We start from the raw sequence: 51,849 nt of genomic DNA on the forward strand, positions 1-51,849 counted from the left end.
GATCGATACCCACCACCTGCCGACCGTCGTAGTCTGTGTTCACAGGGGCCTCCAACGTCGTGACGGACGTGAACACCTCCAAGTGAACGCCCAACGGCACGCCCAGAGCGAGATTCACGAGGAGCGGAGGCCCCGCTCCTTCATCACATCAGGTCGGTAAGGAGTCGGTGGATGGCCAGGCCGGGGTGCGGCCGTCAGGCGGCTGCTAGGTGGCCAGGGCGGCAATTCTCTCAAAGGCTTGATGTTCCCGTACCCCGGCTTCCGCCTAGGAACTCTGGACCAGCAAATCTCTTATTTTCCCCCAGTTCCCCAGCGATCCGCAGTAGCCGGTTCCACTTCGCGTTGCGTTCCGACCGGGTCAGGGAGCCGACCTTGATCTGACCCGCACGCCACCCGATTGCGAGGTCTGCAAGGTAGCTGTCCTCACTGTCGCCGGAGCGCGCGCTGACCACGCAGCCGTAGCCAGCGTCCAGCGCTCGCCGGGCCACCTGCTCCGCGCGGCTCACCGTGCCGGTCTGGTTCGGCTTGACCAGTACGGCGTTGCCGGCACCCCGTTCGATCCCGTGATTTAAGCGGGACAGGTGGGTGGCGAACAGGTCGTCGCCCAGGAGTTGGATGTGGGACAACCGTTCGGTGACTTCGGCCCAGCCGGTCCAGTCGTCCTCGTGCAGCACGTCTTCCACCGAGACGACTGGGTAGTTCCTGCACCATCGCACGACCTCCTCGAGCCATTCCGCGCTCGGCAGGTCGCGGTTCTCGACGGCTAGCCGGAATCGCCCGTCCGGCTGGACGATTTGGCTGGCCGCGATGTCCACGGCTAGCGACACGTCGGCTCCGGGGCACAATCCGGCTCGTTCGATCGCTCCGCAGACCAGGTCAAGGGCGGCCGCATTGCTGCGCAAATGAGCAGCGAGGCCACCTTCGTCGGCGACGAGCGCCGTCGGTGCGCCCTGCCGCGCCAGCAGGTCGCTTGCCGCGTGCCGGACTCGCCACACCCACTCGATCGCCTGCGAGAGGTCCGGCGCCCCCACCGGTACTGCGAGTACGTCCTGGATGTCGAGCATCCCTCCGGCGTGCGCGCCGCCAGAGACGATGTTGACCATCGGTAGCGGTAGCAGCGGCGGCTCGCCGGTGTCGTCGAGGTACCGGTACAAGGGAACACCGGCGTCCTGAGCCGCGGCGAGCAGCGCGGCTAGGGACACGGCAAGCACGGCGTTGCCACCCAGCCGGGACAGGTCTGCCGTGCCGTCGACGTCGACGAGCGTGGCGTCGAGGGCGTCCCGCTGGTGCGCGTCCAGGCCTTCGACGGCGGGGCCGAGGACGTCGATCACGTTGCGCACGGCGCCGAGGACGCCGTAGCCGCCGTACCGCTCGCCGCCGTCACGGAGTTCGCGCACCTCGTATCCGCCGGTCGAAGCGCCCGAGGGCACCGTGACCGTGCCCCGCGCGCCGCCGCGCAGCGTCACCTCACAGCCAACTGTGGGCCGACCCCGGGAGTCCAGCGCCTCCCACGCGAACACCTCGCTGATCTGTGAACTCATCGCCGCACCACCGACGACAGGTGCTGCCATATCTCATCCGGATCGTCGGCCGGTCGGCTGAGCAGCGCCGTTGCGAGGTCGCGGACGAGCGCCCGCTGGTCCCCGGTCAGGTACTCGGCCACCGACTTCCCGTCGACCCGCGCCGCCAGCAGGCACCCGACGTGCCGGGAGAGGTATTCGGGCGACAACGTGATCGCCGGGTCGAGACCCTCCTGGTACGCCCGCAGGAACGCGGTGGCACAGGCGTGGTACCGGTCGATCGCGGCCGGCCAGTGCACGCTCTTCAGCAGCAGGTGGGTGACCAGGAAACCCACGTCGAACGCCGGATCCCCGAGGTGGGCGACCTCGAAGTCGGTAACCCACAGCGCGTCCCGCCCGACCAGCACGTTCTTGGGAGAGAAGTCGCCGTGGACCAGGCAACTCGGCCGCTGGAGCATTTCCTCGACGAGAAGCCCGACGGGATTGGCCAGCTCGGGCCTGCGGCGCATCACCTCCCGGTGGTACGGGTCGACGCGCAGCGCGACGAATGCCGTGGCATCCGCGAACTGCTCTGGCACGCCCCGGCCCCCCGCCGTGGCGGAGTGCCACCGCGCCAGCGTCGACCCCAGCTCCCGCGCTGCCCACTCCTCGGCGTGACCGGCGAGGAGCCGGAATTTCCAGTCCTCCCAGCCGTCCGGCGCGAGGCCCATCACCAGCGCGTACCGGTCCTCGTCGCAATCGACGAGGACCGGCACGGCGTGCGGCGTGATCTCGTGCGCCAACCGCATCGCGTTGGCCTCGGTCAGCGTCCGCTCCCGTGGCGCCAGCCACTCGTCGGGCACCCGGAGCCGGTCCAGCGACTGTTTGACGACGTATCGGCCGGACTCAGCACGCGCGGCGAAGACCACATTGGAGACCCCGCCGCCGAGCGCCCGCACCTGAACCTGCTCGGCGGCCGTCACGATGCCACGGTCCCGGAGGAACGTGGCGACGTCCTGCTCGTGGCGAAGCAGATGGCGCGGCATGTCAGCCTCCGATCTCGGCGGCCTGTCGGGTCTCGCCCGACTGCAGGGCGGCCTGGAAGATCCGGTGGCTTTCCAGCGCCTCCCGTGGCGTGACGCAGCCGAAGCGGTCGTCGAGCCGGCCCGCCCGTTCGGCGAAGAACGCCGCCCACATCTGCAGAATCACGTCGGAGAAGCCGCTTTCGAAGATGCCGCCGGTGACGGTGGGAAAGACCGACTGGCTGCCCATCTCGACCTGCTGCCAGACCTGCTCCTTGCCGGACAGGGTCATCTGCCACAGCGTCTTCGGGTACCGCGTGGAGAACGCGACCCCGCCGGATGTCCCCACCGCCCGTAGCTGCCAGGTGTTCTTCTGGCCGGGGTCGATCCGCTTCATGTGAAGGGTGAGCGGGAACTCGGTGCCGTCGTGGGGCACCGAGCACAGCAGGGTCGCGTTGTCGTACGCGTCGCAGCGCGCCGGCAGCCCGTCCGGACCGGGTCGCTCCCGCACGATGTCCTGCAGCACCGCGTACACCCGCTCGGGAATCCAACCCAGCCGCAGCGGCACATGACAGACGTGCATGCCGAGGTCGTTCATCACCCCGGCGTCACCGCAGAACTTCCGTTGCCGCTTCCAGTTCAGCGGCTTGTCCCGGTCGAAGTCGCTGGAGTGGCTGAGCTGGCTCGTAGCCTCGATCATCGTGCCCAGGCTTCCGGACCGGATGAGTTGGTATGCCGCGTGGGCTCCGGGGAAGAACGGCATCTCGCTGGAGCATCGTACGAATACGTCCGGCCGGCTCTCCGCCGTAGCCACGATGCGTTCGGCGGCGCCGAGGTCGATGCCGAACGGCTTCTCCGCGAGCAGGTCCTTGCCCGCGTTGATCGTGTCGACGTAGATCTGCTCGTGCATGTCGTGCCGGACCGCCACGTACACCACGTCCACGTCGTCGGCGGCGAGCAGCCGCCGGTAGTCATCGGTGGTGGTGGTGACCGTGTCGACCCGGTCGAACCAGGCGAGCGCCTCGGGGTTGACGTCGCACACTGCGGTGAGGACGGGGCGGACCGGGTGATCGGTCAGGGCACCCCAGCGCGCGATCGCCATGGCGGTCTCCCGCCCCATCAGGCCACCGCCGATAATGCCCAAGTTGACCCGCTGTTGAGTCGACATCGCTAGCCCTTCTCGACGATCGCCAGGGCCTCTTCGGCCGTGGCTTCATCGTGGAGCAGCGCCAAGAGGGCCCGGGTGATCGCCTCGGGGTTCGGGTGCTGGATGATGTTGCGGCCGTAGACGATGCCCGCCGCACCCTGCCGCAGCAGCGCCTCGGTGCGGCGCAGCAACTCCGCGTCGCCGACCCGGCCGCCGCCGCGGACCAGCACCGGCACTACCGCGGTCTGCACCACCAGGTGGTAGTCGTCGACGTCGTCGGTGGGGTCGGCCTTGATCAGATCGGCGCCGAGCTCGCGGGCCTGACGCACCAGCGCCACTATGCGTTGTGTGTCGCCGTCGACCTGGTAGCCGCCGGCTTCGGTGTTGTCCCGCATTACCAGAGGTTCGATCATCAGCGGCATCCCGTACCGGGTGCACTGCTCACGCAGCGCCATGATGCTCTCGATGCAGCGTTCCCGGACCTCCGGCCGGCCGGGAAGGTGCAACAGGTTCGCCACCACGCAGGCGGCATCCAGCCGCACCGCCTGCTCCACTGCGTCAGGGAAGTGGCGGCTGAACAGGTACGAATCCAGCGGGTTGCCGTAGACGTTCGCCACGTCGGTCCGTAGCACCAGAGCGGGTTTGCGGCGGTCGGCGTGCCGCTGCAGCAGCGGCGCCTGGCCCGGGGTGAGCTGGATCGCGTCCGGCGCGGCCCGCACCAGTTGGTCGACCGCTGCGGGCATGTCCTCGATGCCGGAGATGAACGAGGCCTCGCCGAAAAACCCGTGGTCCACGGCGACGTCTAGGCAGCGGCCGGACCCGGGGTGGAAGAGACGGTTCAGTCGGTACATCTGCATACCCTCGCCCTCTTCGGGTTAACGTTATCCGGACCATACCAACGAGTCGCGGTCGTGTCATCGGTGAGGATTCGCCATAAACCCGAAGCACGGCAGCCAGAAGAGGTAGCGGCTTTGAGTCGGGCAGCGCCGGTCAGGTAACGTTCCATCAGAGAGAAGCGAAGGTACGGAGGTCACGACGGTGAAGCGTGCGGTGGTTGCGGGACACGTCTGCGTCGACCTCGTGCCGGAGCTGACCAGGCTCGCCGAGTTGACCCCCGGCCAGCTGACCGACGTCGGGCCGCTCCGGATCCGACCGGGCGGCTGCGTCGCGAACACCGGCTGCGGGCTCGCTTCCCTCGGCGCGCCGGTGCGCCTGGCCGCCGACGTCGGCGACGACGACTTGGGGCGGCTGGTCCGCCACATGCTGGTCGCCAGCGGGGCGGACCTGAGCGGGGTGCTCACCGTCGCCGGTGCCACGTCCTACTCCGTGGTGTTCGACGCACCGGGTGGCGATCGCTCGTTTTATCATCACCTGGGCACCAATGCCCAGTTCGACGGAAGCGGGATCGACCTCTCGGGCGTTGACCTGCTCCATCTCGGCTACCCCACTGCACTCCCGAAGCTCTACGCCGACGACGGCGCACACCTGGTGGACCTCCTCTCGCGAGCCCGCCGATGTGGCGTGACCACATCCGTCGATTTATCTACCGTGGACCCGGGGTCCGACGCCGCGGCAGTTGACTGGCAGACGGTGCTGACGAAGGCCCTGCCGTACGTCGACGTCTTCACTCCGAGCGTGGACGACCTGACTGCCCTCGGCCCCGTCGCCTCCGGCGGCGAACCCGTCGCCCGGACAATGGGGCGGTCGGCGCTCGGGCGAGGCGCCGGTGTGGTGTTGCTCACGGACGGACCAAGCGGGATGTACCTGTTCGCCGCCGACGAGAAGCGGTTGGCGGACGCCGGGCGGTGCTTCGCGGGCCGGGCCGGCTGGGCCGAGCAGGAGCTGTTTGTAGCGGCGGAGGCAGTGCCGCGGGCGCGGACTACGGGGGCGGGGGACGCCGCGGCCGCAGGGCTGATCTACGGGATCCTCACCGGCGTCGGGCCCGACACCGCCCTACGATATGCCGCAGCGGCTGCGGCGGACGTGGTGCGCGGGAGACCACTGTCCGCGCGCACGCTGCAAGGTGACGCATCGCCCGGAGTCGAGCAGTGAGCGACACGACAAGGAGCAGACGTGGCAGCTTCGGTAACCGGCGTGACCCGGCCGGGGGCGGGGCCGGAATCCCCGACGTGACGCCGATGGCTCGCAAGGACGGCAGGCGGCCCACGATGCGCGACGTCGCGCAGGCCGCCGGGGTCAGCGTCATGACGGTGTCTCGGGTGATCAACAACGAGCCGACCGTCCATCCGGACTACATCGACAGGGTGCTGAAGGCGGCGGTGCAGCTCGGCTTCCGCCGCAACAACCTCGCCCGCGACCTGCGCGCCGGCCGGGAGACCGCCACCATCGGCCTGGTCACCGAAGATCTCCGCAACCCGTTCTACTCTCAGCTGGCCCGGGAGATCGAGCAGGTGGCGCGCAGCCACGACACGCTGCTCATCACCGGCAGCTCCGAGGAGGATCCGGCGCGCGAACAGGAGCTGATCGTCGAGCTGTGTCACCGCCGCGTGGACGGCCTGATCGTGGTCCCGACCGCGAGCAACCACGTGTTCTGCCGAACTGAGATCGACCTCGGCACGCCGATGGTCTTCCTGGACCGGAAACCGGAGGGGATCGAGGCGGACACCGTCCTGATCGACAACGTCGGCGGTGCCGCGGCCGGCACCGAACGACTCATCGCCCGGGGGCACCGGCGCATCGCGGTGATCGGGTACGAACAGGACCTGTACACCATTGCGGAGCGGACACGTGGCTTCCGAGCCGCGATGGAGGCGGCCGGCCTGGAGGTGGACGAGTCGCTGCTGCGCTTCGGCGCGTTCACCACGGAGCAGGCGGCGGCGGAGGCGGCGGCGCTGCTGGACGGCCCCAACCCACCGACAGGTTTCTTCTGCTGCAACAACCGTATGACGGTGGGCGTGGTGGAGGAGCTGGACCGGCGCCGCGCCGAGGTGGACATCGTGGGGTTCGACGACATCGACTTCGGCAAGTTCCTCCCGATGCCGGTGACCCTCATCGGCTACAGCGTCGAGCAGTTCGGCCGTCGCGCCGCGGAGATGCTGTTCCGGCGGATCCGCGGTTATCGTGGCAGGCCGCAAACGAGCATTATCCGTACCAACCTGATCACGCGTGGCCGTCGCGCCAGCTCGCCGGCACCGGCCGTACGGGCCGGTGCCGGCGAGGGTTGAGCGAGAATAATCGTCACCGTCTTGCCACCGTGGGATCGATGCCGCGCAGCATCGTTCCCTGGCCCGGTGACCGGTGCGCGTCGTTGGCCGGTGGGTCCTCCGGGTCCCGCATCTGGACCAGCAGCGTGGTACGCGCTTCGTCACTGGTGTTGACCCCGGAGCCGTGCACCGTCAGGTAGCTGAAGTACAGCACGTCCCCGGCGGTCGCCGGGCAGGGCAGCGCGGACTCGATCGGGTACTCGTCGGGCGGCAGGTGGAGGCTACCCGTCGTGTCGTGCGCGAGCGGCCCGAGCCGGTGGCTTCCGGGAACGACGCGCACGCAACCTTTCTCCTCGGGCGCGTCGTCGAAGTGAATGATCGCGGCGAGCACGGTGTGCTTGTGGTGCGGGAAGTAGGGGTGGTCCTGGTGCATGGGGAAGGGCGACCCCTGCTCCGGCGGCTTGATGAATACCTTCGTGTGGTGTAGTTGCACGTTCTGGCCGCCAATGAGCTGGGCTGCTGGGCCGGTCAGCCGTTCGTCCACGATCAGCCTGGTGAATGCGGCGGCGAGGAATTGGACGTCGTGCTGCCCCTGAATGGTCGTTTTCCGCCCCCCGGCCAACTCGCGGGCGCTGCCCCAGGTGCGGTCCTCCGCGGCATCGCCGGCAAGGCGGCCGAACATGCGGTGGCTCTCCTCGCGGTAGGCGGCCGCCTCATGCCTGCTGAACACCCCGGGGACCAGTAGGTATCCGTTCTCGCGGTAGAACTCGATTTGCTTGTCGCTGAGCATTTCTCTTCGTCCTCCTTCTTGGGCGTCAGTCGGTGTCCGCGTCTGCCTGCGCCAGACAGGTGTAGACCTCGCTGCCGCCGTAGTACAGCCACCAGGTCCCCTCGTGGCGGGTCATGCCAGTGAAGAAGATTGTGTCGCGGAAGCAGGAGACCAGCCGTTCCGGCTCCTCGGCGTCGCGGCAGTTCTCCCACGGGTATCGCTCCTCGGCGACCAGGACGGGCCGGGGGAGCCAGTCCACAGCGCGTGCGGGGTCTGACTTGGATAGCAGCACTTCGCCTGCGGCGTAGAAATGGCCGGTGTGGTGGCCACCGGTGAAGAGCACAATCCGATCTGGGTCACTTTGGGAGTAGTCGGTCAGGGCGAAGCAGCCCTCGCCGCCCGGCCAAAGCTCGTCGACCTTGGTGGACTCCCAGTGCAGCAGATCCTCGGAGTACGCAATCAGGCCGTTGTTGAGGTACATGACGAACCGTCCGTCGACCCGTACCGCCTGGTTCTCAGGGTTTTGCAGAACGCAGGCGTTGCGGTGGATCTCATCAGCCTCGGGGAACGCCAGCCCGATCTTCTGCCAATCGACGAGGTTGTCGGAGACGGCGATGTAGACGCCGTTGATCGCCGGGTTCTCGGCGTCCTTCCAGTCCCACCGGTTGCAATACAGATAGTACCGGCCGTCGTGCTCGACGACGCAGACATCCTCGAAGCTGTACCGAGCGTCCTCGCCATGCCGGAACAACGGGTTGTGCCCCTCAAGGCGGGTGAAAGTGACGCCGTCATGGCTGGTAGCAACGCCGATATCGCAGATGTAGTCGATCTCGCCGAACTCAATCGACTGTTGCTCACCCTGGCCCCAGAAGCCCTCCGGTAGTGGCTCCTCCCCACGGTAGACGTAGTAGAACAGGCCGTCCTTGCGCACGATCGCCCCGTTGTGGACGCCGCCACCGAACCGACCGCGGTCCCAACCCTTTTCTGCCGGGCCGAACACTGGGTTGCCGGGATACTTGCCAAACGGGCCGATCGCCCATTCCGGCAGCTCGTACGTCGCTTCGTCGACCGGTTCGGTAGAGAAAGCGCCCCAGTACTCCGCCTCGTTGTAGCCAGTCCTCTCGTACAGCCGCCGCAGGTGGTCCGGGCCGGAGCGCTGCCAGTCGAAGAAGCCGGTGCCGAAGAAGTCGTTGGTGAGCTCTGCCATTGAATACGCCCTTCTGTGCCTCAGATGGCCTTCGTTGCCGCCAGATCAGCTGCCCGTCCACGCCTCGCAGCCACGGAACGGGAAGTCGTACCCCGGCACGTGCCGGGGAAGCGGCTGGTAGCTGTTGACGCCCGGCTCGCCGCGCAACAGCAGTGCGCTGACGAACGGCGGATCGTCGGTGACGATCCGGGTGGACGTCGGGATGTAGCGGATGGTCAGGCCGCACCTCCGCTTCTGCGAGGTGTTGCCGTCGCTCGCGTGCAGGATGTTCGGGTGGTGCACCTCCACGTCGCCGGGCTGCAGCACCAGGTCAACCGCGTCGGACTCGTCTATGTCCACGATGCTTTCCGCGCCGAGCACGTTGTCGATGTCGGGTCGTTGTCGCAGTGGATGGAACTCCTGACGCTGCGAGCCGGGAAGGACCCGCAGGCAGCCGTTTTCAGGCGTGGACTCGTCGACGGCGAGCCAGAGCGTCACCACCTCCATCGGCTCCAGCGGCCAACCGGCACCGTCCTGATGCCACAGCACGGGCCGGTTGGACAAGGGCGGCTTGCAGATGTAGTGGGAGGCGAAAAGCGCGATGTTCGGGCCGATGAAGACCTCAGCGACATCGAGCAGCCGGTCGTCGCTGACCAGCCGCACCCAGAACGGGTCCTGCGCCACCAACTCGTGGCTCAGGTCCTCGGGTCGCCGGTCCGGGTACTTCGCCTGGAGCCAGTCCACGTGGTCGCTCGCCTCGGCGATCAGTTCACGATCGAGGACGTTGCGGAAGACGGCATAGCCGTCCCTGTCGTACTGGGTGCGCATGACGTCGCGGTCGGTGGTCAGGATGCCCATCGGCATGCTCCTTTCGAGTCACTCATCGGGGGCTGTCGGCCCCAGCATTTCGTCGCTGGAGTGACTCGGGCTAGCAGAATCTCTGCAGGAAGTTGTAAATTTCTGACATGCCCGCAGTAGTCAAGTTCGATGAGATTGCCTGCGGCGAGCCGTACCATGCAGCGCTCGCCTTCGTCGGGCACGAGCCGCGAGAACTCTCCTTCCCTCATTCGCACGCCGACTTCTACGAGCTCATGTACGTGGTCTCCGGCCGGGGAGTGCAGCGGATCGCGGGTACAGACCTGCCGATGCGCCCCGGTGATCTCGCACTCGCCAGACCGCACGACCGGCACCAGTTCCTCGTCACCGGCCGGGAGCAGTTGCGCTTCATCAACATCGCGTTCCCGGCCGGCCTGTGGCGAGCCTTGAGTGATCTCGCCGGCATTGAGCAGGCGGCCGACTGGGATCGGACCCCGACGCCGCCAATGGTGCGGGCCGATGAACCGGACGGTGAGGTCGCGACCGAGTGCCACCGGGTGCTCGAGCTCTTCCACCGTGGTCCCAGCACCATCGACCTGATCCGGCTGTGGACGGCGGTGGTGCCCGCCTTGGCAGCCGGCGAGGGTGGCACGTTGGGCGCCGCGGGGCGACCGGCCTGGCTGGTGCGGGCGTGTGCGGCGATGAATGTGGAGGAAAACCTCGGGGCGGGGCTGCCGAGGCTGCTCGAGCTGGCCGCGGTGAGTCACGGCCACCTCGCCCGCAGCATGCGAGCGCACTACGGGCGTACGCCGGTCGAGCACGTCACCGAGCTCCGACTGGCGCATGCCGCCCTGCTGCTGGCGACCACGGCCGAGCCGGTGGGCCGGATCGCGGAACGGTGCGGCTTCGACAGCCTCTCGTACTTCGGGCGCTGCTTCAGACACCGCTACGAGGTGAGCCCGCGGGAATACCGGGCCGCCGCCAGCCGTCGCGTCGTACCCAACCAACGCTGACGGGGCTGCGGATCGTGGCGGCGTGTGCGTCAGATCGTGAGTCAACGCCATCGTGGACGCTCGAGGAGTGGGGGGCACGTAACGCCTCCAGGAGTCTGTCGTGACTTCTCTCCGATAGACGTTCGTTTCGAGGGGATGACTTCTGGTCGAGCTGATGTTAGCGTCCGGGTAACGTTATCTCAATTACACGGCTCGAGGGCGAGGCAGCTTCCCTGCCATCGCACAGCGATCGCTCGAGGGCCTTGAGGAGGAGAAAGCCTCATGAAGCGCAAGGCAACCATCCTCAGCGGCCTGCTCGTCGGAAGTCTGCTGCTCACGGCGTGCGGCGGTGGCGGTAGCGCTGGCGGTGACAGCGCCAACGCCCAACGTGGTCCGATCAAGATCTGGTACGCCAACTTCGAGCCCGAGATCAAATGGGCCCAGCAGATGATCGAGGCATGGAACGCCGAACATCCGGACCAGAAGATCACCGGTCAGGAAGTTCCCGCCGGGAAGTCCTCGGAGGAGGCGGTCACCGCGGCGATCGCCGCCGGCAACACCCCGTGCCTGATCTTCAACGGCGCCCAGATCGCGACCCCCGACTACCAGCACATGGGCGGCCTGGTCTCGCTGGACTCCTTCCCAGGCGCCGCCGAGTACATCGAGTCGCGCAGCGGCGAGAAGGTGGCACAGCAATACAAGTCGCCGGACGGGAAGTACTACCAAATCCCCTGGAAGGCCAACCCGTTGATGATGTTCTACAACAAGGACATCTTCGCGAAGGCCGGGCTGGACCCCGACAATCCGCCCCTGAGTACCTACCAGGATTTCCTCTCTGCGGCACGCAAGGTAGTAGCGAAGGGCGGTGCCAAGTACGCCATCGCACCCGCTCCGACCAACGAGTTCTACCAGTCGTTCTTCGACTTCTACCCGCTGTCCGTGGCCGAGTCTGGCGGCACACTGCTCGTCAAGGACGGCAAGGCCCAGTTCAACTCGGATGCCGGCCTACAGGTCGCGAATTTCTGGCGGACCATCTATCAGGAGGGTCTGGCGCCTAAGGATCCGGTGAGCACGACCACCGACCCGTTCGCCGAGGGCAAGGTCGCCATCCGCTCCGCCGGCCCCTGGGCGATCAGCACCTACGGAAAGCTCCACTGGGGCGTCGTACCGGTCCCCACGCCGAACGGCATGCCCGCCAACCAGACGTGGACGTTCGCCGACGCCAAGACCATCTCGATCTACAGCTCATGCAAGAACCGGGGCACCGCGTGGGATGTGCTCAAGTTCGCCACTGGTGAGGAGCAGGACGGCAAGTTCCTCGAGATGACCGGGGAGATGCCGCTTCGTCAGGGCCTGCCCGACAAGTACCCGGACTATTTCGCGAAGAACCCGTCCTACATGACCTTCGCCGACCAGGCCTCCCGGGTCGCCGAGGTGCCTTTCGTGCCCAACAGCATCGGGATCTGGCAGACCTTCCGCGATGCGTACGTGGCATCCGTGGTCTTCGGCAAGCAGGACGTCACGTCGGCCTTCGACCAGGCCGCGCAGAAGGTCGAGCAACTCGCCGGCGAGAAGTGACATGAGCCCGGATACCGCATCGATTACCGCCGGACGACTCGGCGATGTGGCGGGCAAGAAACAGCCGCCGCGCCCCCGGCGCCCGGTCCGGCGGCTGCTAGGTCAGCACCCGATTGGGATCGCCTTCGTCACGCCGTACACGGTCTTCCTGGCTGTGCTCGCGGCGTACCCGATCCTGCTCGCGCTGTGGATTTCGTTTCATGACTTCTTCTTCACGGCACCCGGCGTCGATGTGCCCAAGCCGTTCGTCGGCCTGGACAACTACGCCGACGTGCTCAGCGACCCGCTGGTACGGCGCTCGTTTGTGAATATCGCGATCTTCCTGGCCATCAACGTACCGCTGACGACGATCGCTGCGCTCGCCTTGGCGGCCGTGCTCAACGCCGTGCTGCCGCTGCGCGGGTTTTTCCGCACCGCGTACTACCTGCCGTACGTGACCGCGAGCGTGGCAGTGGTCGCCGTGTGGCTGTGGTTGTTCAGCCGGGACGGTCTGGTCAACACCATTCTCGGCCACCTCGCGCCGCAGCCGTCGTGGCTGGTCAACGAGACGTTGGTGATGCCTCTGATCGCGCTGTACGTGACCTGGAAACAGCTCGGCTTCTTCGTCGTGCTCTATCTCGCCGCGCTGCAGAACATTCCCCGTCAACTGTACGAATCGGCGGCGGTCGACGGTGCCGGGCGGCTACGCATCTGGTGGTCGATCACCGTGCCGAGCGTGCGCCCGGCGACCACGCTCGTCGTGGTCCTGGCGACGATCTGGGGCGCGAACCTGTTCACCGAACCGTATCTGCTCACCGGCAGCGGCGGACCGAACGGCGCCTCGATGTCACCGGTGCTGATCATGTATCAAAAGGGAATTCAGCAGGGCAAACCCGACTTCGCCGCTGCGCTGGGCTTCGTCCTGGTCGCCGCCGTACTCGCGCTGAGCCTGCTCAACCGGCGCCTGCTCGAGCGGGAGTGACGAGATGACCACAACCCACGTACCCCAATCTGTCGCGCCCGAGGCGGCAACCGCGAGCTCGACGACGGCCAGCGCACCCGCTGCGATCGGAAAGGCGGCCCGGCTGCTCGCGCTGTCGGCCGGCGCCTTCATGTTCCTCTTCCCCTTCTACTACATGGTCGTCGGCTCGCTACAGACCGAACCGGACTCCTCACCCGGCGGCGCGGTCCCCGATCCAGGCGATCTGTCGCTGGACAATTACGCGGCGATCAACGCCACGGTCCCGCTCGGGCGCGCCCTGCTCAACTCCGCCATCTACACCGGTGGGGTAGTGATCATGAGCGTGGTGGTGGGCGCCCTGACCGGATACGCCCTCGCGCAGTTGCGGTTCCGGGGACGCGAGGCGCTGTTCACCGTGCTGATCCTGCTCCAACTGGTGCCGTTCACGCTCTCGCTGATCCCGCTCTACATCCTTATCGTGCGCGACTACGGGTTGGGGGACACGTACCTCGGGATGATCCTGCCGGGCGCAGTGAACGCTACCGGGGTGTTCATCTTCCGGCAGTTCTTCCTGGCCATTCCGGCGGACCTCTTCGACGCGCCCCGCGTTGATGGCGCCAGCGAGTTGCAGGTGCTGCGGTACGTGGCCCTGCCGCTGATCCGGCCGGCGCTGCTCACCGTGGTGCTGGTGACGTTCATCGGTCCATGGAACGACTTCCTCTGGCCGTTCCTGGTGACCAAAGACCGCCACATGCAGCCGCTCGCGGTCGCGCTGGCGAACTACATCAGCTCGCAGGCCGGCAACGCGGACAATCCGTTCGGCGCCATCCTCGCCGGCGCGGTGGTTCTGGCCGCACCTGTCGTACTGCTGTTCGTGCTGTTCCAAAGGCATTTCTCAGCCACCAACCTGAGCAGCGGCGTGAAGGGTTGAGCACCCCAACCCCCTCGTCGTACCTCGAACGCCCGCTTCCGGCTGGAGCCCAAATGATTACCAGGACTTTGACACTGAGACGAGTGAGCGCAATCTGCGCGCTGCTACTGGTCGGAGCCTTGCTGCCGGCCCTCAACCCCGCGGCGGCGGCCGAAAGCGCCGCACATGGGCTCACCAACCTCGACCACCTCGACTTCCTGTACGACACCGTCAAGCCGCCAAGCCAGGAGGGCCACACCACCTACCGGTTGGCGGAGGAACCCGAGTTCGGCGTCGTCTGGGTGTACGCACAGCACAATTCCGACGGCGGCTACACCCGGGCTGGTGGAGGGTCGTACGACGCCGACTCCGACACCTGGGGCCAGGGCGCCTACTATCCCGGCGACGCGACCCGCGCGGCTGTTGCCTACCTGCGCCACTGGCGGATCCGCGAAGACCAGCACAGTCTCGACCGCGCGTACCAGTTGCTCCGCGGCGCGGCCTACATGCAGGAGGCCGGCGGCGCCAACCTCGGCAATTTCGAGCAGTGGATGCAGCCAGACGGCCGCATCAACCGTCAGTCGGTGCCCTTCGACGGAAATTCCGATAGGGAGAGTTATGCCAACGCCAGGGCCATCTGGGCCTTCGGCGAGGCGTACGACGTCTTCAAGGACCGTGACCCGGGATTCGCGCGGTTCCTGCAGGACCGGCTGGTCCTGTCCTTCGATTCCCTCGACCGCCAGAGCCTCAACCGGTACGGGCAGTACCACATCGTCGATGGCCTCAAATGGCCCAGCTGGTTCCTGGGCAAGTACGGCGTGAACTCTACTGCCGACCTGATGCAGGGCCTGGTTGCCTACGTCCACAGCACCGAGGATGCCGAGGACGCGAGCACCAGGCAGGTTCACGACCGGGCGCAGCACATGCTCGCCCAGTACGGCGAGGCCCTCAACGAAATGAGTCTCGGCGACGCCTACCAATGGCCGTTCGGGGCGATGATGAACAACGCCGCGTACCGGGCGCACTGGGCGGGCTGGGGAAACATGATGGCCGGCTCGCTCGCCGAGGCGGGCGCGCTGCTCGGCCGCCGCGACTGGATCAACACGGCCGTCGCGTCCGTGTCGACGTTCACACCGCACATGATGATCCAGGGTGGGCCGGACAACCAGTGGTCGCCCGCACCCGTGGGGCGCATCCAGTTCGGCTTCTCAGCCGATGACCTTGTCCAAAGCCTCTACCAGGTTGCTGTGGCGGCTGATCGTCCCGGTATCCGTGCCCTGGCCGGGTACGCCGCGAGCTGGTACTTCGGCAACAACTACGCCGGCCGGGCGATGTACAACCCCGACAATGGGGTGCTGTTCGACGGTCTGACCGGCGACGGCTACATCAACACCAACTCCGGCGCCGAGGTCTCCCACGCACTGATGTCGATGGAGCTGCTCGACCAGAATCCCGACCTGGCCAGGCGTGCGCTCACCGCGAAGCCGATGCAGCGGCACACCTGGCGGATGGTCGAAGCCGAAAGCGGGAAGCTTTCCGGCGCAGCGACAGTCAGCGACCCCTGCCCCTTCCTGTCCGGCGAAGGACAGTGCAGCGGGCGCAGCGTGACCCTCGACCCCGGCGGCCGGATTGACGTGACCGTCGAGCTACCCGCCAACGGCGAATACCTGGTGCTGCCGGTGGTCAACCGGGAACAAGTGCCGAAGGGTGAACTCGGCCTCGGGATCACCGCAGACGGCGCCCCGCTCGCCACTGTCGACCTCGGTGGCGCGGGAGACCGGGGCGTCACCAGCCGCCCGGGCTATCCCGACATCGTGACCGCCCAGGCAGTGACCGTACGGCAGAACCGTCTCGCGCTCTCCTTCACGCACGAAGGTGCGAGTGACCATCCGATCGCTTTCGACGCCGTCCTCGTCCAGCCCCTGGTCGAGGTGCAGACCGTCGGCGACTCCACCAGCGCACAGGCGCTGCTGCGCAGTTTCTCGCGTCAGTTCGAGACGCGAGAGGTGAGCCTGCCCACTGACAAGCTGGTAATAGCTCGCGCGTACGACGTGTCCGGCCGACTCGTCCGCACGGTGGTGGGGCGCTCGGGCACCGTCGAAGCCCCCGTCGCGCCGGGCGGCTTCACCCTGGTCTCCAGCGGTGCCTAGGAGGTGTTGGGTATGACGCGAACCAAGCGCGCACGAAGGTATCGTTACCTTTCGCCGGCGGCGGCGATGCTGGTCGTCCTGTCGGCGCCCGTGACCGCCAGAGCAGTGGTCAGTCCCGGCACGGGGCCGGCTTCGCAGTCCTCCACGGGGGAGTCGGCGAGCGCTGAGCCACCCACCGTTCAAGCGCTCAGGGACACCGGGCCGGACCAGCGCCGTTGGATGAGCCTTCCCGGCAGCCGGGTCGTCGTCAACCCCTACAACTTCAACCTGCTGGGGGCCAACCGAACACCGGGAATGGAGAAACCGACCGCGTACAGCAATGGCCCCCAGCTGCCAATGAACGTCGGCTACTACGTCGGCGACCGAGCGGAAGAGATCCCACAGGCAGCGTCTCTGTACATGCGGGACGGAGAACGTACACCGCGGCTGCGAAGCGCGCTCGACGACGACTTCAGCACCCTCAGCGGAGAGTGGGACGTCAGCCCGCAACTCTCCACCGAACTGATCGACGGGCAGGCGAAGCTGACTGTCCACGACACGATCGCCGCATCGATCTCCCGCTCTCTGGAGATCAACGTCGACCAGACCCCGTTCCTGCAGATCACGGTGCCCAGAACGGAAGGCAAGTGGTCGCTTCAGGTGAGGGACGGGGCGCAGTCGCCATTGATCTTCCTGCAGCGCGATACCGATCAGACGGGCGCCTTCACCTTCGATCTTCCAAGGGCCACGGGGTGGCACGGAACGAAGAGCTTTTGGCTCAGCTTCGTCGCGATCTACCAGGAGCGACCCACCTACCTGGATCACCTGCGCATCGTGGGCGTGGACTCTCCGATGCAGACTGCGGCCTCGTTCGAGACGGAGTGGCTGCCCGGCGAGCTGCCCTTCCACGCAACGTACCCGAATGGCGTGGCGCTCAGTGGCAGCGATGCGTTCCACGACCGTGACACGGTGGTCCGTTCGATCGACCTCCAGCCGTCGTCAGGCGAGGGTAACCCCGTCCCGGTCGTCACCGTGGCCGGCAAATTCGCCGGCAAACCCTCATGGGATCGGAAAAGCCGCACCCTGACGGTCACCTCAGCGGGCTACAGCTATGCGGTCAGCTTCTCCCTGCCACTGTCGGGGGAACCGCGCCTGTATCGGTCCGCCGTCGACTTCCTGCTCCAGAACCCCTCGCAGGAGGTGGACGGCGAAGGCTTCTGGTCGGTCGACATCCCGCTGCCAGTGGCCCGTCGATCTGGTCCGGCGGAGCTGGGCATGTCGATCGCCTTCGCGCCGGGCGACAACGCTGGCGCGCTCGCCCGGGAACGAGCGAGTCGACCTGTCCTCGACGGGACGTGGCGAGGCGCCGTAAGCGAGCAGACCCGCTTCTGGGACCGTCTTCTCGCCGGCGTCCCGCAGCCACACGACTTCGCCGTACATGGCGTCCCGGCGTCCGGAGTGACGCCGGACGAGGTGCGCCGTGAGTACTACACGGCGTGGGTTCACATCGCGTCGAATGTGCTGCCGCCGATGCCCGAGACCGGCTTCCACTATCCGCAGATCGCCAACGGGAAGGCGTCGCTCTGGAACTTCGGCGCTCCTGGCGCCAAGCCCTCCGCCCAGTGGGAAAGCGTCCTCGAGATGCAGTTTTTCGCCTACGTCGATCCCGACCTCGCATGGCAGGCGTACAAAGGGTTGCTCTCCTTGGTGAGCCACGACGGGGAGATGGGCGGTGAGAGCCTGCCCTCCCGCAAGGCGCAGACGGCTGACGTGCTGTACCGGCTCACGGGCGATCAGGCGTCGCTGCGCAGTTTCTATCCAGCGCTCAAACGTCATCTGCTGTGGGAACGGGACAATCCCCGATGGATCTGCTGCGGCGAGGATCCTGCGGTCGACTTCCCCAACGAGCGGGACTCGGACTTTGTCGTGTCGCTGCTGGTTGACATGCGCTACGCACGGGAAATCGCGGGCATCCTCAAGATTCCGGGCGAGGTGGAGTTCTGGAATCAACAACGTACCCAGCTGTTCGAGAACTACCTGCGCTGGCTCTGGCCCTCGACCAGCGACCCGGTGCAGTACCACTTCGTCGGCGAAGAGCGGTGCAACTATCGGGGCGACTGCCGTGGTAATGACCTCGACGTGGCGATCGGCCTGAACGTGGAATTGCTGGACAGCGAGCACGCCGCCGGTCTGACGAACCGGTTCGACGCCAGCTACGATCCCACCGACGATTTCGCGGGATTTACCGAGACCAGGTACCCCGAGTTTAGTCTCGCCAGCTATGGTCTACTCGCACACGGCATGCCGGAGCGGACCGCCGTCCTGGCCAACGCCTATCTTCGCGACATCGTGCGGGCGCACATGTTCGCCGAGAGCTATGTGCCCCACGAGGGAACCATCCGACCAACCGGTGTACGGCCTTCGTCATTTGCCGCCATGACGGTGATCGACGCGGTGTGGATGAAGAACGGGTACCGTGCAGATCTGGGCTGGCCACACTTCGTGGCTCTGCCCGGCGAGACCGGCGGTCTGGACGGGATCAGAATCCTTGGTCGGCGACTGAACGAAAACATCGCTCCCGCGGCGGCCGAGCTCCGCTTGTCCGGCAGTCTCATCAGTCCCGTCGAATCGTGCCAGCGACTTCGATTGCCCGTGGGCGAGACGATCGCCCTTCCGCAGCCCTGTATCGCTGGTCGTCAGCAACTTCCCGGGTGAACCGATGACCGATCGCAATACAAATCGGATTCACCCCATGGCACTCACTTGCCTGAACCGTCTGATCCACCCTGGTCCCGCCGTTACCTCGATGTGCGGGTCGACCACGCGTTCTTCGAAGAGGGAAGTAAACATGAGGACGACAAGAAACAGGACCGCCTGGGCGGCCACGATGATCCTGATGGCCGGTCTGCTGCAGGCCGCCAGCCCTGCCGCCCACGCACAGACCCCGCAGCCCGGGCGGCTGGCCAACCTCGACCACCTGAACTTCCTGTACGACACGGTGGACCCGCCGGAACAGGCCAACCACACCACCTATCGACTGGCGCAGGAACCCGATCTCGGGGTCGTGTGGGTGTACACCCAGCACAATCCAGACGACAGTTACACCCGGCTCGGCGGCGGTGTGTACGACGCACAGACGAAAACCTGGGGGCAGGGAACGTTCGACACCGACGACATCACCCGCAACGCGGTCGCCTACCTGCGGCACTGGCGCCTGAACGGCGACGACCACAGCCGCCAGCACGCCTATCAGTTGCTGCGCGGCACGGCGTACTTCCAGACACTCGCCGGACCCAACCGCGGCAACTTTGAAATCTGGATGCAACCGGACGGCACGCTGCAGCACGTGCAGAAGCCCCATGATGGCAACGACGAGCAGGCCAACTGGTCCCTGGCGCGTGGGATGTGGGCGTACGGCGAGGGATACGCCGCCTTCAAGAACAGCGACCCGGACTTCGCCGCTTTCCTCGCCGACCGGCTGGCCCTGTCCTTCGACGCGTTGGATCGCGAGGTGCTGGACAAGTACGGGCAGTACCAGGTCGTCGACGGGCTGCGCCGGCCCCGCTGGTTCATCCCGGGCTGCTACTGCGAGCCGTACGGCGACGCCGGTGCGACCGCCGACGCGATGCAGGGCCTGATCGCCTACCTGAAGGCCACCGTAGGAGCATCCGACGCCGGGACCCGGCGGCTGCGGGCCCGGGCCGAGAGGATCACCACCCAGTTCGCCGAGGGGCTCACGCAGATGGCGCTGGGCGATGCGTACACCTGGCCGTTCGGAGCTATCATGCCCAACCCCGGCTACCGCGCGGTTTGGCACGGCTGGGGCTCGATGATGCCCGGCGTACTGGCCGAGGCCGGGGCGGTGCTGCAGCGGCGGGACTGGGTCGAGGCCGCCGCGACGTCGATGGCCCGCTTCGCGCCTCACGTCCTCGCGCAGGGCGGCCCCGACGCCTTCTGGGCACCCACTCCGGCACTCAGGGTCCAGTGGGGATTTTCGGTGGACAGCTTGGTCCAGAACCTCTACAAGGTCGGGACCCTCGCGCACCGGGACAGCCTTCGTGACCTCGCCGGCCTTGCCGCCGCCTGGTACTTCGGGGACAACTACGGCTCGGCGCAGATGTACAGCCCGCAGACCGGGCGGCTGTTCGACGGTCTGGAAGGCAACGGCCGGGTGAACACCAACGCGGGCGCCGAGACCGCACACGCCGTGATGTCGATGCTGCTGCTCGACGCCAACCCCGACCTGGCGCGCCGCGCGCTCGCCTGGCGTCCCGGTGAGCGGTACACCTGGCAACAGGCCGAGGCGGAAGACGGAACCCGCTCCGGCGACACCACATTGAGCGAGTCCTGCCAGTTCGTGGTCGCCGAGGGCTGGTGCAGTGGCAAAGAGGTGATTCTGCGGCCCGGCGGCACGGTGCGGCTCACCGTCCAGGTGCCCCGGGACGGCCGTTACCTGTTGATGCCGGCCTTCACCCGGATGCAGATACCCACTGGTGCGGCCGCGCTGACGGTGTCGGCGAACAACGAACGGCTGGCGTCGGTAGACGTCGGTGGTGCGGGCGACAAGGGCGTCACCCCACAGCCCGGCTACCCCGACGTCGTCACGCTCGACAAGCCGGTCAACGCGACCCAGCGCCAGCTCACCATCGACATCGGATACGCCGGGCAGGCGGGCCACGAGATCCGACTGGACGGCGTTCTGGTCCAGCCCGCGGTGGAGTGGCATGTCGCGGGCGACACAAACGCCGCCCAAGCCCTGCTGCGTAGCTTTTCCCACAGCTGGGAGACGCGCCCGGTGTCCCTGCCCGACGACGGCCCGGTGACCGCGCGGGCGTACGACACCGCCGGCCGACTCGTCCGGACCGCGTACGGGCGCTCGGGCAGCGTCGACGCGCCGGTCCCACCAGGCGGGTTCACCGTCGTCACCAGCGAAGCCCTGACCGGGCGGAACTGACCGTACCGGCGTCTCGCTCTGCAGCCTCGACACAAACCCGGAGGGAACGTGGCAGACCTGACCGACGACGGACCCTGCTGGCTGACCAGTCGCAGCCACTGGCGGTGGCTGCAGAGTGAGACGGACCGCTTGTTGCGCTTCTACGAGCGCACATTGATCGACCCGTCCGGTGGCTACCACTGGCTCGGCTCCGACGGCCAACCGCTGCCGGGTCAACCCAAGTACCTCTGGCTGACCGCCCGGATGGTGCACTGCTTCGCCATCGCCGAACTGCTCGGTCGTCCAGGTGCGCACCACATCGTCGAGCACGGCCTCGCTTTCCTCGATGAAAACCTGCGCGACCGGCGGCACGGCGGGTGGTTGTGGTCCATCGGGCCGGGCGGCCCGCTCGACGATGCCAAGGACGGCTACGGCCACGCGTTCGTCCTGCTGGCGGCGAGCAGTGCCGTGCAGGCCGGGCACGCCCGGGCAATGGAACTGCTCGACGACGTCGCCGCCGTGATCGACTCTCGCTTCTGGGAGCAGAAACACGGCCTGTTCGCCGAGCGCTATCACCGGGACTGGAGCAACCCCGAGCCGTACCGGGGCGCGAACAGCAACATGCACATGACCGAGGCGCACCTCGCCGCCGCCGAGGCCACCGGCGATGGGATCTTCGTCGACCGGGCGACATCCGTGGTGCAGCGCCTCATCGGCGAGTTCGCGCCCCACAACGAGTGGCGGCTTCCGGAACACTACGACACCGCATGGAACATGCTCCCGGACTACAACCGGGACCAGCCGGGCAACCAGTTCCGCCCGTACGGCTCCACGATCGGGCACTGGCTGGAGTGGGCGAAGCTGCTGGTGCAGCTCTCCGCCGTGTACCCGGCGGGGCGGAGCTGGATGACCGAGTCTGCCGCCCGGCTGTTCGACCAGGCGACCATTGAGGGCTTCGATCCCGCCGACGGGGGATTTGTGTTCACCGTGGACTGGCATGGCCAGCCGGCCAACCTCGACCGCTATCACTGGGTGACCACGGAGGCGATCGGTGCGGCGGCATACCTGCACCGGGTCACCGGAGACCGATCGTACGAGCGGTGGTACCGCCGGTTCTGGGAGTACGCGCACCACCGTTTCATCGACCACGACCTCGGGGGATGGCATCACCAGCTCGACCGGAACCACCACCTGATGGACGACGTGTGGCAGGGGAAGCCCGACCTATACCACGCGCTTCAGGCCACCCTGGTGGCCCGGGTTCCAGCCGATCAAGGCATCGCGGCCGCGCTGCGCCAGGACCGACTCGACGAGCACGCCGAGACGTCCTGCTGTCCCTGACCCGCCGTTACCGCACCGCAAGACAGGAGCACCACCATGGTGAACAGGAGTAATTTCCCCTCCGGTCCGGCTGGCCACCACCTTTGGCCGGGGCGCCTGCTCGCGCCCACCCTGAGCCGTCGCGACCTGCTGCGCTATTCCGGACTGGTCGTCGCGGCCGGGACGCTGGGAACGTTCAGCGGGGCGCGTCCCGCCTCGGCCGCCGTGGTCGACCCGGTGAAAACCAAGCCGAGCTTGTACACGCCGCAGAAGGTCGCCGCGCTGCGCCGAAACATCGAGCAGTACGGCTGGGCGCGGGCGCTGCGCGACGAGCGGGTCAAGCAGGCCGCACCCTGGCTCGACAAGAGCGACGAGTGGCTGTGGAACAGCGTGACCGGTCAGGGCCTGCCACGCAGCTACGCGGTCAACGAGCCGCTCGGCTCGCCCACCAGCGGCACCGCCATCTACAAGTACGGCCGCCAGCCCTGGCGCGTCGACCCGTTCAACCGCCCCTGGAAGCTGGTCGACCCGATCAGCGGTGATGTGTTCCCCACCAACGACTTCGCCAAGTTCTATGCCTCGGGCCTGGACGAACAGGGCCAGTTCCACCGGGAGCGGGCTGACCGTAACCTGCTGATCAACGAACTGTACCCGGAGCGTGGCCCGAACTGGGGCGTCGACGACGGCTTCGGTTGGGTGGACGACAACGGCGACAAGTGGACGTTCGTCGCATACTACAACTTCTTTGTCGTCTGGTTCGCGGTGACCACGGCGCCCTCGCTGATCTGGGCCGGGCTGATCTATCTGCGGGACGCGTTCCTGTGCACCGGTGACCTGCGCTACGCGCACGCCGGCCTGATCCTGCTCGACCGGGTCGCCGACGTGTTCCCGGCGATGGACACCGGCGCATACCGTCGCCAGGACGGGTATCTGGTCTCCGACGGGCTGAGCGGGAAGGGCAAGGTGGTCGGCTCGATCTGGGACTGCGACCTGACCCGCGAGTTGCTCAGCGTCTACGACGCGTTCTTTCCGGCGATCGCCGAGACCGACGAGGCGGGCGTGGTGCCGTTCCTGTCCGAGCAGGCGCAGCGGTACGGGCTGCCGCCCAAGGACTCCCCGGCGGCCGTCCGCCGCAACATCGAGAACGGTCTCTACCGGGTGATCTTCCCGGCGGTCAAGGACGCGCAGATCCGCGGCAACTTCGGGATGCACCAGAGTGCCCTGGCGACGGCCGCGGTGGTGCTCGACGACCCGCAGGCGTCGAGGGAGTGGATCGACTGGATTTTCGCCAGCGGTGGCGTCGTATACGACCCCGACATCCGGCTCACCGGCGGCAACGTCTACGCCACACTGGTGGACGACGTCGACCGCGACGGCTTCGGCAACGAAGGGTCCGCGCAGTACGACCAGCTCTGGCTCAGTCAACTCCGCGGCGTCGCCGACATCCTGTCCGACTACGACGGCTATGACCGGGCGAACCTGTACGCGCACCCCAAGATGCGGAAACTCGTGGGTAGCCGACACCGAATTTGGATGCTCAACCGCTACACGCCGGGCATCGGCGACACCGGCCGTACCGGCCAACCGGATCTCTTCGCCGGGCCGAACGAGTACTTCGCCTACTTCGAGCGCTACGGCAACCCGGAATACGCGCAGATCACACATCTGCTCAGCAAGGGCGACATCGACTCCAGCTACGGCAGCCAGTTCAGTCTAGACGTCGCGGGCGCCCAGGATCTGATTCGTCAAATCGTCCATGATCGAGGCGAGCTGAACCTGCCAAGCGAAAACCTGACCGGATTCGGGTTCGCCGCCTTGCGGACCGGGCGAGCAGGCACGATGCGGGGTGCGTGGTCGTACTACGGCCGCAACCACGGCCACGGACATTCCGACGCGCTGAACCTCGGCTTGTACGGCGTTGGGGTAGACCTCGCCCCGGACCTCGGTTACCCGGAAACCGCCGACGGCAGCGCCCGCGAGGTGGAGTGGCAGCACAACACCATCGCCCACAACACGGTGGTGGTCGACGCGAGCCGCCAGCAGCAACACTGGGTCGGGCGTCCGCAGGGCCTCGCCGTCACGGATCGGGTCAGGATGTTCGATATCGCCGCGCCCGAGGTGTATCCGCAGACCAGCAGCTACCGGCGAATGACCGCGATGGTCGACATCGATGAGACGAACTCGTACTACGTCGATGTATTCCGCGTCGTTGGCGGCGAGCAGCACCACTTTTCCTTCCATGGCGCGGATGGCCCCGCGAGCGTCCAGGGTCTGTCGCTGACGCCACAGTCGACCGGAACCTACGCCGGCGCGGACGTGCAGCCGCCACCCGACAACTCGCGGGCCCGTCCGAACGCCAACGGGTTCGACTGGCTGTTCAACGTGGAGCGCGACGGGTCGCCGAGTCCCGTGTTCAGCGTCGACTGGGCGGTGCGGGACACCTGGGACGTCCACGAGACCGATCCCGATCTGCACCTACGGCTCACCATGCTCACCGCCGTGGACGACGTGGCGCTGGCCGACGGCATACCGGCGCGCAACCAGCCCGGCAATCCGAAGAAGCTGCGCTATCTGATCGCCCACCGTTCCGGTACGAAATTGGCCACCCAGTTCGTGTCCCTGCTGGAACCGTACGTCGGGACTCGGTCGGTACGGTCGGTGCGTCTCGTACCGGTGACGGCGATGACCGGCGCCGTCGCCGAGCACGAGGCGGTCGCGGTCCGCGTGGAGCTGGTCAACGGGCGGATCGACTACGTGGTGAGCTGTGCTGAGCCGGACGTGCTGCTGCGCGTGGACGACCGTTTCCTGTTCCGCGGATCGTTCGGCGTCTACTCATTGCGGGACGGCGAACCGGAATACGCCTGCCATCACGACGGGACCATGCTCGGTCCACTGCCGCAGCTGTCCGCCGGTCACGGCGCGATCATTGGAAAGCTCGCCGACTTCACCCGGGAGCTGTCGACATCCAATCAGTTGGTGGTGACGCTCGATCGGACGTTGTCCCACGGCGAACAACCCGCCGAGTTAGAAGGCTGCTACATCTACATCTACGTCGACAACGACGGCGAGCGTAACGCCAGCTATCAAATCGTGGCCGCCCATTTGGACGACGACACCCGACTGGTGCTCGACATCGGCGACGCCACCACCGTCCGCCGCTACCGTGACCCGGCAGACTTCACGAAGGGCTACGTCTACGACGTGGCCGCCGGGCAACAGGTGCGGATTCCGCTGACCCGCGAGTGGACGGTGACCCGATGAGCACCGTTCCGTACACGCTTACCCGGCTCGGCACGGTGATGACGCCGGAGCCGTCCGAGCCGTACGAGCGGGAGGGTGTGCTCAACCCGGCCGCCGGACGTACCCCGGACGGGCGGCTGCATTTGCTGCCGCGGCTGGTCGCGAAGGGCAACATGTCTCGGGTCGGCCTGGCCGAGGTGATGCTCGACGACGGCATACCGGTAGGGGTCCGCCGCCGAGGCGTGGTGCTCGCACCGGACGAGGGCTGGGAGCGTGGCAAGACCGGTTCGGGCGTGGAAGATCCTCGGATCACCTGGGTGCCGCGGCTGGGCCGGCACGTGATGACGTACGTGGCTCTGGGCCCTCTCGGGCCTCGGCCCGCCCTGGCGGTCTCCGAGGACCTGGTCCACTGGCAGCGGCTCGGTCCGATGCATTTCGCGTACCAGTCGGACTTGAACACCGACCTCAACCTGTTCCCGAACAAGGACGTGGTGCTGTTCCCGGAGCCCGTCGCGGCCCCCGACGGCACCCCGAGCTACGCCTTCCTGCACCGCCCCATGTGGGACCTGTCCTGGATCCGGGATGGCGAGGGGACGCATCTGCCCGCCAACGTCACCGACGAGCGCCCTGGCATCTGGGTGTCGTTCGCCGCGGCCGAGGCCGTGGATCGGGAGCTGGCCGCCCTGGTCGCGTTACGGCAGCACCGCCTGGTGGCACTTCCCGCCTATGACTACGAATCGCTCAAGATCGGGGCCGGGCCGCCGCCGATTCGGGTGGACGAGGGCTGGCTGCTGATCCACCACGGCGTCAGTGGAGAGCTCACCTCCGGGTGGGAGCCGCAGACCAAGGTCAGGTACGCGGCTGGAGCAATGCTACTCAACCCCGACGACGTGACACAGGTCCTGGCCCGTACACCGCAGCCGCTCCTCGTGCCGGAAACGCCGGCGGAGCGTCTCGGCACCGTCGACAACGTCGTCTTTCCCACCGCCATGGAGGAGGTGGGCGGGAAGCGCTACGCCTTTTATGGCATGGCCGACAGATGTATCGGGGTGGCGCGTCTTGATGGTCCTAACGAAGTCGCGCGACATGCCGGTACTTGATGCAGGTGGCGAGGGCGAGGAAGGCCTCATTGGATGTCGTCGCGGCGCTCCCATCGGATGCGTAGGCGTTTCGGGGCGTCGTACCAGGCGACCGTGGGAAGGGACGTCTCGAACTCGGTGAAGGCGTTGCTCGGCACCGGACTGAGCGGTTTTCACCCTGAGTAGCGACTCCTCTCGACGCAGTGCAGGACGAGGATGGCCTACACGATTGCAGTCGCGCGGCGGGGGCAGCGGCGCAGTTTGGCCCGTGGGGTTCCAAAACCCTGAGCCGATGGTGACCTGGCCTTCTACGCGGCTCGTTCGTACTCGTTGATCAGCCCGCCGAGGATCGGGCGGCGCTTGATCCGTTCGTGGGTCAGGTCAATGATGGGGCGGTCGGATTGTGGAGGCTGCAGCGCCAGCGCGCGGTGCGGACGTCGGTTGTTGTAGTGGCGGGCGTATTCATCGAGTGTTCGGCGTAGATGTCGCTCACCGAAGACGAGCATGCGGTCGGTGACCTCGTTGCGGGCGGTGAGGACGAACCGTTCGGCATAGGCGTTCGCTCGGGGGCTGCGCGGTGGGATCTTGCATACGGTGATGCCAGCGTCGGCCAGCACGGCGTCAAAGCCGGCCGTGAACTGCCCGGCCCGGTCCCGGATCAGGACTTTGAACTGCTCGGCGCGGTCGCCAAGGTCAACGACACGCAGAGCTTGGCCTTCTCCGTCTGGAGTTCGATCAAGCGGGTCCGCATCGCGGTGAGTCCCTTGTTGTCGACGTCGACGCGGCTGACGGCCTCCGCGAGCCGGCGGTCGAACTGCACTTATGGGATTCTCGAGCAGCCGTAATCGGCATCAGTGCGTTGCCGACGTCGCCGGGTCGATGCGTGGCCCTACCGCCCAAGTAGTTGCCCGCCGGGCAGAACGCTCATGACGCCCGGCGAAGGTCCATCCGCCGCCGGCCCAAGGATTAGCCTCGGTCTCTCGCTAAGTGTTGATCAAGGCCCCTGAGGCGTGAGAGATCCGGGATACTGGTGGTCATCATGGCTGGGTAACTCGTAGGTGTCGGCGTGCGGCCAGCTCCTCCGCGCTGACCACGGTCAGAACCGGGGTACCCGGCGGCGCGAACATGGTCACCACCAGCTGCGACTGCGCGTCCGGAAGGTTGTTGGCGCCCTGGTAGTGGATCACGTCGCCCCCGGGCTCGAACAGGGCGTCACCGGCCTTGAGCACCCGGGGCGGTTGCCCCTCCAGTTCGAAGAGGATCTCGCCCTGGGTCACGTAGCCGAAGAGCGGCCCGGGGTGCCGGTGCGGCGGTGCGCCGGGGTCACCGGGCGACAGGGTGACCCGGATGGTCCTGGCCTCGGCGCCAGCCGGGATCCGGGACGTCGCCTCCGGCAGGGTCGTGATCACCTCAACGCCTGGGGGCAGGTGTGTGTGTTCAGCGCTCATCTATTCCTCCAAACAGCGACTGTCTAGAGGAACGACAAGACGGCTTCCCGGGTTGTGACAGTCTGCGCGGCGAACCTACCCAGGGCCGCGCCGGAGATCCGGTCGCCCGAGCCGCGGTGCTGGGACGGTTTCCTGCACGAGGTGACGCTCACGGCGGGGGCACTACTGGAGCTTCACCACCCCGCCGGAGCCGGACCTGATCACACCCACCCTGGCCCGGACCGTGCGGATCGCCGATGATGCCGGCTTCGCCTCGTTCACGTGATGGACCACTACTTCCAGATGGAGGCCGTGGCACCGGCCGACGAGCCGATGCTGGAGGCGTACACCACGCTCGGCTTCGTCGCCGGTCAGACGGAGCGGATGACGCTCGGTGTGCTGGTCACCGGCTTGATGTACCGGTACCCGGGGCTGCTGGCGAAGATCGTCACCACCCTGGACGTGCTCCCCGGCGGTCGTGCCCGAATGGGCATCGGCGCCTCCTGGTACGAGCGGGAACAGCGTGGTCTGGGCGTGCCGGTGGTGCCCGTGGGCGAGAGGTTCGAGCGGCTCGAGGAGACGCTGCAGATCTGTCTGCAGATGTGGAGTGAGAACAACGGTCCCTTCGAGGGCCGGCACTACCGGTTGGCCGAGACCCTCAGCGTCCCGGCCCCGATCCGTCGGCCCCGCCCGCCGATCATGATCGGCGGCGGCGGGGAGAAGAAGACTCTCCTCCTGGTCGCCCGGTACGCCGACTCGTGCAACCTTTTCGGTACGGACGAGTTGCGCCACAAGCTCGACGTGCTCCGGTCGCACTGCGAGGCCGAGGGGCGTGACTACGACAGCATCGAAAAGACCGTCGTGATGCGGGTGCCGCCCCTGGACGAGCCGGATGCCTTCCTCGCCGCTGCTCAGGAGTACGCCGCACTCGGTGTGACCGAGGTCCAGGTGACCCCGGACCGGCACCCGGTCGAGTTCACCGAGCAGGTCGGCGAGCGGCTCCTGCCGAAGCTCACCGACTTCGCCTGACCGGCTCGATGGTCCGCGCGGCGGCGAGCGTCACGCTTCGTGCTGCACGGCCGCGTTGACGACGTACCGCAGGTCTGGGTCGGGCGCCCTCAGCTGTTCGTCGGCAACTCTGAATTCGAGTGTGAGTTCCTCCCGTCAACCCATGCGCCGAATGCGGTATCTGGCACCTGCGGCCACCAGACCGAGCACGACCGGAACGACGATGGCAACCGGCAGCGAGCCTGCTGCGGTGGTCGAGGCGGGCGCGTTGCAAGCTGCCGCCGAGGCCAACGTGAGCAGGATCGCTGCCGTCCACCGACCACTGTGTCGTCGCCTACCTGTCTGTGCATGGGACCTTCCTGAATCCGCTCAGGCCGGAGCCGGGGTCGACCAGCTTTCCGGCCCGACAAGCGCGGCGCGGCCTGTGCGCGGGCACCGGTCCGGACGGCTCCAGTGATTGCGCTCGGACGGCAAACCGCAGGTACAGCACGGGCAGCACGAGCAGGTTCAACAGCGCCGTCGTGACCAGGCCACCAAGGATGATCAGGGCGAGCGGGCTCACGATCTCGAGGCCGGAGACGCTGCCGTAGACCACCATCGGGACCACCGCCAACCCCGCCGCCAGCATGCCCGTCACGGCCGGGATGACCTGCTGCCGCGACCCGAGCTCGACCAGCTCGGCACCGTGGGGGTAACCCTCGTCGGCCAGCCGCTGGTACCGCCTAATTTGCAGGGTGCCGCCCCGTACGGCCATCGCCAGCACGGTGAGCAGCCCCAGCAGCGCGACCACCGAGACGGCCGACCGGTCGAGAGCCGCCAGCAGCAGCCCGCCCGCCAGTGCCGTCGGTAGGAGCAGGAAGTACAGCGATGCCACCCGCCAGCTACCGAAACCGGCCTGCAGCAGGAGAAAGATCAGGATCACGGCGCCGATCACGAAGGTCCAGACGCGGAAGTCGGACGTTGCCTTCGCCTGGGCCTCTCCGAGCACTTCCAGATGGTGCTCACGGGGGAAGGTCACCTGCGCGAGCCGATCCGTGACCTCACTCGTGACGGTGCCCAGACCACGCCCGCGCACGTTCGCGACGACGTCCATGCTGCGGGAGACCTGGTCGTGGGTGATGACCTCCGGCTTCGCCACGACCCTCACGTCGGCGACGTCGGCCAGGCGCACCTGGGCGTCGAAGCGCACCTTATCCTTGCCCAGTTGGCGCTCCAGCACCGTGATCTGATGGCGCAGGGCAAGGATCTCCACGTCCTTGTCTCAGTCGCTCATCGGCAGCAGTCGCAGCACCGCGAACGCGTTCGTCATGCCCAGGTACGCCAGTCGCAGCAGCACGGCAGCCCATGCCGCATCGATCACCAGCTACGCCCAGGCTCAGCGCCCAGCGACCGGGCCAACGGCTCCGACACCCACGCACCGGTCCTCACCAGGGCGGATGGGGTTTTCGGCAGGGGCACCATCGAAAACAAGATCCACTGGGTGCGGGACGTCACCTACGACGAAGACCGCTGCCAGATTCGCACCGGAACCGGGCCCGAGGTCATGGCCGCCCTACGCAACGCCGCCATCGGCGCCCTCCGCACCGCCGGAATCGCCAACATCGCCGCCGCCAACCGACATCACGCCCGCGACAGCACCCGGCCCCTGGCCCTACTCGGCATCACCTGACGACTTTACCGGGGCCCTGAGCGGGCATGACTCTCGATTCAGACTCACCCAAACTGCTTGGCCACCCGCCACGCCGCGTCAGCTCATCACTCGTTGCGAGAACCCTGGGCATCGTCTTGTCGGCACCGGGAGGCGCGGCAGCGTGGTACGACTGCTTCAACGCTGCCACGAAGGCGACAGAACGGGCGAGCCGATGACGACGAACAGGGCGGGCGAGCTGCTGCGCATGCCTGGGGATCCGCAGATGGCAACGTTCCTGGAACTGTTCTTCGACCTGGCGTTTGTCTTCGCGCTCACCCAACTCTCGCAAGCGCTGATCCAGGATCTCACCTGGAGCGGCGCCTTCCAGACGCTGTTGCTGCTGCTGACAGTATGGCGGGTCTGGTTCAACACGGCGTGGATAACCGACAGGTTCGACCCGCAACAACCGGCGATACAGCTGCTGGTCATCGCGACTTTGGTGGGCAGCCTGGTGATCGCGATCGCGCTGCCCGACGCGTTCGGCAGGCAAGGCCTGGTCTTCGCAGGGGTATTCGTCGCCCTATTCATCGGCACCAACATCTTCCTTGTGATCGCCCTGCGGGGCCACGCACCGCGGCGCACCTCGGGGCGGATACTGTTCTGGTACGGCGTGGCCGCGGTGCCGTGGATCGCCGGGGCGCTCTCGCATGGGACGGCGCGTGTGGCGCTGTGGACACTCGCGGTGGCCCTGGACTACGCCGCATACGCGTTTTACTACCCCACGCCGGGCATCGGCCGCACGCCCCCGTCGGATTTGCCGACCGTGGCCGAACACCTGTCCGAGCGCTACCGGCAGTTCTACATCATCGCGCTCGGCGAGTTGATCCTGGTCACCGGACTGGCGCTTCGCGGCACCGCCTTCACGCCCGACCGGACCGCCGCGTTCCTCGTGGCGATTGCCACCACCGTGCTGCTGTGGCGGATCTACATCTACCGCGCCGGGGAACTGGCGGCCGTAGCCATCAAAGCGGCCCCCGAACCGGCCCGCCTTGCCGGATCGACGTCATACGCCCACCTGGTCATGGTGGCCGGCATCGTCGTCACCGCCGTCGGCGACGAACTCGTCATCACCCACCCGTTCGGACATACGCAACCGGCCTGGATCGCCGTCATCCTCGGCGGACCCGCGCTCTTCCTCGCCGGGCGTGCCGGCTTCGAGTACGCGGTCTTCGCCCGCGTATCCCGGGATCGGCCGATCGGCCTGGTCGTGCTGGCCGCCCTGACACCGGCGATGCTCCTCCTGCCGCCGCTGCTGGTCGCCCTCGCCGCCACCGCAGTCCTCGCCGGGGTCGCCATCTCCGACGCCACTCGCGCTCGAGCACATCCAGCCGAACCACCGTCGCCACCAGGCGCACCATCGTGACATGTCGCGGGCAGCTACCCCCCCGGTCCGATCCACACAGAATCCCGGCCGGCCGCCGGCTGTCCGCCGGCACGTTGTGCCAGCTTTCTGTACGGGTTCAAGGCGGCCCGCAACGGGCCGCACGCGCCGCCGCCTGGGCGCGCGCCGGCCGCTGCCGCTGCCGCTCTGCGGCCGTCACGCCTGACGCCCGGCGGCTGGCGCGAAGAGCGGGAAGCCCGGACGGCCGCCGCAGAACGACAGACCATTGATGGTTGGGGTGGTGGGCCCGCAGCCGGCCGGGTCACGCGGCCCAGGACCCGCGGCGTAGGAGAGCGCACGCCGGCCGCGTCGGCGCCCTGGCGGCGGTCGCGGGGTTGCGGCTACTGCGCCTCCGGCGGGGGCGCTCCGGCTCCAGGATGGGGTCACGTCCGCGCTGGTGGTGTAGGAGACGGCCATCGCGGGATCGGTTCTGATGTTGTGCGGCGATCGGGGTGGGGTCGCCCAGGTCGCTGTCGTGTTGGTTGGGGTGGGCAGGGATGAGGCGGGCTTTGTTGAGCAGTTCCAGGCCCATGTAGCGGCGGCCTTCGGTCCATTCGTCGGTCTGCTCGGCCAGGACAGCGCCGACGAGGCGGATGATCGCCGCCCGGTTGGGGAAGATGCCGACGACGTCAGTGCGTCGGCGGATCTCCTGGTTCAGCCGCTCTTGTGGGTTGTTGGACCAGATCTGGCGCCAGATCTCCCGCGGGAAGCCGGTGAAGGCGAGCAGGTCGTCGCGGGCTGCGTCGAGGTGCTGGGCTGCGGTCGGGAATTTCTCTTCGATCGTGGCCAGGACTCGCTGGAACTGGGCGTGGACGGCATCCGCGTCGGGCTGGTCGAAGATCGTCCGGACGATGTCACGGCACGGTGGATCCACTCGTCGTAGGACAAGTTCGCGATCGTCGTCGGTTCTATCTGCCATCACTCTTGGTTGGCCCGCGCCGTGGTGCGGCCATCCCCGCCGGCGCACCTCCTGCGGGTGAAGTGTCGGGAAAGGAGTACGACCGAAATAGCCACGCATTAGCGTCAGCGCCGATGGCAGTAGCGCGCGGCGCACCGGCGACCACATCGATGGAGTACCCGGCGTGTCGTGCATCGAAACGGGAGTCGACTTTCGATGGTAAAGAAGTTCATCAAAGAGGCGGTGTCGCGCAGCGCGGAGTCGGATGACGATCGACGGAAGCTCGCGTCGATGACGGACCCGACGAACCCCGCCGCGCAATCGCCGGACGGCTCGGGGCCGAGTGACGCGACGATCCTGAACTTCGCCCTCAACCTCGAATACCTCGAAGCCGAGTTCTACCTTCGCGCGACGACCGGGCAGGGACTGCCCGACGAGATGACCACCGGTACCGGCACCCGGGGTGAGGTGACCGGTGGGGGCATGGTCAACTTCAGCAACTCGGTAGTGCGCAAGTTCGCACGGGAGATCGCGTCGGACGAGCGGCAGCATGTGGCCTTCCTGCGGTCCGCCCTCGGGGAGCATGCCGTTTCCCGTCCGGCGATCTCTCTTGACACGAGCTTCACCGCAGCGGCCATCGCGGCCGGGCTCATCAAGTCGGGCGAGATGTTCGACCCGTACGCCAACGATCTCAACTTCCTGTTCGCCGCGTTTCTGTTCGAGGACGTCGGCGTCTCCGCTTTCAAAGGAGCGGCACCGCTGCTGTCCAACAAGACATACCTGGACGCTGCCGCGGGTCTGCTCGCCACGGAGGCGTACCACGCCGGGATCGTCCGCTCCGCGCTCTACAACGAAGGCATGATCGACGACGCCGTCTTCGCGGGCGTGCAGAAGCTCTCCGACGCCCGCAACAGTCTCGACGGACCGGTCGACGACGACCAGGGTATCGGCAGCAACACCGAGGCGAACCTCATTCCCACCGACGCCAACGGCATCGCCTACGGTCGCTCCGCCCAGTCGGTCCTGAATATCGTGTACCTCAACGCGAGTCCGGCGAACTCCGGCGGCTTCTATCCCTCCGGCGTCAACGGCGACATCGCGATGAGCGGCGGGTCTGCCGCCTAATCACGGCCATCGCCGCGGTCCCGGCGCACTGCGGTGCGTGTTCCCGGGCCGGTACCGGACGGCCCTGCGCCCGGCACACAGCCAGCGCCACGACTCCACCCCAAGCGGCACCGGATCGCCTCCTTCGCCCCAAAGGGCAACGACCCGACAGGAAGCACATGATGCACCTCGAACTCGACCCGATCCACGGACGACGGGTTCGACGCGTTGCGGGGCAGGTTCGGCAACATGTTCGAGATGGGCATCGTCGATCCGCTGCGGGTGGCCCGGTCGGCGCTGCAGAACGGCGCCTCGGTCGCCGGCCTGCTGCTGACCACGAACACGCTGGTCGCCGAGGAGCAGACGCCGTGGGGTGGCAGCCCGGCGCTGATGACCCAGTTCGGGCCGCTCGACCAGGGCCTGCACCAGCCGTCGCCGGACTCCAGCACGCCGCAGCCGCTCCGGCTCGGTCCGTCGGTCGGGTGAGCCATGGGCCCCGTACTCGGTGACGGCCGGCCACCGGCCGTCGCCGAGCCCGCCGCACCCGTCGCCGAGCTGAGCGCCCTGCAGCTGCTCCTCTCCCGGGGGCGGCTGCGCGGCGTGCTGGCGCTGCTCGGTCCGGCGTTCGTCGCCGCCGTCGCCTACATCGACCCGGGCAACTTCGCCACCAACTTCACCGCCGGCGCAAGGTTCGGCTACACCCTGGCCTGGGTGATCGTGGTCGCCAACCTGATGGCCATGCTGGTGCAGTACCTGTCGGCCAAGGCCGGCGTGGCGACCGGGCGGGACCTGCCGGAGCTCTGCCGCGAGCACCTGCCGCGGCCGGTGTCCCGCGGCCTGTGGGTCCAGGCGGAGGTCATCGCGATGGCGACCGACCTGGCCGAGTTCGTGGGCGCCGCGGTCGGGCTGAACCTGCTGTTCCACGTGCCGCTGTTCCCGGCCGGGTTGATCACCGCGGTCGTGGCGTTCGGGATCCTCGCCCTGGAGCAGCGCGGTTACCGCCGCTTCGAGCTTGCCATCGTCGGGCTGCTCTGCATTGTGTTCCTCGGCTTCCTCTACGACCTGGCCGTGGTCGGCGCCGACCCGGTCGGCGTGGCCGGCGGGATGGTTCCCGGGCTCGCCGGCAACGACAGCCTCCTGGTCGTGGCCGGCATCATCGGAGCGACGGTGATGCCGCACGTGGTGTACCTGCACTCGGCGTTGACGAAGGCGCGGGTGGCCTGCCGCGACGACGCCGAACGCCACGAACTGCTGCGCTTCCAGCGGCTCGACGTGGTGATCGGGCTCGGCGCGGCCGGCGTGATCAACCTGTCGATGCTGGTGATCGCGGCCTCGATGTTCAACCGCACCGGGCACGCCGACGTCGACTCGATCGAGGCCGCCCACGCCGGGCTCGGCCAGCTGGTCGGCGGCGGCGCGGCACTCGCGTTCGCCGCGGCGCTGCTCGCCTCGGGGCTGTCGTCGTCGAGCGTGGGCACGTACGCCGGCCAGGTAGTCATGCAGGGCTTCATCCGCCGACGCATCCCGCTGTTCGTGCGGCGCGGCCTGACGATGCTCCCGGCGCTGCTGGTGCTCGGGCTGGGCCTGCCGGCCACGGACAGCCTGGTGATCTCCCAGGTGGTGCTGTCCTTCGGCATCCCCTTCGCGTTGGTGCCGTTGCTGCTGCTCACCCGGCGTGCGGACATCATGGGTTCGTTCGTCAACAACCGGGTCACCACCGCGATCGCGGGCGGCATCGCCGCAGTGATCATCGTGTTGAACGTGTACCTGCTGTACGTCACGTTCCTCGGCTGATCCGGGTCACAGCGCCACCATTCCGCGAGGCCGACCGGGGTGACCGCCACGCTGACGAGCAGGAGCATGGCCACCTGGGTGTGCCACCACTGGATGCACAGCCGGACGCAGTGCCACGTGATATGCGTCACCGCTGGCCGCCGGCGCCGCCACCGCCGTGGTACTGGCCGTAATCGCCGGCTCCGACGCGTGGCACGCCCGCGGCCGAGAACCCGAGCCACCCGCCCCGCCCATCTGACCCACCATGCAATCCAGGCCCATCGCGAGTTGGGCCCGGTGTACCGGGACCCGGATGCCGAGTTGCTCACGCCATGTTGCTGGCCCTTGCCGTCTCGGATCCGGGGGACCAGGTGGGGACCACATGGCATGCGCGATGCCGAACAGACCGCTCGCCGCTGAGCGTCGATCGGAGGTACAACGTGGCTGTGAGCTGGTGGATCTCCTACCCCAACGTCCTGGGGGTCAAGGGGTCGTCGGTTCGAATCCGGCCGTCCCGACGCAGGTCAGAGGCCATCCGGGATTCTCCGGGTGGCCCTTTCTGATCTTGTACGGCAGCGAAGTACAGCAATGGTTCATTGATCCAGGCTCTCGGCCGATTTCCCGCAGGGCTTGGCGGGTAGCCTTGGACGAGACCTGGCTGTAGATCTCCATCGTGATCGAAAAGCTCGCGTGTCTCAGGATCGCTATCGCGATCCGGGGATGGACGTCCAGGTCGACCACCGGTGACCTGGTTCGGCGGCCTCGCCCTCACCGGCGAGGACGACGGCACCACCACACTTCGCGCTGCCGTGAGGCACCAGGCCGAGCTGCACGGCCTGCTCACCAAGGTCCGCGACCTCGGCGTTACCCTCATCTCCCTCACTTCCATCGACGCCGCGCGCGACCCCGATTCCCAGGAACAGCAACACCAATGGACCGCCCGGGTCCAGGCGACGGGGCTGACCCACGCCCCGATCACCTACTCCGGCGCGACCGCCACCATCCCGCCTCGACCAGGAGTGAATCCCATGGCTACCATCACTGCCGCCGCACCCGCTATCCATCCCGATCTGTCGCTGACCCGCCTGCACCTGATGCGCGCCGGCTACCTCCTGATGGGTGTCGGACTCGCCCTGGTGAAGTGGCCGCTCCTGCCCGACGTCGCCACCCTGCCGCTCTACGAGGGCGTGACGCTCTGCATGTTGACCGCCATGTCCCTCTTGGCGTTCCTCGGCCTGCGCTACCCGGTCAAGCTGCTTCCCGTGCTGCTCTTCGAGTCGCTCTGGAAGCTCTTCTGGCTCGCACTGGTCGCCCTCCCCCAAGCCATCACCGGTGACCTCGACGCGGCCACGACCGAGACCGTGGTCAGTTGCTCCCTGGTTGTCGTCATCCTCGCCGTCACCCCGTGGCGGTACGTGTGGCGGAACTACGTATACGCCACCGGAACCCGGTGGCGGTGACCAGCCCGATGTCCCTGAACTTTCCGCTCGCAAGCATCGCTTAGCCTCGGGACGCTTGCGAGGCGACCTGGGCAAACGTGCCGTGAGCATGCCGCTGGGCCGCCGGACTACTGGGGATCAAGGGCTCGTCGGTTCGAATCTGGCCGTCCCGACCCAGGTCAGAGGCCATTCGGGATCTTCCGGATGGCCTTTCTGGTCTTGTACAGCAGCGAAGTACAGGAACCCTCATTGATCGAGGCTCTCGCCGAGCTTCCTGTGTCGTGCCAGGCGTCGCCGGCTTTCTCCTTTGCGGTCTCCTGTTGCCTGTGGCGGTGCCGCAGTGCGGTGACGCAGATGGTCGGCAGCGGGAGGGGGGCGTCGGACTCCTCCGTCTTGGTGGCCCGGTGCAGCAGCCGGCCGCGTACCCGCTGGAGCTGCTTGTCGATGACGAGGTTGATGTCGTGGTGGTCGCGGCAGCCCTCGCAGAATGGTTCGCCATGCGTGGTGCACGGCTTGTCCCAGCCCTTTCCCTGAGCGCAGCACTGGCACGTCTTCGCGACCTTGTTGAGCCAGGTCTGCACCTCCCGTCCCGCTATCTGGTGGATGTCCTGATCCATGCCTACCGGGTGCTCGGGTTTGAGCAGGCCGTGACCGGGGACGCGGTGTTCGGTCAGTTGGTGCTGGCCCTGCCGAGGTTCGCGAAGGAATCGTGGCGGCAGCACCTCGCCGTGGCCTGCGCCGCGCACGCCTTGAGGCGCTCGTGCCGCCTGGTTCCCGACCAGCACGGCGTGTCCTCACCGACCACGCTCCAGGTGCGGGTCGGGCCGTTCATGGCATCGCACCCCCTCGTGAACCGCGGTCAGAATGTGGCGATCGGGTTGACCGGGCTGCCGGACGTACCGGCGAAGCGGACCGGCGCGACTGCGAGGTGGAAGTCCCACTGGCCGAGCTCGGCAGCCGTTGTCGCGCACACCTCCAGGTCGCAGTTGTCGAGCAGCCACAGACCCATCGCGACAAGACTCACGGCGTGAACCGGCATCAACACGTCTTCGTACCCCGACGGTTGAACGTCCTGGGGGGTGTCAGCGCCGATCAGCGCGACGTCGCGTTCATGTAGCCACGGCAGGCAGGACGCGTGCCAGCCGGCCTGCGTGAAACCGCTGGCCTCACCGGCCTCGTGCCGGACGCGGCCATAGCCGGTCCGCAGGAGTACCGCATCGCCGGATCGCACCCGTACACCCTGGCGACGCTCGGCCTCCTCGAGATCGTCGGGAAACACACCCTGCCCCGGTTCCAACCACGGCACATCCCGGGCCCTCGCAATGTCCAGCAGGACACCACGCGTGATGATCCCGTTCGCCGCCGCCGTGACGGCCGCCCACGCCGATCCCGTTGCGGCGTCGACCAACGAGTGCGACCGCCCGTTGTACATCGTGCCGTCCCAGAAGATGTGGCACGGCGAGTCGACGTGGGTGAGGGTGTTGCCGTGGAACGTGATGCCGAGCCGCTCGGACGAAAAGCCCCAGCGCCGGTCGGCGTGGAAGCCGGGCACCGGCATGTTGTCGGCACCCGGCATGTCGGCGGCGCACGGGCACGTCGTCGTCGACCGCTCCATGTCTTCCGGTACGGCAACCTCCCATGCGCAGGACACGCTCCTGCCGTGGCGCACGGCCCGCGCCGCCGCCAGCCGGACGTCGTCGGTGATGTGGTTCAGAGTTCCGAGCTCGTCTTCGTCGCCCCACCGTCCCCAGTTCGACAGCGTGTTGAAGTACCCGAGCACGTCGTCCTGTGTCGGCATCGGTCGCCCTGCCGTCATCCCAGCATCGACTCCTCCGGTCACGCGGTTCGAGGCACCGCAGGTAGGGTATCCCGCCGCTTGATCGAAGACCGTAATGACTGGTCGATCAGACGACTCGTCCGCACCGCCGGCTGCTACCGCGTCATCGAAATTCAGGCCGGCAATCACACCATCACCGCCACCGACCTACTACCCGACGACCTCCGCACCGCCGGCGCCGCGATCACCCAAGGTGCGCACTAATTTGAGCCAAGTCGGGCAATGCCGCGCGCACCAGCATCTCGTGCAGCCGGTCGAATGCCACGTCTCGATCGGCACCGGTGCCGGAGAGAGCCTGCACCCATCCGGCTGAATCCTCGTCCAGGCCGACCACCTCGGCCCCAGGCCGGGGGTGTCAGGCCGTCGCCCGCTTCGGGAGCTTCCACCCGGGGCGGGGGAAGTGGCAGGTGTAACCGTTGGGGTAGGTCTGCAGGTAGTTCTGGTGCTCGGGCTCAGCCTCCCAGAAGTCGCCTGCCGGGGTGACCTCGGTGACGACCTTACCGGGCCACAGGCCCGAGGCGTCGACGTCGGCGATCGTGTCCTCGGCGACCCGCTTCTGCTCGTCGCTGGTGTAGAAGATCGCCGAGCGGTAGCTGGTGCCGATGTCGTTGCCCTGGCGGTTCTTCGTCGAGGGGTCATGGATCTGGAAGAAGAACTCGAGCAGCGCGGGGAAGTCGGTCTTCTCGGTGTCGTAGACGACCTCGATGGACTCCGCGTGGGTGCCGTGGTTGCGGTAGGTGGCGTTCGGGACGTCGCCGCCGCTGTAGCCGACCCGCGTGGACACGACGCCGGGCTGGTGGCGGAACAGCAGCGCGGTAGCATTGCGCGAGATACTTAACGTACAGGGTGCCCTGGTCGGACGGCTTTGCATACTTCTTGCATTCGGCAAGGAATTCCTGACCATGGAGGTCCTCGCCAAGAAGCACTCCGCCAAGGTCAAAGGAAAATGTCGACCCACCATGCCATTTGAACGTCAGCTTCGGCACAGCGACGGGATGAGGATTTACCCACTGGACGCTTACGCGGGTCGTCGACTCAAGCCATAGCTTCGCGCGTCGGGCGCCCTCGGCCCCCTTAACTTGAGTCTCTTCCCAGACACGGTTCGTAGCGTACGGATCAGATAGGACCTGGGCCAGTCCAGGGTGGTATGGCAGGCGGTGGCGCACAGTGCGGTCGCCTCGGCCGCGGCGGGGCGTCGGGCTCGACCTGGTGCCTGATGTGCACAGGTGATGCCCGCGCTCGAGGCGTCGCCTGGAGTCGCGGGCCGCCGCGGTTGCCTTGGCGGTATCGGGTGTGTTCGGGCCTGCCGGGCAGTTGAATGGGTCAGATGGGCAGCCGGTTTGCGGGGCGGCGGCGGGCCGCGGGTCGGGCGGTGGGCTTGCTGCGGCGGAGCGGCAGCGCGCAGCAGGCGACGTTCGTGGAGTTGTTCTTCGATCTGGCGGTGGTGTTCGCGCTCGACCGTGTAGTCGCGGGGTCGTTGCCCGGCTTCCTCAACGACAACCCGGCGCGGCGGTGGGGCAATGCCGGCCGGACGGTGTTGCTGTTCATACCGGTGTTGTACCTGTGGACCACCACCGCGTACCTCACCGGCCGGTTCGAGCCACGCCGCGCGGGCACCCGGGTGATGCTGCTGTTCAGCACCTTCGCCATGATGATCATGGGGACGGCTGTGCCGGGGGCGTTCGCCGGTGAAGGTCTGGTGTTCGCGGTGGTGTTCGTGACGGCGCGGGTGGCGCGCCCGGCCGTGATATCGCTGGGTCTGCGGTCGCACCGGTTGCGCCGGTTGTACTGGCGGGTAACGGCGTGGTTATGCCTGGCCGGGTTGTTTTGGGTAGGCGGCGGGGTGGCCGTCGGCGCCGCCCAGCTGGTGTGGTGGGCGGTGGCGGTGGTGGTGGATCTGGGATCGGCGAGGTTGGGCTGGCCGCTGCCCGGGCTGGGTCGGCGTCAGAACACCATCTGGCAGCTCGCCGGGCACTACCTGGCGAACCGGAACCAACAGCTGTTGATGATCGCCCTCGGTGAGAGCATCCTCGCCGTCGGGATCAGCTATAGCACCCACCCGCACGACCTCTACAAGACTGCTGGCCTGGTGATCGCTTTCGCCACCACGACGATGCTGTGGCGGGTGTACTTCCAAAAGGCCGGTGAGCTGCTGCCCGAGGCCCTCGACGCGGCAGGCGATCCCGCGGGGTGGGGTCGACGGGTCGGGTTCGCGCATGCGCTGATGGTGCTGGGCATCGTCACCACCGCAATCGGACACGAGATCGTGCAGCACAGCCACACCCAGGTGACACACCCGTCGTGGCGGGCGACAATCCTGGGCGGGCCGGCGCTGTTCCTCGTCGGCCGGGCCCGCCTGGAGCATCTGGTGTTCGCCCGGGTCTCGCGGCGCAGGATCGTCGGCATCGCCCTGCTGGCCGCGGTAGCCCCGCTGATGGGGCGGGTGTCGCCGCTGGCCACCGCGACCACCGCCGCCGCAGTGCTGCTGCTCATCGCCGTGCTGGACTGGCGCAACGCCGCGGGCAAGCCACCGGAGGTCCCGTCGCCGCCCGGCTGATGATCCCGAGGTCCTCATCGTCGCCGACGCCGGCTACGACACACCCCGACTGGCGTACCTTCTGCGCGACCTGCCGGTGCAGGTGCTGGGCCGGATGCGCTCCGATCGGGTGCTGCGCCGCGCGGCCCCGCCCCAACGGCCGGGCACGAACGCCCGACCACCCCGCCACGGCGGCGAGTTCACCTTCGGCGACCCCGCCAGCTGGGGCAGGCCCGACGTGACCACGGTGACCGACACCCGCCTCTACGGCACTGCCACCGCCCGCAGCTGGAACCGACTGCATCCCCGGCTGACGCACCGCAACGCCTGGCTCGACCAGACCGGCGACCTGCCGCTCATCGAAGGCACCGTGATCCGGCTGGAGGTGAATCACCTGCCCAGCGGCGCGATCCCGAAGCCGGTGTGGCTGTGGTGGTCCGAAACGAGACCACCAACGAATCTTGAACCGGCCGCGGTCCAGCGCGGCGCCAGCGTGAACGGAGTCAGGCGGTGTCCAGGCGACCGCGCTGGTGCAGGACGAACAGCAGCGCCATGGCCGGCACGACGAGCAGGAGCGCCGCGGCGGCGACGAGGGTGAGCGACGCCAGGGTGGCGTCGGGAGCCGCGGCCTCGTCGATGCGTAGGTGGGTGCCTAGTAGGTACGGGTACTGCGCGACGCCCCAGCCGACCACCACCGTGCCGGCCGCGCTGACGGCGAGCGCCTGCAGCAACCGGGGCGCGGCCCGGTGAAGCAGGGCGATGCTGGCCAGCCCGCATGCCGCGGAGACCAGCACCAGGGGCAGGCCGCGGCCGGTCAGCCCGGAGAACAGGCGCCCGGCGTCAGCGTGCAGGATGGCGATGCCCGCCAGTGCCACGGCGCCGGTCGCCACGGCGCTGGCCTGGGCTCGACGGCGGAACCAGCGCTCCAGGCGGGCGTCGGCGTGGGTACGGCCCTCGGCGGTGAGGAACACCGCGGCGACGAACGCGCACACCCCGACCGCGAGCACCCCGCCGAGCAGCGACGTCGGGTTGACCCAGCTGGTCACGGGGTTGCCGTGTCCGTCGGCGGGCACCCGCCCGGAGGCGATTCCGCCGGCGACCGTGCCGAGGAAGAACGGCGTGATCACCGACGAGGTGGCGAACGCCGCCCCGGTCGCCCGCTGATGGTCGGTCTTCACCACCACCTTCCGGAAGGCGAACCCGCTTCCGCGGACCACGATGCCCAGCGCGGCGAGGCCCAGCGGGATGTAGAGCGTGGTCATGATCGCGGCGAAGGCGGAAGGGAAGCCGGTCCAGAGCATCACCAGGCAGAAGATCAGCCACACGTGGTTGGCCTCCCACACCGGTGCCAGCGTGTGGTCGATCAGGTGCCGCGGGGCCCGCCCGCGCCGCGCACCACCGGCGGTGAGGTCCCAGAAGCCCGCACCGTAGTCCGCGCCGCCGAGCACGGCGTAGGCGGTGACGCCGATGAACAACACGACGGCGGCGACCGTACTCACGCCTGCCCTCCCGCAGGCGCGGACTCCGAGGCCCGGGGCGGCCCGTAGGGCACGTCCGTCTCGGTAGCCCCGCCCTGGTCGCGCCAGCGGCGGCGCAGCAGCCGCAGGACGTACACGGTGGTGGCGCCGACCGCGGCATACAGCGCGACGGTGGCGGCGAAGAACAGCCACAGATTGCCGGACGTGGCGACCGCGTCCCGGGTGAGGAGGTGACCGACGACCGTCCACGGCTGCCGGCCGACCTCGGTGACCACCCAGCCCGCCTCCAGCGCCACCACCGCGAGCAAACCGCTGACCGTGGTCGCCCGTAGGAACCATCTGCTGCGCGGCAGATCACGGCGGCGCCACCAGGCCAGCGCGTACCAGGCGGAGAGGGCCAGCAGCGCGGAACCGATACCGACCATGACGTCGAAGCTCAGGTGAACGATCGTGACCAGGCGGTCCGGCGGCCGCACCTCGGCGGGTATGGCGTCCAGGCCCTGGATGCGGGTCGACGGTGAGTAGCCGGACAGCAGCGAGGCCCCCGAGGGAACCTTGAGGCCGCCGTGCACCTTCCCGTTCGCGTAGTAGCCGCCCAGCACCTCCGGCACGTGGGTGCCCGTGGTCGGGAGGGCCTCGATCGTGGCGAACTTCGCCGGCTCGTTCCGGTAGACCTCGCGCGCGGCGATGTCGCCGACGAAGACCTGCAGCGGGGTGGCCAGCGCCGCGACGGTCAGCGGTATCAGCAGGCCGAGCCGGTGGTACCGGTCGCGGCGGCCGCGCAGCATCCCGGCCGCGTACACGCCGGCGACGACGAACCCGGCGACCACGTACGCGGCCAGCAGCATGTGGATGGCCTCGTACCAGAACGCGTCGTTGAAGATCACCTCGAGTGGGCGGACCTCCACGATCTTGCCGTCCCGCATGGTGAATCCGCCCGGCTGGTTCATCCAGGCATTCGCCGCGACCACCGACAGCGTGCCGCCGATCCCGGAGAGCACCACCGGCACCCCGGTCCAGAAGTGTGGCCATGGGCGCATCCGCCGCCACCCGTAGACGTAGATGGCGACGAAGATCGCCTCCAAGAAGAAGAACAGACCCTCGATCGCGAACGGGATGCCGAACGCCGCGCCGTAGTTGCCCATCAGTCGTGGCCAGAGCAGGCCGAGCTCGAACGACAGCATCGTGCCGGACACCGCGCCGACGGCGAACAGCACCGCCGCCACCTGTGACCAGCGCCGGGCCAGCAGCAGCGCAGTCTCGTCGTTCCGGCGAATGCCGCGGGCGTTCGCGATCAGCATCAGGAATGTGAAGGCCACCCCGAACGGCACCAGGATGATGTGGAAGCCGAGCGTGAAGGCCATCTGCTCGCGCGCCGGCAGCAGCTGCGCCGGATCGGCGAGCACGAAGCTGACGCCGACGGTCACCAGTGACAGGCCAGACATGGCGCGTACTACCCGTTGACGGCGGCCCAAAACATACCGATGGGGGTGAGGATTAGGGCGGTTCATACAGCTACGTCGACTGGCTCTTCGGGCCGACCGCCCTCACGCCCGAGCAGTTACCACCGATGTTTCCCACGAGAATGCACACTCTGGCCGTCGTTGACCAGGCAGAAGGGCGGAGCGGGTGTTGCCGATCATGTTGCCCGCCTACACATTCGGCATCGCGAGGACACCGACCTCGTCGAGTCCTGGAGTGCGCGCTACGCCGTGCGCCAGGACCCGGCCGGTCCGGTGGGAAGGGACACCGATGGCGGGTCTGCCTGACACGATGTTGGAGGCGTACCTCACCGAACTCGGGGGCCCAGAACGCATCCGGATCGGCCCCCTCTCGGTGCCGGTTCCGGGACCCACCGACGTCCTGGTGCGAACGGAGCTGATCGCGGTCAACCATGTCGACACGTTCGTACGCTCCGGCGGGTACGCCACGCACACACCGTTCCCGTTCGTGATCGGTCGCGACCTGGTCGGCTCCGTAGTACGAGCCGGCGAAGGGGTGGATGAATTCGCGATCGGAGAGAAGGTCTGGTGCAACAGTCTGGGGCACCGGGGGCGTCAAGGGTCATTCGCGGAGTTCGCCGTGGTGCCCCGGGAGCGTCTCTACCGCCTGCGGCGCAGGCCGACCCGGCGATCGCCGCCTCCGTACTGCACACCGCGGCGACCGCGTACCTCGGCCTGTTCCGGACCGGCTCCTTGCGGCCCGGTGAGACGGTCGTCGTCGCCGGGGCGGCGGGCGGGGTCGGGAGTGCGGCCGTACAGCTTGCGGTGGCGGGGGGTGCTCGCGTCTTTGCCACGGCGCCAGAGGACTTCGACTGGTGCCGCCGGTGCGGCGCTCACCTGCTGATCGACTACCGCGACCAGGCCTTCCCGGCGCTCAAGCGGGGTGGACGGACCATCGCGCTGGCCGGGATGGCGGCCCGGCCGGTGCTGCCGATGGGCGCGCCGTACACACGTGACGCCAGCATTAGGGGGTTCGTCATCAGCAAGGCCTCGGCCGCAGACCTAGCGGAGGCGGCCGCCGTTATCAACGACCTGCTGGCCACCAACCGGCTCGTCTCGCGAACTACTGGGCCAACGGGTGAACAGTTGCACACCCAGACACGCGAGGTGAACCGCCAACCCTTCGGTGTGCGAACGTAGGTGTCCTGGTCCTCGCCGACCGCGAACGGCACGGTGGCGTCGAGTCCGAGTTCGTGGTGGCCGCGTCGTAGGTTCTACATGAAGGCGTGTCCGGCGATGATCAGCTGCGCTGTTCGGTCGGTCCGTAGCCCGCGCATCGGTTTCCGCCCGGTTAAATCAACCGGACAGGGGTAAGTAGGCGCAAGCGCAATTCAGGGCGTCTCGGGTCGAACTACTCAGGATCCGCCCCGTCAGCTAACACGGCTATCAGCCAACATGGCAAGGATGATCGCTAGGTGGCTCAGCTACTGGAAACCGACCAGTCCGGGGTTGCACGCCGTGTGCGCCGGTCGGATTGAAGACTACGGCTACCTCGCCGACGGCCGATCCGGAGCCCTGGTCGGCCGCGACGGTTCCGTGGACTGGTGGTGCCCGTCTCGGTTCGACGCGCCGTCGATATTCGCCCGCCTGCTCGACGAGGACGGCGGACATTGGTGGATCCGGCCTGCCGGAGACTTCCAGGTCGAGCGGAGCTACCTGACAAACACGCTGGTGCTGCGGACGGTATTCACCACCCGGGACGGATCCGTAGCGGTCACCGACGCCCTGGCCATGGACTCGAATGTCCGCGGACACGAGATCGGCCGGAATCCGCCCGGCCTCCTCCTGCGGCTGGTGGAAGGGCTCTCCGGACACGTTCCAATGGTGATGTCCTACGCGCCCCGCTTCGAGTACGGCCGCGTGCGGGCCCATCTCGATCTGCGCGGCGAGACTCTCGTCGCGAGAGCCACGGGCACCACGCTCGGGATGACCGCGACGGTGCCGGTGCACCACCAGCGGACCGAAGCGTCAGCGTCGTTCACGGTCGACCCGGGACAGCGGGAATCCTTCTCCCTGTCCTACTCGTCGACCTATCACGAACGCGAGCCAATGCCGGTCGACGTACCAGGGACCCTCGCCGAGACAGCCGAGGGGTGGCGCTCCTGGATATCGGAGCACAACTACCCAGGGCAATATCCGGAGTTGGTGCGCCAGAATGTGATGATCCTGGGGGGGTTGACCTATCAGTCAAGTGGTGCGTACGTCGCCGCGGCAAGCACCTCGCTGCCGGTGCGGCCGGAGGGCCACGACAACTACGACTACCGCTACGTGTGGTTGCGCGACTTCAGCCTCGCCATGCGGGCCCTGTACCAGGCGGCCTGCTCGTTAGAGGCGGAACGGCTCTTCCGCTGGTTGGCCGAGGCGATCGGCGATGTGGGCCGGCAGCCCGTACCGATCATGCTCGGGGTCGAGGGCGAGCACGACCTGGCCGAACGTCAGCTCGACGTGCTAACCGGGCACCTTGTCAGGGGTCCAGTGCGGATCGGCAATGATGCCTGGCGCCAGCGGCAACAGGACGCACTCGGCCAGGTGATCGACGCCGCGTGGGTGCTGCGTGACAGCCTCGAACCCATGCCCGACGACGTACGGCGGTTGCTGCGTTCCCTGGCCGAGCAGGCGGCCGAAACCTGGCGGCTGCCAGATTCGGGAATGTGGGAGGCACGGGGCGAGGAGCGGCATTACGTCACGTCCAAGGTGGGATGTTGGATGGCGTTGGACCGAGCCGTGCGGTTCGGCACCGTCCTCGGCAGTGCGGCGGACCTGGAGCGTTGGGCGGCGGCCCGCGACGAGATCCGTGCCGCGATCCTGCAACAGGGCTGGAATCCCAGCGTTGGCGCCTTTACCAGAGCCTTTGGATCCGACGTGCTCGACGCATCGATACTCGTCCTGCCCATCATCGGGTTCATTCCCGCAGCCGACCCGCGGATGCGCGCGACTATCGAACGGATTGAACAGGAGCTGACCACCGATGGGCTGGTCCGCCGCTGGCCCGACGAGTCGGCGGGCTTCGTCATCTGCTCTTTCTGGCTGGTCGAGTGCCTTGCGCTGGCCGGCGAGCGGGATCGGGCCGCCGCGCTGTTCGAACGCCTCGCCGGGCGGGCCAACGACCTCGGCCTCTTCGCCGAGCAGATCGACCTGCGTACGGGTGAACAGTTGGGGAACTTCCCGCAGGCGTTCTCACACATCGGCCTGCTCTCCGCCGCCTTGCGCCTGACAGAGGCCAGCACGCCAGCGCCATGAGGCCTTCACAGCGGCCCGGACGGCGTGGCGAGATTGATAACAGTTCTGGCTGGTTCGTAGACGAAACGTACGTCAGAGTCAACGGGGTCTGGCGGTACGTGTACCGGGCAGTTGACCAGTACGGACAGGTCATCGACGTGCTCGTGTCGGCCCGGCTTACCCGAACGTAAATACGTACGCCTCGGCGCCGGGCTCGAGGAACGTAATCTCCAGGGTCCGTTCGCGGACCGCGTCGTGCTGGCGCACGAGCTGGTACAGGCGGCCCTCCCGGAGCAAGCCGTTCCCATCTTCGTCCACGTCGACGCCGTGTGACGGGCCCGGAGCTTCGCCGTCGACGAGCACGCGGAACGGGATCGGCTCTCGCGCTCCGGCAGACAGCACGAGATGCACGTCGCGCGCGTGGAACCGGTAGGCGATGCCTCCGCCGGCCTGGTCGAGCACGACGTCCTCAGACCCGATTGTCCACTCGCCGGCGAGGGCCCAGTGGTTGAAGGGCAGGCTCTCGGGGAGCTCGTAGGCCCGGCGTTCGTCGAATGCGGCGCCGTTCGGCGACGCGAAGTGCTCGCTGCGCGCGTAGCCGAGATACGTCTCGGGCGTACGCAGGTGGTCCCAGTCGGCCTCGGCCTCCACGCCGAGCCGTTCGACAGGGACGAGCTCGCGCTCGACGCCGAGTAGCCGCTGGATGACGCGCTCCGATTGCTCGTAGCGTCCTTCGCCGAAGTGGTGGTCGCGGATGATGCCGTCCGTGTCGACGAAGTAGAGCGCCGGCCAGTAGTGGTTGTCGAATGCGCCCCAGATCCCGTAGTCGTTGTCGACCGCGACCGGGTAGTCGATCCCGCGCGCCGTGATCGCATGTCGCACCTGGTCGATCTCGTGCTCGAACGAGAACTCCGGCGTGTGGACTCCGATGACGACCAACCCGTCGTTCCGGTAGGCCTGCGACCACGCCCGGACGTACGGCTCCTGGCGCAGCCAGTTGATGCACGTCAGCGTCCAGAAGTTGACGAGGGCGACGTGGCCGCGCAGCTCGGCGGGGCCGAGTGGCTCGGTGTTGAGCCACTCGGTCGCCCCGCCGAGTGAGGGCATGTGCAGACGTTCGGGCACCGTGGTCTAGCGAAGCGACCGGAAGCTGGCGCGTACCTCTTCCGAAAAGAGTTGCGGCTGTTCCCAGGCCGCGAAGTGCCCGCCCTTGTCGAGCCTGTTGTAGTGGATGAGATTGGGGAACGCCTGTTCTGCCCAACTCTTCGGCGCCTGGTAGAGCTCATCAGGGAAGACGCTCACGGCAACCGGGATGGAGACGCCCTTGGCGGCGAAGAAGGAGAGCTTGTTCTCCGCATAGAGACGAGCCGCGGAGACCCCCGTGTTCGTCAGCCAGAAGAGCGTGATGTTGTCGAGGATGTCGTCTCGCGTGAGGCCGCGGGGTTGTCCGGCGAAGGTCTGGCAGATCAGGTCCAGGCTTGCTGCGTCGTGGTCGAGCATGTAACTCGCCAACGCGATGGGCGAATCCGCCAATCCGGTCAGCGTCTCTGCGCGCCCCATCATGAGGGCGTAGCCGGAATGCTTCCAGAAGAAGTCCGCCTGCTCGCACGCGCGTTTTTCGTCGGCTGAGAGATTGGATGGCAGTGAGCCGAGTGCCTTGTTCGCTCCGGTGATGTCGGACTGGAGCAGCGCGTCGATGTCGGGCGGGAAGATGCCAGGCATGTTGGTGTGGATGCCGATGAGTCCCGGAGGCGCCTGCAGACCCATGACTTCCGTGATGAGCGCGCCCCAGTCGCCGCCCTGGGCCACGAACCGGGTGTAGTCGAGGCGCTTCATCAGCTCGATCCAGGCGCGGGCTATGCGCTCGGGACCCCAGCCGGGCTTGGTCGGCTTGCCCGAGAAGCCGTAGCCGGGCATCGATGGAATCACCAGGTGGAACGCGTCCGACGCGCTCGCGCCATGTGCCGTGGGATCGGTGAGCGGTCCGACAATCTTCAACTGCTCGATGATCGAGCCGGGCCAGCCGTGCGTGACGATGAGCGGCAACGCGTCGTCGTGTTTCGAACGAACGTGAATGAAGTGGATGTCGAGCCCGTCGATCTCGGTGATGAAGTTCGGTAGGGCGTTCAGTCTCGCCTCGACCTTGCGCCAGTCGTACTCCTTCTCCCAATAGCGCGCGAGCGCCTGGCTCGTCTCGAGCGGCACGCCCTGCGACTGATCGTCGACGGTCTGCTTTTCGGGCCAGCGCGTTGCCGCGATGCGCGCACGCAGCGCCTTGAGGTCCGCCTCGGGGATTTCTATGTTGAACGGCCGGATCTCGCTGACGGGCGCTCGCGCTTCGGTCTTGACAGCCACGTGGGCCTCCCTTTCGTCTTGAGCTCATTGGCGGTCGAGCGGAGCTTTCGCGAGGGCCTTGGGTAAGGCGCTGCCGGGACTTGTGCCAGTTCGGCAGAGGCACGCGGTCCTTCTGCCCGAGCCTAGAAGGCCTTTCCCGTGATCACGGGCCATTTGAGCAATCCACACGGCCGTCGAATCGACGGCCCGCCTCGGCCCGCCGCCAGCAGGCGGCGGTGTCGGCCACGGTGGCCACGTCGACCGGCCCGGGTGAGGCGACCGCACGAAGGCAGCCGGATGGAGCTGGCCCGTTGGCTCGACCACTGGTCCCGGCACGGCTTCGGCTACTGGACGGTCTGCGACCTCGCGGGGGAGCTGATGCTCGGCTTCGGCGGGCTGAGGCGTACGGATCTCGACGGCGAGCCGGTCCTCAACCTGCATGACGCGGTCCGCCACGATCCGGGGGAAACTGGCCCCTCCTGCCGAGGCGTGGAAAGGCGAGGTCTGGTCAGCCGCCGGCGTCGGCGGTGGAAGCGGCCCCTGGTCCGGCCGTCGCCTGGGTGGCCGCGGTGCGGGGCGCGGCGACGATGGCTGAGCGCAGGCGGTTGATCGCGTCGCTTCGGGCGCCGGCCAGGGACGGTTGCTCCGTCACCTCGGCAACCTGGACCGGCACGTGCCGGGGGAAGCGTGCGAAGGCCGAGGAGATGGCGTCCACCATGGCGGGTCGGGTGCCCCAGGAACCGCCGATGACGACCAGTTCCGGGTCGGCGAGCGCGACGATGGCGGCGAGCACGCCGCTGATGGCCTGGCCCAGGGTGTGCCGGGTGGCGGCGGCCTGTGCTCCGTGGCCGGTGGCGCTGCTCAGGAGGCGGTCGACGTCGATCGCGGTCGAGTCGGCTCGGCGCAGTCCGAGTTCGCCGAACACCTCGATGAGACGGGTCGCCTGGCCGTGCGGCCCGAGGGTGATCAGGTGGGCGATCTCGCCGGCGATGCCGGTGTGCCCCCGCCGGATCTCGCCGTCGCTGACTACCGCGCAACCGAGCCCTTCGCCGAGGTGCAGGTAGGCGAAGTCGCGCGGGGCGGCGGGGTTGCTGTCGCGTTCGGCCTGCGCCGCCCAGTTCACGTCGTTGTCGACGATGACCGGCCCGGCGACGTACGGCGTGAGCACCTCGACGGGGTCGAGTTCGCCGAGCAGGAACGGGGCGTCGGGTAGCTGGATCAGTCGACCGGTGGTGCGGTCCACCGGGTCCGCGGCGCTGACCACCGCCAGCCGGGTGGTCGGCGCGGCGTCGTGCCGGGCATGTTCGGCGGCGGTTCGCAGCGCCGCGGCGACCTGGGCGGGTCGCGCCGGCCGAGTGATCTCCTGCCGCGTTCTCGTGACCGTGTCGCCTCGGGCGTCGACGCGTTCGGCCACGACGCCGTCCGGCGCGATGCTGAACACCAGGGCGGTGCCGACCTGGTCGGTGAGGGCGTAGTAGGAGCCCACCCGGCCCCGGCCG

At 67.7% G+C, this 51,849-nt stretch carries 41 protein-coding genes and 6 pseudogenes; 26 read left to right on the top strand and 21 right to left on the bottom strand.

Annotated features, from left to right (window positions below; translation table 11 throughout):
* Positions 1-230: 230 nt before the first annotated feature.
* From eno to DKT69_RS33470, 4 genes are read right to left on the bottom strand one after another with little or no spacing between them, the layout of a single operon-like run.
* Entirely contained in the window at positions 231-1,571 is a 1,341-nt protein-coding gene (eno, locus tag DKT69_RS33455; protein WP_309233871.1) for a phosphopyruvate hydratase, read from the bottom strand.
* Positions 1,538-2,545 (bottom strand): phosphotransferase, encoded by a 1,008-nt coding sequence (locus tag DKT69_RS33460; protein WP_109805411.1) that lies wholly within the window; start codon positions 2,543-2,545, stop codon positions 1,538-1,540. The genes eno and DKT69_RS33460 overlap by 34 nt, the downstream gene beginning before the upstream one ends.
* A gap of 1 nt (position 2,546) precedes the next feature.
* A complete protein-coding gene (locus DKT69_RS33465; protein WP_109805412.1) occupies positions 2,547-3,689 on the bottom strand; it encodes a Gfo/Idh/MocA family protein in 1,143 nt (380 codons plus the stop codon).
* A 2-nt stretch (positions 3,690-3,691) separates the two neighbouring features.
* Positions 3,692-4,519, bottom strand: coding sequence for a class I fructose-bisphosphate aldolase (locus tag DKT69_RS33470; RefSeq protein WP_201749989.1), 828 nt, complete (start codon positions 4,517-4,519; stop codon positions 3,692-3,694).
* Between the two features lie 187 nt (positions 4,520-4,706).
* Between DKT69_RS33470 and DKT69_RS33475 the strand changes: the two genes are divergently transcribed.
* Together DKT69_RS33475 and DKT69_RS33480 are read left to right on the top strand one after the other, a co-directional pair.
* The gene (locus DKT69_RS33475) at positions 4,707-5,720 is read left to right on the top strand and encodes a carbohydrate kinase family protein (protein ID WP_109805414.1); all 1,014 of its coding nucleotides are present in this window, start codon (positions 4,707-4,709) and stop codon (positions 5,718-5,720) included.
* A gap of 86 nt (positions 5,721-5,806) precedes the next feature.
* Positions 5,807-6,853 (top strand): LacI family DNA-binding transcriptional regulator, encoded by a 1,047-nt coding sequence (locus DKT69_RS33480; RefSeq protein ID WP_201749990.1) that lies wholly within the window; start codon positions 5,807-5,809, stop codon positions 6,851-6,853.
* 13 nt (positions 6,854-6,866) lie between these two features.
* Here the strand turns inward: DKT69_RS33480 and DKT69_RS33485 are convergent, their stop codons facing one another.
* The 3 genes from DKT69_RS33485 to DKT69_RS33495 are packed head-to-tail and all read right to left on the bottom strand — an operon-like array spanning position 6,867 to position 9,645.
* The gene (locus DKT69_RS33485; RefSeq protein WP_109805416.1) at positions 6,867-7,622 is read right to left on the bottom strand and encodes a phytanoyl-CoA dioxygenase family protein; all 756 of its coding nucleotides are present in this window, start codon (positions 7,620-7,622) and stop codon (positions 6,867-6,869) included.
* A gap of 25 nt (positions 7,623-7,647) precedes the next feature.
* On the bottom strand, positions 7,648-8,808 hold the full coding sequence (locus tag DKT69_RS33490; protein WP_109805417.1) for a glycoside hydrolase family protein: 1,161 nt from the start codon (positions 8,806-8,808) through the stop codon (positions 7,648-7,650).
* 45 nt (positions 8,809-8,853) lie between these two features.
* On the bottom strand, positions 8,854-9,645 hold the full coding sequence (locus DKT69_RS33495) for a phytanoyl-CoA dioxygenase family protein (RefSeq protein ID WP_109805418.1): 792 nt from the start codon (positions 9,643-9,645) through the stop codon (positions 8,854-8,856).
* 107 nt (positions 9,646-9,752) lie between these two features.
* Between DKT69_RS33495 and DKT69_RS33500 the strand changes: the two genes are divergently transcribed.
* The 10 genes from DKT69_RS33500 (at position 9,753) to DKT69_RS33545 (ending at position 26,745) form a co-directional block, all read left to right on the top strand.
* On the top strand, positions 9,753-10,616 hold the full coding sequence (locus tag DKT69_RS33500; RefSeq protein ID WP_109805419.1) for a helix-turn-helix transcriptional regulator: 864 nt from the start codon (positions 9,753-9,755) through the stop codon (positions 10,614-10,616).
* Positions 10,617-10,877: 261 nt separating this feature from the next.
* Positions 10,878-12,173: an extracellular solute-binding protein gene (locus tag DKT69_RS33505; protein WP_109805420.1), complete on the top strand. Its 1,296-nt coding sequence runs from the start codon at positions 10,878-10,880 to the stop codon at positions 12,171-12,173.
* A 1-nt stretch (position 12,174) separates the two neighbouring features.
* On the top strand, positions 12,175-13,134 hold the full coding sequence (locus tag DKT69_RS33510; RefSeq protein WP_109805421.1) for a carbohydrate ABC transporter permease: 960 nt from the start codon (positions 12,175-12,177) through the stop codon (positions 13,132-13,134).
* Between the two features lie 4 nt (positions 13,135-13,138).
* Entirely contained in the window at positions 13,139-14,044 is a 906-nt protein-coding gene (locus DKT69_RS33515; RefSeq protein ID WP_109805422.1) for a carbohydrate ABC transporter permease, read from the top strand.
* 83 nt (positions 14,045-14,127) lie between these two features.
* Positions 14,128-16,173 carry a hypothetical protein gene (locus tag DKT69_RS33520; protein ID WP_109805423.1) on the top strand — a complete coding sequence of 682 codons (2,046 nt, stop codon included), beginning with the start codon at positions 14,128-14,130 and terminating at the stop codon, positions 16,171-16,173.
* 12 nt (positions 16,174-16,185) lie between these two features.
* Positions 16,186-18,867, top strand: a complete 2,682-nt coding sequence (locus DKT69_RS33525; RefSeq protein WP_146231275.1) for a hypothetical protein — start codon at positions 16,186-16,188, stop codon at positions 18,865-18,867.
* 181 nt (positions 18,868-19,048) lie between these two features.
* Complete coding sequence (locus DKT69_RS33530; protein ID WP_146231276.1) at positions 19,049-21,106, top strand: hypothetical protein; 2,058 nt, start codon at positions 19,049-19,051, stop codon at positions 21,104-21,106.
* A gap of 48 nt (positions 21,107-21,154) precedes the next feature.
* Positions 21,155-22,426, top strand: a complete 1,272-nt coding sequence (locus tag DKT69_RS33535) for an AGE family epimerase/isomerase (RefSeq protein ID WP_109805426.1) — start codon at positions 21,155-21,157, stop codon at positions 22,424-22,426.
* A 36-nt stretch (positions 22,427-22,462) separates the two neighbouring features.
* Positions 22,463-25,666: a heparinase II/III domain-containing protein gene (locus DKT69_RS33540; protein WP_109805427.1), complete on the top strand. Its 3,204-nt coding sequence runs from the start codon at positions 22,463-22,465 to the stop codon at positions 25,664-25,666.
* Positions 25,663-26,745 carry a glycoside hydrolase family 130 protein gene (locus DKT69_RS33545; RefSeq protein WP_109805444.1) on the top strand — a complete coding sequence of 361 codons (1,083 nt, stop codon included), beginning with the start codon at positions 25,663-25,665 and terminating at the stop codon, positions 26,743-26,745. Before DKT69_RS33540 ends, DKT69_RS33545 begins: the two co-directional genes overlap by 4 nt.
* A gap of 287 nt (positions 26,746-27,032) precedes the next feature.
* Here DKT69_RS33545 and DKT69_RS33550 read toward each other — a convergent pair whose 3' ends face one another.
* The 3 genes from DKT69_RS33550 to DKT69_RS33555 all read right to left on the bottom strand — a co-directional run bounded on the left by DKT69_RS33550 (position 27,033) and on the right by DKT69_RS33555 (position 28,172).
* The gene (locus DKT69_RS33550) at positions 27,033-27,341 is read right to left on the bottom strand and encodes an integrase core domain-containing protein (protein WP_236648511.1); all 309 of its coding nucleotides are present in this window, start codon (positions 27,339-27,341) and stop codon (positions 27,033-27,035) included.
* Between the two features lie 41 nt (positions 27,342-27,382).
* The gene (locus DKT69_RS38700; protein WP_161557999.1) at positions 27,383-27,544 is read right to left on the bottom strand and encodes a hypothetical protein; all 162 of its coding nucleotides are present in this window, start codon (positions 27,542-27,544) and stop codon (positions 27,383-27,385) included.
* A 217-nt stretch (positions 27,545-27,761) separates the two neighbouring features.
* Positions 27,762-28,172, bottom strand: coding sequence for a cupin domain-containing protein (locus DKT69_RS33555; RefSeq protein ID WP_109805429.1), 411 nt, complete (start codon positions 28,170-28,172; stop codon positions 27,762-27,764).
* 264 nt (positions 28,173-28,436) lie between these two features.
* Here DKT69_RS33555 and DKT69_RS33560 point away from each other — a divergent pair, with 264 nt between their 5' ends.
* On the top strand, positions 28,437-29,180 hold the full coding sequence (locus DKT69_RS33560; RefSeq protein ID WP_109805430.1) for a TIGR03560 family F420-dependent LLM class oxidoreductase: 744 nt from the start codon (positions 28,437-28,439) through the stop codon (positions 29,178-29,180).
* A 313-nt stretch (positions 29,181-29,493) separates the two neighbouring features.
* Here DKT69_RS33560 and DKT69_RS40365 read toward each other — a convergent pair whose 3' ends face one another.
* Positions 29,494-30,411, bottom strand: a complete 918-nt coding sequence (locus tag DKT69_RS40365) for an efflux RND transporter permease subunit (RefSeq protein ID WP_109805431.1) — start codon at positions 30,409-30,411, stop codon at positions 29,494-29,496.
* Between the two features lie 228 nt (positions 30,412-30,639).
* Between DKT69_RS40365 and DKT69_RS33570 the strand changes: the two genes are divergently transcribed.
* Together DKT69_RS33570 and DKT69_RS33575 are read left to right on the top strand one after the other, a co-directional pair.
* On the top strand, positions 30,640-30,828 hold the full coding sequence (locus DKT69_RS33570) for a hypothetical protein (protein WP_236648512.1): 189 nt from the start codon (positions 30,640-30,642) through the stop codon (positions 30,826-30,828).
* A 244-nt stretch (positions 30,829-31,072) separates the two neighbouring features.
* A complete protein-coding gene (locus DKT69_RS33575) occupies positions 31,073-32,212 on the top strand; it encodes a low temperature requirement protein A (protein ID WP_236648513.1) in 1,140 nt (379 codons plus the stop codon).
* 517 nt (positions 32,213-32,729) lie between these two features.
* On the opposite strand, the pseudogene DKT69_RS33580 reads toward DKT69_RS33575, so the two are convergent.
* Positions 32,730-33,068: pseudogene (locus tag DKT69_RS33580) on the bottom strand (transposase); the annotation flags it as partial.
* Positions 33,069-33,344: 276 nt separating this feature from the next.
* Here DKT69_RS33580 and DKT69_RS33585 point away from each other — a divergent pair.
* The 3 genes from DKT69_RS33585 to DKT69_RS33595 all read left to right on the top strand — a co-directional run bounded on the left by DKT69_RS33585 (position 33,345) and on the right by DKT69_RS33595 (position 36,026).
* Positions 33,345-34,253: a ferritin-like domain-containing protein gene (locus DKT69_RS33585; RefSeq protein ID WP_109805433.1), complete on the top strand. Its 909-nt coding sequence runs from the start codon at positions 33,345-33,347 to the stop codon at positions 34,251-34,253.
* 228 nt (positions 34,254-34,481) lie between these two features.
* The gene (locus tag DKT69_RS33590; protein ID WP_201749991.1) at positions 34,482-34,718 is read left to right on the top strand and encodes a hypothetical protein; all 237 of its coding nucleotides are present in this window, start codon (positions 34,482-34,484) and stop codon (positions 34,716-34,718) included.
* Between the two features lie 3 nt (positions 34,719-34,721).
* Positions 34,722-36,026 carry an Nramp family divalent metal transporter gene (locus DKT69_RS33595; RefSeq protein ID WP_109805434.1) on the top strand — a complete coding sequence of 435 codons (1,305 nt, stop codon included), beginning with the start codon at positions 34,722-34,724 and terminating at the stop codon, positions 36,024-36,026.
* Between the two features lie 572 nt (positions 36,027-36,598).
* Here DKT69_RS33595 and DKT69_RS41660 read toward each other — a convergent pair.
* Positions 36,599-36,752: pseudogene (locus tag DKT69_RS41660) on the bottom strand (site-specific integrase); the annotation flags it as partial.
* On the opposite strand from DKT69_RS41660, the gene DKT69_RS33605 reads away from it, so the two are divergent.
* Positions 36,749-37,465: a DUF8691 family protein gene (locus DKT69_RS33605; protein ID WP_109805436.1), complete on the top strand. Its 717-nt coding sequence runs from the start codon at positions 36,749-36,751 to the stop codon at positions 37,463-37,465. The pseudogene DKT69_RS41660 and the gene DKT69_RS33605 overlap by 4 nt on opposite strands.
* Positions 37,466-37,716: 251 nt before the next feature.
* On the opposite strand, the pseudogene DKT69_RS41535 reads toward DKT69_RS33605, so the two are convergent.
* Positions 37,717-37,968 (bottom strand): annotated as a pseudogene (locus DKT69_RS41535) (site-specific integrase); the annotation flags it as partial.
* A gap of 335 nt (positions 37,969-38,303) precedes the next feature.
* Positions 38,304-39,242, bottom strand: coding sequence for a cyclase family protein (locus DKT69_RS33615; protein ID WP_109805438.1), 939 nt, complete (start codon positions 39,240-39,242; stop codon positions 38,304-38,306).
* A 78-nt stretch (positions 39,243-39,320) separates the two neighbouring features.
* Here DKT69_RS33615 and DKT69_RS38705 point away from each other — a divergent pair, with 78 nt between their 5' ends.
* On the top strand, positions 39,321-39,485 hold the full coding sequence (locus DKT69_RS38705) for a hypothetical protein (protein ID WP_161558000.1): 165 nt from the start codon (positions 39,321-39,323) through the stop codon (positions 39,483-39,485).
* 151 nt (positions 39,486-39,636) lie between these two features.
* Here the strand turns inward: DKT69_RS38705 and msrA are convergent, their stop codons facing one another.
* Complete coding sequence (msrA, locus tag DKT69_RS33620) at positions 39,637-40,113, bottom strand: peptide-methionine (S)-S-oxide reductase MsrA (RefSeq protein ID WP_109805445.1); 477 nt, start codon at positions 40,111-40,113, stop codon at positions 39,637-39,639.
* A gap of 495 nt (positions 40,114-40,608) precedes the next feature.
* On the opposite strand from msrA, the gene DKT69_RS33625 reads away from it, so the two are divergent.
* Positions 40,609-41,838: a low temperature requirement protein A gene (locus DKT69_RS33625; protein ID WP_161558001.1), complete on the top strand. Its 1,230-nt coding sequence runs from the start codon at positions 40,609-40,611 to the stop codon at positions 41,836-41,838.
* Positions 41,834-42,259, top strand: a pseudogene (locus DKT69_RS40375) (transposase); the annotation flags it as partial. The gene DKT69_RS33625 and the pseudogene DKT69_RS40375, both read left to right, overlap by 5 nt.
* Before the next feature lie 61 nt (positions 42,260-42,320).
* Here DKT69_RS40375 and DKT69_RS33635 read toward each other — a convergent pair.
* Both DKT69_RS33635 and DKT69_RS33640 read right to left on the bottom strand, forming a co-directional pair.
* Positions 42,321-43,316: a cytochrome d ubiquinol oxidase subunit II gene (locus DKT69_RS33635; protein ID WP_109805440.1), complete on the bottom strand. Its 996-nt coding sequence runs from the start codon at positions 43,314-43,316 to the stop codon at positions 42,321-42,323.
* A complete protein-coding gene (locus DKT69_RS33640) occupies positions 43,313-44,740 on the bottom strand; it encodes a cytochrome ubiquinol oxidase subunit I (protein ID WP_109805441.1) in 1,428 nt (475 codons plus the stop codon). The genes DKT69_RS33635 and DKT69_RS33640 overlap by 4 nt, the downstream gene beginning before the upstream one ends.
* A 328-nt stretch (positions 44,741-45,068) precedes the next feature.
* Here DKT69_RS33640 and DKT69_RS41540 point away from each other — a divergent pair.
* From DKT69_RS41540 to DKT69_RS33655, 4 genes and pseudogenes are all read left to right on the top strand, one after another.
* Positions 45,069-45,395: pseudogene (locus tag DKT69_RS41540) on the top strand (alcohol dehydrogenase catalytic domain-containing protein); the annotation flags it as partial.
* A gap of 95 nt (positions 45,396-45,490) precedes the next feature.
* Positions 45,491-45,937, top strand: coding sequence for an MDR/zinc-dependent alcohol dehydrogenase-like family protein (locus DKT69_RS40380; RefSeq protein ID WP_236648516.1), 447 nt, complete (start codon positions 45,491-45,493; stop codon positions 45,935-45,937).
* A gap of 264 nt (positions 45,938-46,201) precedes the next feature.
* Positions 46,202-48,037, top strand: coding sequence for a glycoside hydrolase family 15 protein (locus DKT69_RS33650; protein ID WP_109805446.1), 1,836 nt, complete (start codon positions 46,202-46,204; stop codon positions 48,035-48,037).
* A gap of 44 nt (positions 48,038-48,081) precedes the next feature.
* A pseudogene (locus DKT69_RS33655) lies at positions 48,082-48,192 on the top strand (DDE-type integrase/transposase/recombinase); the annotation flags it as partial.
* 1 nt (position 48,193) lies between these two features.
* Here DKT69_RS33655 and DKT69_RS33660 read toward each other — a convergent pair.
* From DKT69_RS33660 to DKT69_RS33670, 3 genes are all read right to left on the bottom strand, one after another.
* Entirely contained in the window at positions 48,194-49,141 is a 948-nt protein-coding gene (locus DKT69_RS33660) for a redoxin domain-containing protein (RefSeq protein ID WP_236648517.1), read from the bottom strand.
* Between the two features lie 6 nt (positions 49,142-49,147).
* Entirely contained in the window at positions 49,148-50,371 is a 1,224-nt protein-coding gene (locus DKT69_RS33665; RefSeq protein WP_109805443.1) for an epoxide hydrolase family protein, read from the bottom strand.
* Between the two features lie 487 nt (positions 50,372-50,858).
* Positions 50,859-51,849 (bottom strand): ROK family protein (locus DKT69_RS33670; protein ID WP_109805447.1); only part of this gene is annotated, 991 nt, incomplete at its 5' end.

This window comes from Micromonospora sicca (genome assembly GCF_003172935.1).
Taxonomy (GTDB): domain Bacteria; phylum Actinomycetota; class Actinomycetes; order Mycobacteriales; family Micromonosporaceae; genus Micromonospora; species Micromonospora sicca.

Bases quoted from the DNA above. Each gene is read 5' to 3' on its own strand.
- DKT69_RS33585 (WP_109805433.1), top strand. From the start codon at position 33,345: ATGGTAAAGAAGTTCATCAAAGAGGCGGTGTCGCGCAGCGCGGAGTCG.
- DKT69_RS33465 (WP_109805412.1), bottom strand. From the start codon at position 3,689: ATGTCGACTCAACAGCGGGTCAACTTGGGCATTATCGGCGGTGGCCTG.
- DKT69_RS33530 (WP_146231276.1), top strand. From the start codon at position 19,049: ATGGCCGGTCTGCTGCAGGCCGCCAGCCCTGCCGCCCACGCACAGACC.
- DKT69_RS33460 (WP_109805411.1), bottom strand. From the start codon at position 2,545: ATGCCGCGCCATCTGCTTCGCCACGAGCAGGACGTCGCCACGTTCCTC.
- DKT69_RS33470 (WP_201749989.1), bottom strand. From the start codon at position 4,519: ATGTACCGACTGAACCGTCTCTTCCACCCCGGGTCCGGCCGCTGCCTA.
- DKT69_RS33555 (WP_109805429.1), bottom strand. From the start codon at position 28,172: ATGAGCGCTGAACACACACACCTGCCCCCAGGCGTTGAGGTGATCACG.
- DKT69_RS33545 (WP_109805444.1), top strand. From the start codon at position 25,663: ATGAGCACCGTTCCGTACACGCTTACCCGGCTCGGCACGGTGATGACG.
- DKT69_RS33540 (WP_109805427.1), top strand. From the start codon at position 22,463: ATGGTGAACAGGAGTAATTTCCCCTCCGGTCCGGCTGGCCACCACCTT.
- DKT69_RS33590 (WP_201749991.1), top strand. From the start codon at position 34,482: ATGTTCGAGATGGGCATCGTCGATCCGCTGCGGGTGGCCCGGTCGGCG.
- DKT69_RS33650 (WP_109805446.1), top strand. From the start codon at position 46,202: ATGATCGCTAGGTGGCTCAGCTACTGGAAACCGACCAGTCCGGGGTTG.
- DKT69_RS33500 (WP_109805419.1), top strand. From the start codon at position 9,753: ATGCCCGCAGTAGTCAAGTTCGATGAGATTGCCTGCGGCGAGCCGTAC.
- DKT69_RS33595 (WP_109805434.1), top strand. From the start codon at position 34,722: ATGGGCCCCGTACTCGGTGACGGCCGGCCACCGGCCGTCGCCGAGCCC.
- DKT69_RS33510 (WP_109805421.1), top strand. From the start codon at position 12,175: ATGAGCCCGGATACCGCATCGATTACCGCCGGACGACTCGGCGATGTG.
- DKT69_RS33495 (WP_109805418.1), bottom strand. From the start codon at position 9,645: ATGGGCATCCTGACCACCGACCGCGACGTCATGCGCACCCAGTACGAC.
- DKT69_RS33640 (WP_109805441.1), bottom strand. From the start codon at position 44,740: ATGTCTGGCCTGTCACTGGTGACCGTCGGCGTCAGCTTCGTGCTCGCC.
- DKT69_RS33485 (WP_109805416.1), bottom strand. From the start codon at position 7,622: ATGCTCAGCGACAAGCAAATCGAGTTCTACCGCGAGAACGGATACCTA.
- DKT69_RS33480 (WP_201749990.1), top strand. From the start codon at position 5,807: ATGGCTCGCAAGGACGGCAGGCGGCCCACGATGCGCGACGTCGCGCAG.
- DKT69_RS33575 (WP_236648513.1), top strand. From the start codon at position 31,073: ATGGCAACGTTCCTGGAACTGTTCTTCGACCTGGCGTTTGTCTTCGCG.
- DKT69_RS33615 (WP_109805438.1), bottom strand. From the start codon at position 39,242: ATGCCGACACAGGACGACGTGCTCGGGTACTTCAACACGCTGTCGAAC.
- DKT69_RS33560 (WP_109805430.1), top strand. From the start codon at position 28,437: ATGGACCACTACTTCCAGATGGAGGCCGTGGCACCGGCCGACGAGCCG.
- DKT69_RS33625 (WP_161558001.1), top strand. From the start codon at position 40,609: ATGGGCAGCCGGTTTGCGGGGCGGCGGCGGGCCGCGGGTCGGGCGGTG.
- DKT69_RS33505 (WP_109805420.1), top strand. From the start codon at position 10,878: ATGAAGCGCAAGGCAACCATCCTCAGCGGCCTGCTCGTCGGAAGTCTG.
- DKT69_RS33490 (WP_109805417.1), bottom strand. From the start codon at position 8,808: ATGGCAGAGCTCACCAACGACTTCTTCGGCACCGGCTTCTTCGACTGG.
- DKT69_RS33525 (WP_146231275.1), top strand. From the start codon at position 16,186: ATGACGCGAACCAAGCGCGCACGAAGGTATCGTTACCTTTCGCCGGCG.
- DKT69_RS33515 (WP_109805422.1), top strand. From the start codon at position 13,139: ATGACCACAACCCACGTACCCCAATCTGTCGCGCCCGAGGCGGCAACC.
- eno (WP_309233871.1), bottom strand. From the start codon at position 1,571: ATGGCAGCACCTGTCGTCGGTGGTGCGGCGATGAGTTCACAGATCAGC.